General features: G+C 34.6%; 51 protein-coding genes and 1 riboswitch (2 of these 52 cut by a window edge). Of the genes, 28 read left to right on the forward strand and 23 right to left on the reverse strand.

Translation table 11 applies throughout. From position 1 onward, the window contains the following. The 7 genes from E0F89_RS08695 to E0F89_RS08725 all read right to left on the reverse strand — a co-directional run. Positions 1-164: the 5' end (the start) of a trans-sulfuration enzyme family protein gene (locus E0F89_RS08695; RefSeq protein ID WP_131909418.1), read on the reverse strand. The gene continues 1,009 nt to the left of window position 1, outside the view; 164 of the gene's 1,173 nt are visible here — the first part of the coding sequence; the start codon lies at positions 162-164; its stop codon lies off the left edge, out of view. A 66-nt stretch (positions 165-230) separates the two neighbouring features. Beyond that, positions 231-656, reverse strand: a complete 426-nt coding sequence (locus E0F89_RS08700) for an OsmC family protein (RefSeq protein WP_131909419.1) — start codon at positions 654-656, stop codon at positions 231-233. A gap of 79 nt (positions 657-735) precedes the next feature. Next, a complete protein-coding gene (locus tag E0F89_RS08705; RefSeq protein WP_131909420.1) occupies positions 736-1,092 on the reverse strand; it encodes a hypothetical protein in 357 nt (118 codons plus the stop codon). 38 nt (positions 1,093-1,130) lie between these two features. Continuing rightward, positions 1,131-3,545 (reverse strand): bifunctional aspartate kinase/homoserine dehydrogenase I, encoded by a 2,415-nt coding sequence (gene thrA, locus E0F89_RS08710; RefSeq protein ID WP_131909421.1) that lies wholly within the window; start codon positions 3,543-3,545, stop codon positions 1,131-1,133. Between the two features lie 17 nt (positions 3,546-3,562). Beyond that, the gene (locus E0F89_RS08715) at positions 3,563-4,525 is read right to left on the reverse strand and encodes an alpha/beta fold hydrolase (protein WP_243699503.1); all 963 of its coding nucleotides are present in this window, start codon (positions 4,523-4,525) and stop codon (positions 3,563-3,565) included. 78 nt (positions 4,526-4,603) lie between these two features. Next, a riboswitch (SAM riboswitch) is annotated at positions 4,604-4,711 on the reverse strand. A 254-nt stretch (positions 4,712-4,965) separates the two neighbouring features. Continuing rightward, positions 4,966-5,160: a hypothetical protein gene (locus tag E0F89_RS08720; RefSeq protein WP_131909423.1), complete on the reverse strand. Its 195-nt coding sequence runs from the start codon at positions 5,158-5,160 to the stop codon at positions 4,966-4,968. Between the two features lie 200 nt (positions 5,161-5,360). Next, a complete protein-coding gene (locus E0F89_RS08725; protein ID WP_131909424.1) occupies positions 5,361-5,663 on the reverse strand; it encodes a hypothetical protein in 303 nt (100 codons plus the stop codon). 735 nt (positions 5,664-6,398) lie between these two features. Here E0F89_RS08725 and metK point away from each other — a divergent pair. After that, positions 6,399-7,649, forward strand: coding sequence for a methionine adenosyltransferase (gene metK / locus E0F89_RS08730; RefSeq protein WP_131909425.1), 1,251 nt, complete (start codon positions 6,399-6,401; stop codon positions 7,647-7,649). Positions 7,650-7,721: 72 nt separating this feature from the next. Here the strand turns inward: metK and E0F89_RS08735 are convergent, their stop codons facing one another. Then, complete coding sequence (locus tag E0F89_RS08735; RefSeq protein ID WP_131909426.1) at positions 7,722-10,472, reverse strand: carboxypeptidase-like regulatory domain-containing protein; 2,751 nt, start codon at positions 10,470-10,472, stop codon at positions 7,722-7,724. Positions 10,473-10,498: 26 nt separating this feature from the next. Then, positions 10,499-11,398 carry a GLPGLI family protein gene (locus E0F89_RS08740; protein WP_131909427.1) on the reverse strand — a complete coding sequence of 300 codons (900 nt, stop codon included), beginning with the start codon at positions 11,396-11,398 and terminating at the stop codon, positions 10,499-10,501. Between the two features lie 114 nt (positions 11,399-11,512). Between E0F89_RS08740 and E0F89_RS08745 the strand changes: the two genes are divergently transcribed. The 4 genes from E0F89_RS08745 (at position 11,513) to E0F89_RS08760 (ending at position 13,884) form a co-directional block, all read left to right on the forward strand. Further along, positions 11,513-12,304: a hypothetical protein gene (locus E0F89_RS08745; protein WP_131909428.1), complete on the forward strand. Its 792-nt coding sequence runs from the start codon at positions 11,513-11,515 to the stop codon at positions 12,302-12,304. After that, the gene (locus tag E0F89_RS08750; RefSeq protein ID WP_131909429.1) at positions 12,304-12,918 is read left to right on the forward strand and encodes a deoxynucleoside kinase; all 615 of its coding nucleotides are present in this window, start codon (positions 12,304-12,306) and stop codon (positions 12,916-12,918) included. The genes E0F89_RS08745 and E0F89_RS08750 overlap by 1 nt, the downstream gene beginning before the upstream one ends. Before the next feature lie 299 nt (positions 12,919-13,217). Then, positions 13,218-13,514 (forward strand): type II toxin-antitoxin system HigB family toxin, encoded by a 297-nt coding sequence (locus tag E0F89_RS08755; protein ID WP_131909430.1) that lies wholly within the window; start codon positions 13,218-13,220, stop codon positions 13,512-13,514. Position 13,515: 1 nt separating this feature from the next. Continuing rightward, a complete protein-coding gene (locus E0F89_RS08760; protein WP_131909431.1) occupies positions 13,516-13,884 on the forward strand; it encodes a helix-turn-helix domain-containing protein in 369 nt (122 codons plus the stop codon). A 67-nt stretch (positions 13,885-13,951) separates the two neighbouring features. On the opposite strand, the gene E0F89_RS08765 is transcribed toward E0F89_RS08760, so the two are convergent. The 5 genes from E0F89_RS08765 to E0F89_RS08785 form a co-directional block, all read right to left on the reverse strand. Next, positions 13,952-16,411 (reverse strand): sodium-translocating pyrophosphatase, encoded by a 2,460-nt coding sequence (locus E0F89_RS08765; protein WP_131909432.1) that lies wholly within the window; start codon positions 16,409-16,411, stop codon positions 13,952-13,954. Positions 16,412-16,521: 110 nt separating this feature from the next. Continuing rightward, positions 16,522-17,052 (reverse strand): inorganic diphosphatase, encoded by a 531-nt coding sequence (locus E0F89_RS08770; protein WP_131909433.1) that lies wholly within the window; start codon positions 17,050-17,052, stop codon positions 16,522-16,524. A 107-nt stretch (positions 17,053-17,159) separates the two neighbouring features. Then, positions 17,160-17,762 carry a DNA-3-methyladenine glycosylase family protein gene (locus tag E0F89_RS08775; protein ID WP_131909434.1) on the reverse strand — a complete coding sequence of 201 codons (603 nt, stop codon included), beginning with the start codon at positions 17,760-17,762 and terminating at the stop codon, positions 17,160-17,162. A 106-nt stretch (positions 17,763-17,868) separates the two neighbouring features. After that, on the reverse strand, positions 17,869-20,355 hold the full coding sequence (locus tag E0F89_RS08780) for a DUF5686 family protein (protein WP_131909435.1): 2,487 nt from the start codon (positions 20,353-20,355) through the stop codon (positions 17,869-17,871). Positions 20,356-20,481: 126 nt separating this feature from the next. Further along, positions 20,482-21,462: a pyruvate dehydrogenase complex E1 component subunit beta gene (locus E0F89_RS08785; RefSeq protein ID WP_131909436.1), complete on the reverse strand. Its 981-nt coding sequence runs from the start codon at positions 21,460-21,462 to the stop codon at positions 20,482-20,484. Between the two features lie 290 nt (positions 21,463-21,752). On the opposite strand from E0F89_RS08785, the gene E0F89_RS08790 reads away from it, so the two are divergent. The 5 genes from E0F89_RS08790 (at position 21,753) to E0F89_RS08810 (ending at position 26,584) form a co-directional block, all read left to right on the forward strand. Beyond that, positions 21,753-22,499 carry an electron transfer flavoprotein subunit beta/FixA family protein gene (locus E0F89_RS08790; RefSeq protein WP_131909437.1) on the forward strand — a complete coding sequence of 249 codons (747 nt, stop codon included), beginning with the start codon at positions 21,753-21,755 and terminating at the stop codon, positions 22,497-22,499. 83 nt (positions 22,500-22,582) lie between these two features. Beyond that, on the forward strand, positions 22,583-23,551 hold the full coding sequence (locus tag E0F89_RS08795) for an electron transfer flavoprotein subunit alpha/FixB family protein (protein ID WP_131909438.1): 969 nt from the start codon (positions 22,583-22,585) through the stop codon (positions 23,549-23,551). Positions 23,552-23,689: 138 nt separating this feature from the next. Continuing rightward, positions 23,690-24,319, forward strand: a complete 630-nt coding sequence (locus tag E0F89_RS08800) for a bifunctional nuclease family protein (protein ID WP_113664389.1) — start codon at positions 23,690-23,692, stop codon at positions 24,317-24,319. Positions 24,320-24,442: 123 nt separating this feature from the next. Next, the gene (locus E0F89_RS08805; RefSeq protein WP_131909439.1) at positions 24,443-25,726 is read left to right on the forward strand and encodes a metal-dependent hydrolase family protein; all 1,284 of its coding nucleotides are present in this window, start codon (positions 24,443-24,445) and stop codon (positions 25,724-25,726) included. Between the two features lie 33 nt (positions 25,727-25,759). Next, on the forward strand, positions 25,760-26,584 hold the full coding sequence (locus tag E0F89_RS08810; protein ID WP_113637509.1) for a thymidylate synthase: 825 nt from the start codon (positions 25,760-25,762) through the stop codon (positions 26,582-26,584). Between the two features lie 24 nt (positions 26,585-26,608). Here the strand turns inward: E0F89_RS08810 and E0F89_RS08815 are convergent, their stop codons facing one another. After that, positions 26,609-26,905 (reverse strand): isoamylase early set domain-containing protein, encoded by a 297-nt coding sequence (locus tag E0F89_RS08815; RefSeq protein WP_131909440.1) that lies wholly within the window; start codon positions 26,903-26,905, stop codon positions 26,609-26,611. Positions 26,906-27,143: 238 nt separating this feature from the next. On the opposite strand from E0F89_RS08815, the gene E0F89_RS08820 reads away from it, so the two are divergent. The 4 genes from E0F89_RS08820 (at position 27,144) to porT (ending at position 30,001) form a co-directional block, all read left to right on the forward strand. Then, positions 27,144-27,476 carry a 2TM domain-containing protein gene (locus E0F89_RS08820; protein ID WP_131909441.1) on the forward strand — a complete coding sequence of 111 codons (333 nt, stop codon included), beginning with the start codon at positions 27,144-27,146 and terminating at the stop codon, positions 27,474-27,476. A gap of 12 nt (positions 27,477-27,488) precedes the next feature. Next, positions 27,489-27,971 (forward strand): dihydrofolate reductase, encoded by a 483-nt coding sequence (locus E0F89_RS08825; protein ID WP_131909442.1) that lies wholly within the window; start codon positions 27,489-27,491, stop codon positions 27,969-27,971. 592 nt (positions 27,972-28,563) lie between these two features. Further along, a complete protein-coding gene (ubiE, locus tag E0F89_RS08835; protein ID WP_131909444.1) occupies positions 28,564-29,295 on the forward strand; it encodes a bifunctional demethylmenaquinone methyltransferase/2-methoxy-6-polyprenyl-1,4-benzoquinol methylase UbiE in 732 nt (243 codons plus the stop codon). 1 nt (position 29,296) lies between these two features. Continuing rightward, positions 29,297-30,001, forward strand: a complete 705-nt coding sequence (porT, locus tag E0F89_RS08840) for a type IX secretion/gliding motility protein PorT/SprT (RefSeq protein ID WP_131909445.1) — start codon at positions 29,297-29,299, stop codon at positions 29,999-30,001. Positions 30,002-30,060: 59 nt separating this feature from the next. Here porT and E0F89_RS08845 read toward each other — a convergent pair whose 3' ends face one another. After that, entirely contained in the window at positions 30,061-30,786 is a 726-nt protein-coding gene (locus tag E0F89_RS08845) for a TrmH family RNA methyltransferase (protein WP_131909446.1), read from the reverse strand. Between the two features lie 37 nt (positions 30,787-30,823). On the opposite strand from E0F89_RS08845, the gene tamL reads away from it, so the two are divergent. From tamL to accD, 3 genes are all read left to right on the forward strand, one after another. Next, entirely contained in the window at positions 30,824-33,391 is a 2,568-nt protein-coding gene (gene tamL / locus E0F89_RS08850; RefSeq protein WP_131909447.1) for a translocation and assembly module lipoprotein TamL, read from the forward strand. Positions 33,392-33,440: 49 nt separating this feature from the next. Then, the gene (gene fbaA / locus E0F89_RS08855) at positions 33,441-34,508 is read left to right on the forward strand and encodes a class II fructose-bisphosphate aldolase (protein ID WP_131909448.1); all 1,068 of its coding nucleotides are present in this window, start codon (positions 33,441-33,443) and stop codon (positions 34,506-34,508) included. 74 nt (positions 34,509-34,582) lie between these two features. After that, the gene (gene accD / locus E0F89_RS08860; protein WP_131909449.1) at positions 34,583-35,437 is read left to right on the forward strand and encodes an acetyl-CoA carboxylase, carboxyltransferase subunit beta; all 855 of its coding nucleotides are present in this window, start codon (positions 34,583-34,585) and stop codon (positions 35,435-35,437) included. A 131-nt stretch (positions 35,438-35,568) separates the two neighbouring features. Here accD and E0F89_RS08865 read toward each other — a convergent pair whose 3' ends face one another. Beyond that, positions 35,569-36,822, reverse strand: a complete 1,254-nt coding sequence (locus E0F89_RS08865; protein ID WP_131909450.1) for an ABC transporter permease — start codon at positions 36,820-36,822, stop codon at positions 35,569-35,571. A gap of 191 nt (positions 36,823-37,013) precedes the next feature. Between E0F89_RS08865 and purH the strand changes: the two genes are divergently transcribed. The 6 genes from purH to rodA all read left to right on the forward strand — a co-directional run bounded on the left by purH (position 37,014) and on the right by rodA (position 44,239). Then, on the forward strand, positions 37,014-38,540 hold the full coding sequence (gene purH / locus E0F89_RS08870; protein ID WP_131909451.1) for a bifunctional phosphoribosylaminoimidazolecarboxamide formyltransferase/IMP cyclohydrolase: 1,527 nt from the start codon (positions 37,014-37,016) through the stop codon (positions 38,538-38,540). Positions 38,541-38,594: 54 nt separating this feature from the next. Continuing rightward, positions 38,595-39,623 carry a rod shape-determining protein gene (locus tag E0F89_RS08875; protein WP_131909452.1) on the forward strand — a complete coding sequence of 343 codons (1,029 nt, stop codon included), beginning with the start codon at positions 38,595-38,597 and terminating at the stop codon, positions 39,621-39,623. Positions 39,624-39,722: 99 nt separating this feature from the next. After that, positions 39,723-40,547, forward strand: coding sequence for a rod shape-determining protein MreC (gene mreC, locus E0F89_RS08880; RefSeq protein ID WP_131909453.1), 825 nt, complete (start codon positions 39,723-39,725; stop codon positions 40,545-40,547). Then, positions 40,540-41,046 (forward strand): rod shape-determining protein MreD, encoded by a 507-nt coding sequence (locus E0F89_RS08885; protein WP_131909454.1) that lies wholly within the window; start codon positions 40,540-40,542, stop codon positions 41,044-41,046. The genes mreC and E0F89_RS08885 overlap by 8 nt, the downstream gene beginning before the upstream one ends. Next, complete coding sequence (gene mrdA / locus E0F89_RS08890; RefSeq protein ID WP_131909455.1) at positions 41,043-42,998, forward strand: penicillin-binding protein 2; 1,956 nt, start codon at positions 41,043-41,045, stop codon at positions 42,996-42,998. Before E0F89_RS08885 ends, mrdA begins: the two co-directional genes overlap by 4 nt. Positions 42,999-43,003: 5 nt before the next feature. After that, on the forward strand, positions 43,004-44,239 hold the full coding sequence (gene rodA, locus E0F89_RS08895) for a rod shape-determining protein RodA (RefSeq protein ID WP_131909456.1): 1,236 nt from the start codon (positions 43,004-43,006) through the stop codon (positions 44,237-44,239). A 153-nt stretch (positions 44,240-44,392) separates the two neighbouring features. On the opposite strand, the gene E0F89_RS08900 is transcribed toward rodA, so the two are convergent. Next, complete coding sequence (locus tag E0F89_RS08900; RefSeq protein WP_131909457.1) at positions 44,393-45,499, reverse strand: ABC transporter permease; 1,107 nt, start codon at positions 45,497-45,499, stop codon at positions 44,393-44,395. A 16-nt stretch (positions 45,500-45,515) separates the two neighbouring features. Next, positions 45,516-47,753 carry a carboxy terminal-processing peptidase gene (locus E0F89_RS08905; protein WP_131909458.1) on the reverse strand — a complete coding sequence of 746 codons (2,238 nt, stop codon included), beginning with the start codon at positions 47,751-47,753 and terminating at the stop codon, positions 45,516-45,518. 210 nt (positions 47,754-47,963) lie between these two features. On the opposite strand from E0F89_RS08905, the gene surE reads away from it, so the two are divergent. The 5 genes from surE to E0F89_RS08930 all read left to right on the forward strand — a co-directional run bounded on the left by surE (position 47,964) and on the right by E0F89_RS08930 (position 52,890). Further along, positions 47,964-48,743 (forward strand): 5'/3'-nucleotidase SurE, encoded by a 780-nt coding sequence (surE, locus tag E0F89_RS08910; RefSeq protein WP_131909459.1) that lies wholly within the window; start codon positions 47,964-47,966, stop codon positions 48,741-48,743. Continuing rightward, on the forward strand, positions 48,736-49,008 hold the full coding sequence (locus E0F89_RS08915; protein ID WP_131909460.1) for a hypothetical protein: 273 nt from the start codon (positions 48,736-48,738) through the stop codon (positions 49,006-49,008). Before surE ends, E0F89_RS08915 begins: the two co-directional genes overlap by 8 nt. Before the next feature lie 88 nt (positions 49,009-49,096). Then, positions 49,097-50,209 carry a lipid-A-disaccharide synthase gene (lpxB, locus tag E0F89_RS08920; RefSeq protein ID WP_131909461.1) on the forward strand — a complete coding sequence of 371 codons (1,113 nt, stop codon included), beginning with the start codon at positions 49,097-49,099 and terminating at the stop codon, positions 50,207-50,209. Between the two features lie 30 nt (positions 50,210-50,239). Continuing rightward, positions 50,240-50,758 carry a C40 family peptidase gene (locus E0F89_RS08925; RefSeq protein ID WP_131909462.1) on the forward strand — a complete coding sequence of 173 codons (519 nt, stop codon included), beginning with the start codon at positions 50,240-50,242 and terminating at the stop codon, positions 50,756-50,758. 95 nt (positions 50,759-50,853) lie between these two features. Then, entirely contained in the window at positions 50,854-52,890 is a 2,037-nt protein-coding gene (locus E0F89_RS08930) for a ComEC/Rec2 family competence protein (protein WP_131909463.1), read from the forward strand. A 4-nt stretch (positions 52,891-52,894) separates the two neighbouring features. On the opposite strand, the gene E0F89_RS08935 is transcribed toward E0F89_RS08930, so the two are convergent. The 4 genes in view from E0F89_RS08935 to E0F89_RS08950 are tightly spaced (at most 46 nt apart) and all read right to left on the reverse strand, a layout consistent with a single transcriptional unit that may run on beyond the window. Next, entirely contained in the window at positions 52,895-53,353 is a 459-nt protein-coding gene (locus E0F89_RS08935; protein ID WP_131909464.1) for a thioredoxin family protein, read from the reverse strand. Between the two features lie 46 nt (positions 53,354-53,399). Continuing rightward, positions 53,400-55,205 carry a peptide MFS transporter gene (locus E0F89_RS08940; protein ID WP_131909465.1) on the reverse strand — a complete coding sequence of 602 codons (1,806 nt, stop codon included), beginning with the start codon at positions 55,203-55,205 and terminating at the stop codon, positions 53,400-53,402. A gap of 5 nt (positions 55,206-55,210) precedes the next feature. Further along, positions 55,211-56,755, reverse strand: coding sequence for a peptide MFS transporter (locus tag E0F89_RS08945; protein WP_131909466.1), 1,545 nt, complete (start codon positions 56,753-56,755; stop codon positions 55,211-55,213). Between the two features lie 9 nt (positions 56,756-56,764). Further along, positions 56,765-57,671, reverse strand: partial view of a S9 family peptidase gene (locus E0F89_RS08950; protein WP_131909467.1) — the 3' portion only. The gene runs 1,265 nt beyond the window's last position; the window shows 907 of its 2,172 coding nt (coding positions 1,266-2,172); the start codon falls outside the window, past its right edge; the stop codon is at positions 56,765-56,767.

Below are 57,671 nucleotides of genomic sequence, written 5' to 3' on the forward strand. Positions count from 1 at the left end.
ATATTCCTGTCTTTTTCTTCGGCAAAAGAAGCACGCATGTCTTCGGCATCTTCAAATACAAAACTGGAAGTTAAGTACAATGGCACTGAGTGCTCTAAATATTGTGTTCTTTCTAATTGGTTGCGTATGGCTTGGGTTTCAAAACCAAATTCTTGATCGTTCATTCTTTTTTAGTTTTAAGTTTAAGGTTTAAAGTTGTTTGAATATTGAATTCAATCACTTTGCTTAAACTACAATGGTTTATTATTCAAAACTACTTTGTAATATATAGTTGCTGTTGGCTCTAATGTTTTAGAAACCGAACAGTATTTTTCGAAAGAAAGTTGAGCCGCTCTAGCTGCTTTTTCTTCGTTTATTGGCCCTTCCAAATAAAACACAATGTGAATATCCTTGAATGGTTTCGCTTCTCCAACTTGTACACGTTCTCCTTCTACTTCAGCTTTGAAAGAGGTGATTTCCTGACGTTGTTTTTTCAAAATTGAAATCATATCAATGGCACTACAACCCGCAACACCCATCAATACTAATTCCATTGGACTTGCGCCCATATCATTTCCTCCAAATTCTGGTCGGCTATCAACGTTAACTATATGTCCTCTTTCATTTTTTAATTCGAAATGGAAATTGTCGTTTACTCTGTTTAATGTTATTTTCATATTATTCCCCTCCCCAACCCTCCCCGAAGGGAAGGAAGCCAAGACTGGAGGCAGTCCCTTTTTTTTAATTTATATTTTATTACAACACGAATAGAAAAAGTAATATTGAAATAAGCCAGAACATACTATTGAACCAACCATCTATAAATAAAGACTTATCCATTGTCCAGTAAGTATCAACACTGTTTCTTTTATATATTAGGTAAAATAATTTGCTTAAAACATAATAGACAAGCTGTGCAATCATTGGTACAAATAATGAATTAATAGCAGTGTTTTTTCCAAAACCAATCAACACACTTATTGAAGCAATTAAAAACAATATTACATTCAAAATTAATAGTTTAAAAAACCATTCTTTATTATCTAATTTACTTTTGTCAAACAAAAACAGAATTGACACATTCATTCCAATTATAATAAAAATGACATTCATATCAATTGCTTTTTCTTACTGATCACTGAACAATATTTTTACCCTTTATCCGACAACCTTAAAATATCTCCAAAAACTCCTCTCGCGGTAACTGCTGATCCTGCGCCTGCACCTTGAATCACGATTGGTCTGTCGCCATAAGATTCTGTGTAAATTTCGAAGAAAGAATCAGAACCCTTCAATCCGCCCAGCGCTGTATCTGATGGCACGGAAACAAGTTTCACTTCCAGATTTCCTTTGTCATTTTGCAAATCGCCTGACAATTCGCCTATGTATCGCAGCACGTGATTTGGTTTCTGGTCGGCTTTTATTTTAGCATAAACTGGATCAAACTCCGTCAATTTATTCAAGAAATCAGAAACATCTCCTTCACGTAAATGTTCTGGAATTAAATTTTGAATCTCAATTTCTTCAAACTCATTTTGCAAGTCCAATTCTCTTGCTAAAATCAATAATTTTCGACCAACATCATTCCCGCACAAGTCCTCTCTTGGATCCGGCTCAGTATATCCATTTTCAATTGCTTCTTTCAATATTTCGCTGAACGAAGCGTCTTTTCCAGAAAAATTATTGAACAAATAACTCAATGTTCCTGAGAAAACACCTTTAATCTTGGTAATGTTTTCACCAGAAAGGTGCAATAATTTAATCGTATCAATCAACGGCAATCCCGCTCCAACATTCGTTTCATAAAGATAACTCTTTTGATTATCCGCCAAAACTTTTCGTAATTTTTTATAAAAACTATAACTAAGCGTATTGGCTACTTTATTGGATGAAATCAAATCAAAACTGCTTTCTGCAAGTGGAATGTAATTTTCAACAAATGTAGCACTTGCAGTGTTATCAATCGCGATCAAATTCTCCAAATGATGCTCATTTGCGTAGGCAATTACATCATCAATAGTATAAGAGAATCCATTGTTTTGAATTTCATTTTTCCAATTTGGAGTAACGCCATTTTTATTTAAAAGGACATTACTGGAATTGGCAATCGCAAAAACATTCAGTTTGATGTCTTTTCTTTTTTCGATGGTTGATGCTGATTCCAATATTTGGTTAATCAACGTTCCGCCCACTAAACCATGCCCGAAAATAGCAATGTTGATTTTCTTTGAAACTCCAAAAATCTCTCCGTGAATCACGTTTAAGGCTTTGTTCAGCTGCGATTTTTTCACCACCAAACTCACATTTTTACCCGTAACCGTATTATTGAAAAGAATCGGGACAATTTTATTTTTTATCAAGGCCGTATAAGGCTTGTGAAACGTACTCAAATCCTGACCAATAATAGAAATTACAGAAACATTATCGGTTACCGTGATTTTATTCACATCTTTTGAATAAAAATCCTTTTCGAATTCTTTTTCCAATTCAATCATGGCTTTTGTCGCTTTATCAGCAGCTACGACTAAACCAATTCCTCTTTCTGACGAACCTTGTGAAATAATACTTACACTAATATCATTGTCGCCCATCACTCTGAAAATTCTGGCATCAACACCAGTTTTACCTAGTAATCCTCTTCCTTCCAGATTCACTAAAGACACATTTTCAAGTACCGAAAGTGTTTTAATGCCTTCCTTATTAGAATTAGAAGTAATTAATGTTCCTTTATTTTCGTGGTTGAAGGTATTCAAAATTCGAAGTGGAATATTTTTTTCCAATAAAGGAATAATAGTTTTGGCATGAAGAATCGTCGCACCAAAATTGGCTATTTCATTGGCTTCATTAAATGACAAATGATCAATTTTCTTCGCATCAAGCACTAAATCCGGATTTGCTGTATAAATCCCGTCTACGTGGGTATAATTTTGTAATTCGTCCGCATTTAGGTAATTGGCAATTAAGGAAGCAGTATAATTACTGCCGTTTCTTCCTAAAGTAGTGGTGTCATTATTGTTATTCGAACCAATGAAACCAGTGATAATATTAACTGTTGTTCCACTATTATGTTTGAAATAATTGATTACATTTTTCTTCGAAATTTGTTCCAAAGGTTGTGCATCACCAAATTTTGAATCGGTTTTAATCAATTCCCGAGTATCTGCAAAACGGGCATTTATTCCGTTTTCAATCAAGATTGCCGTCAATAATTTTGCCGAAAGCAATTCCCCTTTTGATAAAATTTGGTCTTTTATTTTGTTGCTGTAATCGCCTATTAAACTAACGCCTTCAAATAATTTTTCCAAAACATTGAATTCCTCAGATAAATCCACGTTTTGATAATCGTCTTGTTGGTATTTCTTAAAATCCTCAAAAAGCGTTTTATAATCTTTGTTAGTAGCCGCAATTTTTAAAATCTCCTCCAGTTCATCCGTAGCATTTCCTCGTGCCGAAACCACAATGGCAATTTCCTCTCCTTGATTTACTTTATCGGTTATAATCGCGACAACCTTATTTATTCCGTCGCCATTCGATAAAGATTTACCTCCAAATTTTAATATTTTCATTGTGTGTGTTTTTTGGCTTAGAATATATCCTGAAGCAAATTGTGTAATTGTTTGTATTCTATCAAAAAAGCGTCATGTCCGTGTATCGAAACAATTTCTTGATAGCTGACCTTATTTTTATATTTTTTTAATTCCTCGTAGGTTGCTTTGTTTTCATTTGCCGTAAAAAACAAGTCTGAATTGATTCCGATAATATGAATCTCAGCTTCAATTTTTGAGGTTATTTCTTCAAATGAAGCGCTCTTCCTGGTAATATCTATCGTTTTCAACAATTGATTCATCATTTTGTACGACGAAATTTGAAACCGTTTCTGTAATTTTTCACCATGATGCAGCAACCAACTTTCTACATTAAAAACAGCCAATTCTTCATTGGTCGTTCGCTGAAATTTGGCAGTAAAAGACTCTGGAGTTCGATAACACAACATAGCATGAGTTCGAGCATCTTCAATAGGTTTCGAAGAATTTCTGAGAATTTGCTCCTGCAAAAAGCAATTGGCAATTAACCAATCTGTCGATTTCCAATCGGTTGCAATAGGAATTAAATGTTGCGTGATTTTTGGTTCCAATGCAACCATTTCCCAAGCAATTCCTCCACCAACAGAACCGCCAATAATAGAATATAGTTTTTTAATTTCAAGAATTCGAATCCCTTCAATAAAAATTCTGGCAATGTCTCTTGTATTAAAATCCGAATAATTCTCAACGACAAAACCATCAAAACCATTTCCGGGAACATTAAAAGCCAGAATTGTATATTTTGTAGTATCTATAGTTTTGTTGGCACCAATTAAATCATTCCACCAACCATTTTCTCCAACAACTTGTGAATTTCCAGTTAAAGCATGGTTGACCAAAACGATTGGCGCGGTATGCAATTCAGGTCCAAAAACTTGAAAACTTAAGTTTAAGGCAGCATTAAAAGCGCCACTTTCGGTGGTGAAATTTTGTAATGTGATCGATGTTGGTTTATTTTCCAATTGCAAATCTTTTATGATTTTTGACCTGTGTTTGGAAATATTAGAAAGAAAGCTAGGAGTTATCTAGACAAATTCTTAGTGTTATCTTTCCACGTTTGGCGTGGTAGAATGCAGCACCTTCTTCGATAAATCGAAGGGTTGCTAAGGCCTCATCGGGTCTAATCCCTCTGCCTTTCTTTATAACATTTCAATACGTTTGTGAACTTAAAGTAGCAAATTAACCACTATTTTTTTAAACAAGCAAATTTTTCGGATAATTGCTTTTTTACTTTTTGCGAAAATATATTTTTAAAACGCACAAAAAAGCATCCATTAAAATCAATGGTGCTTTTAAGTTTTTGGATGAAATGTTAATTTTAATAAAGTCGTTTTTTACCATTTAAAGTAAGATATTTTAACATTTTTTGTGACTATTTGCGAGCAGTAATAATTCTTTTTATTCATATAAAAAGAACGTCATTTTCCTGAGAATACATTAAAGCCAATAATGAATTAGGAGCTTTTTTTTCAGTAGAACCGGAAGTTTTAATTTCAAACCTAGGGTGAATTAATACAGTTTCCGGCTGGATCACAGTTGTTTTTTTTGCCTGGATTTTAAAATCCGGCCTTGACGGAGTTGTCTTTGATCTTCTCATGGTATTTATTTTTTAGTTGTTTGTATTCGTATCCGTTACCCTAATAAAATTCCAGTTTGAAAAAACTAAAATTTCTTATGGTTGTTTGTATTGCCAATAATAAATTATATCTAAAAAATAAATCCCACCTAATGTTTGCGCTGTTGATTATACGCAAACCAATGTACTTTTACTCATTCATGCTTTTATTGAAAGCGCTATTAAACTGTTTTCATATTAATTTTAGTTACTCGTTTTATTTGCTTTTCAGTTAAACGTTTTTCAGCGCTAGCTTTGGCAATTCTTTCTTTTAAAACTTCCCATTTTGCTTTCATATAAGGATATAATGACAACGAAATTTCGTCTCCATTCTGGGAATTTTTAAAATGTTTTTTATATTCTTTCAAATAATTATTATAATCATCCAGATATCTATCCCATTTATTATTATGTTGCGGACTATGAATTTTGTCCGTTCTTTTGATGGTAATTGCTTCTCCAAAAATATTTTCGCTTGCTTTCATGATTTTATTTTTTTAAAAATGAATAGTTTACTTTCCCTTTGGTTTCTCTTTTTTTAACTAAAAAACAGTCTATTAATTACCTTATTTTTTCCTTATCATTTCATATTTTAAAAAAAGAGATCTAAATAAATTTTAGTTTTTTAGTTTTACTGTTTAACAAATTACTGAAATAAAATTATCACAAGAAAAAAATTACGACCAACTAACACAATATCAGATATAAAGCATTTTTACAGGATTATATTTCAGAAAAAATTTATAAAAGATTACTTCTGAAATGAAATTTGGCAGACCGTAAATTAGTCAGTAAAAATACTGTTAAAGCTCTAATTATAGAGAGCTATTTCAAAACGCAAAAAAAGAATACAGCACTAAAAAAGTTGTTTTTTGTAGCTAACATTGAAATAGGTGAGAAATTATTAAATTAAAAACATAAAAAGCCCAACACTAGGCTGTCGTAATTTTTCTAAGAAGTGATTTTATCCATAATTTGTAAGTTGCAGACAATTTTGCAGGAAAAAAAAGTTAAGATTAATTTGCAATTCAAAATGGTTTCATACATTTGCACCCGAATACAAGAGGAAAAATTTGAACTGATTGCAACCTCTTCATAATGAAACAAATTCATTGTGGATGCTGATAATTTTTCAGTAGAAAAAATGCTAAAGCAGGAACACTCCTTTAGTCCTTTTCAGCAATTATTTTTTCTCGCTTAATTTAAAAATAATAATAATTATGGCCTATTTATTTACGTCAGAATCTGTAAGCGAAGGACATCCAGACAAAATTGCAGATCAAATTTCAGACGCATTAATTGATAATTTCTTAGCATTTGATGCTGACTCAAAAGTAGCTTGTGAAACTCTAGTTACTACTGGTCAGGTAATTTTGGCGGGTGAAGTAAAATCAAATACCTATTTAGATGTACAACAAATCGCTCGTGACGTAATCAGAAAAATTGGTTACACGAAAAGCGAATACATGTTTGAAGCCAATTCTTGTGGAATCCTTTCTGCTATTCACGAACAATCTGCCGACATCAATCAAGGTGTTGATAGAGCAAATCCTGAAGAGCAAGGCGCAGGCGACCAAGGAATGATGTTTGGTTACGCCACTAATGAAACCGAAAATTATATGCCATTGGCACTTGATTTATCTCATAAATTATTGCAGGAATTAGCTGTTTTAAGACGTGAAAATAATGAAATTACGTATTTGCGTCCGGATGCTAAATCTCAAGTAACTTTAGAATATAGCGATGACAACAAGCCAACTCGCATTGATGCTATTGTAATCTCGACACAACATGATGATTTTGATGAAGAAGCAACAATGCTTGCCAAAATCAAAAAAGATCTTGTAGAAATATTGATTCCGAGGATTATTGCAAAAAATCCAACGCATGCACATTTATTTAACGACGCTATTCAATACCACATTAACCCAACGGGGAAATTCGTAATTGGAGGACCACACGGAGATACTGGATTGACAGGAAGAAAAATCATTGTGGATACTTACGGTGGAAAAGGTGCTCACGGTGGTGGTGCATTTTCTGGAAAAGATCCAAGTAAAGTAGATAGAAGTGCTGCTTATGCTACACGTCATATTGCTAAAAACCTAGTTGCAGCAGGTGTTGCTGACGAGATTTTAGTGCAGGTTTCCTATGCTATTGGTGTGGCTAAACCAATGGGTATTTTTATTGATACATATGGAACTGCAAAAGTGAATTTGACTAATGGTGAAATTGCTAAAAAAGTAGAAGCTATTTTTGACATGCGTCCTTACTTTATCGAGCAACGTTTGAAATTAAGAAACCCAATCTATAGTGAAACTGCTGCCTACGGGCACATGGGACGTACTCCAGAAACGGTTACTAAAACTTTTTCTGCTCCAGGTGGAAATGAAAAAACAGTTACTGTTGAATTGTTCACTTGGGAAAAATTGGATTTTGTTGACCAAGTTAAAACTGCTTTCGGATTGTAATACAACATTTATATTATAGAAAAAGGGGATTTTGCCAACGCAAAATCCCCTTTTTTAGTATCCAAACTTTCTCTATAAATTATACTTTACAATAAAGGTTACAAATCGAGGCAGAATAACATTTTCATTTGCGTTAAAACCATTTACGCTAAAGGAGTTATTCAGTCTAGACCTAGTATTTAATAAATTATTGGCCTGAATTCGGTATTCAAATTTGGCGTCTTTTTTAATATAATTCAAACTAGCCGTCATAATTTTAAAATCGTTGGCAATACCAGTCGATTCATTTTTAAAACGGTTAAAGGCATAATCCCAATTGACATTCAAACCATTTAGGAAATAATAATTCAGTTTGACCGTAGGTGTTTGAGTAGTAAATCGATTGGCTGCTTGCTCCGAAAAATTAATGCGGTAACCTAAATCTACATTGGGATATTTTTTGAACTGAGTTGCAAAAGCCAAGTTGTAGCCATGATTGACATTTTCGATGCCTTGAATAAATTCCTGAGTATTTCCATTCACCAGGCGTCTGTTTAGTACAAAATTCCGATTCCAATTAGCATTAATCCCCGCTGTTAATTTATAATACTTTTGGAAGCTTTTCGAATAAAACACATTCCCATTTAGATTTTCATTTTCAGCATCTAAATTCAAACGATCCGATGTAGAGTAAATACTTTGGAACAGAATTCCATTTACCACAGGATTTTTTGTAGTTGTATACCCTATACCTCCAAAAATTGTCGTGAAATTATACAAATTATACTTTGAGTAATTCAGTCTATGACTGGTTACGAGTGAGTTCTCCAATTGTGAATTTCCACGCGCAATGCTATTAAAATTCGTAAAAACATACCCTTCGACCAACGCATTTACATCATTAAAACCGTTTCTCACATTAAAGTTATACGTCAAATTTTCCGATTTTTTCAAATCCCAACGCGCAAACATATCCGGTAATAATCGTGTAAAATTAAGTTTGAAAGGATTACCAAATTGCTCATTGGTGGTATTGTATTGATGAACAGAGAAACCAGGATTAAATGTAAACTTACCTACAATAAATTTATAATGCAATCCCAAAAACGCATCATTAAAACGGTATCTTACATCATTATTATATGCCGCTTGCTCAACAGGATTAACCGTTTGGTCTTGTAATATTTGTAAAATACTCGAATTATACGACTGAAAAGCGTTCGTATTTCCTGCAGTTACATTCAATATACTTTTGTTCGAAATTTGATAAAAGTAATCGATTTTTGCATCTAACTTATTTGTTTTTACAAATCTGGATTGTTCAATATTTAATGAATTCTCATTAACAAAAACCGCACTAGGATCATTTGGGTTTTGCGAAGTAGCGTTTTGATACGGATTGACAGAAAGTTGCGGATTGTAAAATGGATCTTCGTCTTCGTATTGATGTTGCATTTCGAGTACCCAAGTAGACTTTGGATTTTGTGTATAAAACAAATTTAAACTTTGGTTGAATGAGGCAGGTGCTTGTTTTTGAAAAGCAATAACCGTATTGGAATTAGACACCATCGAACCATTGATCATCGAGCTAAAATTAGTCTGGCTATTGTCTACATCTTGTTGGTCATTTTTTCTAAAGAACGCATCATAATCCAATTGAAAATTATCATTGGCTTTGTATTTAGAACCAAATTTTGCAATAAACGCATTGTTTTTAGAATCTGAATTGTTTTTTCTGTTTTCTAAGGTCGCTATATTTGTGGTATTGGGTTCAAAAATCCCTCTTTCTGAGTTAGTAATAGACTGATTGTAGGTAGATGAATAAGCCGCAAAACCGGATAGCGTCCATTTTTTTGAAACCGAATGATTCACATTGAGTGTCCCAAATTTGTCACTCGCTTTGGCCACATTATCGCCGCCAGATAAACCAAAAAAGTTACGATTAAGCGTAAGTGTTGTCCCGCTGCGACCAATAGTGTTTCTTGCTCCACCTGTTATTCTAAAAAAATCTGCAGAAGTCAAAGATACCTCACCAATATTATTCAAATTAACGATAGAGTTGATACTGGTTTTTGGGGAGTAATAAAAGATTTTTGGATTAACAATATAGCCTTCGTCATTTGCTAAACCAGCACTTACATCACCAAACCAAAATTTATCTTTTCCTTTTTTGAGTTTAATGTTAATCGCAATATCATCGTTGTTATTTTCAAGTCCTTTCATTTGCGATACTTCGTTGAAATTTCGCAGCACTTGTACTTTATCAACAGCATCCGAAGGAATATTTTTTGAGCCTAACTTAGTATCTCCCTCCATAAAGGGTTTGCCATTTACAAATAGTTTAGCAACTTTTTTTCCCTCTACTTGCACCTGACCGTCAGCCATTACCTCAAACCCCGGCAGTTTTTTAAACACATCTTCAAGTTTGCGCTCTTCGCCAGTTTTAAACGAATCCGTATTGTACACAATTGTGTCTCCTTTTATAGACACTGGCATTTCACGTACAATTTCTACGCCATCAAGCTCGATCCCGCCTGATTCCATAGTGATGTTTTGCAACATATTTTCGGCTAGAGTTGTCACGGTAACTTCCTTATTTTGCATACCCAAATAACTAAGTTTAATGACATACGTAGTATTAGCTTTAAGGTTCAACATAAACTTCCCTTTGTCAGTCGTTATGGCATAGGCATCCATCGCTTTAGTAGTTTGATTAACCGCCATAACATTGGCCATTTCTAAAGGCAGTTTCGCTTTATCTTGTACAACTCCTTCCAAACGGATATTTTGAGCATAGGAAATAGAAACCACCACAAGGGCGATCAGAACTAGAATTTTTCTCATTTTAATTGGGTGTATAACTACAGATATTAATTTCCAAAACGAATTTGCATGCCGCCTTCTCTACCGCCACGTCCTTGATTCATCTCTCTGAATTCTTCCATTTTTTTCATTACGGCTTCGTCATACTCTTTTTGAGAAACTACTTTTCCTTTGGTTACGGCCTTAATTTCTACTTTATCCTTTGGATTCAGTACAACTTTAGAACATAAAATGGTTGTTCTACCATCATTCACTTCCAAAATTAATCCGGGTAAACCCCAATATCCTTCTGGACCTTGGCTAACTGGTATTTCTGGGGTATACCATGCAGTAATTACTATTTCTTTAGGTACTTCAACCGCATCTAAAAAATTTGTTTTTTTATCATCTGCTGGTTTTGCTCCCTCTTTTTTATCTCCATCCTCTTTTCTCGGTCTCATGTTTCTAAAATCAGTTGCACTAGGTTTTTTTATAGCCGTGGCTTTATAACAAGTATATCCTCCAATTATTCTTGTTTCAGCTTCCATTTTCCAGGCAAGACTCGTAAGCGAATCTTTGACCAAGAATTCTTTCCCCATAAACTCTTTATCGTTACTGTATTGCTTGTCTTTTACATTTTTGTAATAGGTACCGCCGCCGCCTGCAAAGCTTGACATCATTCGGAATCCACCACCACCTTGTGTTGACGCTTCTAACTTTTCTTCTTCCTTATAAATAGAGGCCGTTTTATTGAAGTTGAGGATAAATGTTTTTTCGAACATTTTCTTCATACTTTCCTCAATCCTCTTCTGCATATCCGGAGTCATATTTTTGTTTCCCTCCATTCGGGATTTAAAATCGGAGGTGCTGGTTCTTGATTCATACACCGCCATTCCTTGAAATTCCTGAGCTTGAAGTCCCATAAATGATGCGACTGCTAATACTAATGTGAAAATTACTTTATACATACTATTGGATTTTGATAAATAAGAGTGAAAAATACTATTTTTGTTACAAGTATTCTGTTAAAATAATAATAAGACAATCAAAATTGTATAAGGTTTAATTGTAATTTCGCTTTCATGAAAAAAGCAATGCTATTACTATTTATCGGTTCATTTTCAATGGTGATTGCTCAGAACCTAAAGCCAACTGCTGTTAGAATGGATTCGATCCGTTTTGACGGTGATCAATTTCTGGGATACGACCCTTTTGGTTTTTATTACACCATCAAAAACAATGTCTTTTCTAAAGTTGGAACGCTGGATACAATAGAATACAAGAATATTCCTTTGGGTAAAATCACCAAAGTAGACCTGCAAAATCCACTTAAAATCGTTTTGTTTTACGAAAATTTCAATACAGTTGTCATTTTGGACAATCAATTGAATGAAACCCAAAAAATCAATTTTTCAGAAAATGTGATTCCTATTGTCGCTTCAGCAGTTGGAATAGCTTCTCAAAATCAGCTTTGGATTTATAACAGTATGAATCAGCAACTGGGATTATATGATTATTTGAACAATATTTACAAGACTATTTCAGTTCCTTTTACGGAAAGTATTAAGAATTATTTTTCGGATTTTAATACATTTCATTGGGTTGATAACAAAAACAATTGGTATGCCTGTGATATTTTTGGAAGAATTACTAACAACGGAAAAGTACCTGATTTTGAATCGATTGAAATTATAAATAAAAACCAGTTTGTCTATTCTGCAAATGGGATTTTAATTTTTCAGGATTTGGAAAAAGATCAAAAAACGGAGATTAAAATTGCAGAAAAAAGCTTTAAAAAATTCTATTACAAAGACCAAATTTTATCTATTTTTACATCCGAAGGAATTACAAATTATAAAATCATAATACCGTAATGCACATAGCAATAGCAGGAAACATAGGCTCTGGAAAGACAACTTTAACACGCTTGTTAGCGAAACATTTCAAGTGGGAACCACATTATGAAGACGTTGTCGACAATCCGTACCTAGATGATTTTTACCATCAAATGGAACGTTGGTCGTTTAATTTGCAAATTTATTTCTTGAATAGTCGTTTCCGTCAGGTAATGCAAATTCGCGAAAGCGGTAAGAAAATCATTCAGGACCGAACTATTTATGAAGATGCACATATTTTTGCTCCTAATTTATATGCAATGGGCTTAATGACTAATCGGGATTTCCAGAATTACTCTTCACTTTTTGAATTGATGGAATCCACAGTTAAAGCACCTGATTTATTGATTTATTTAAGAAGTTCAATCCCTAATTTAGTAGGGCAAATACACAAACGAGGTCGTGAATACGAAAACTCAATTTCTATTGAATATTTGAGTCGACTGAATGAAAGATACGAAGGTTGGATTCAAACCTACGACAAAGGAAAATTATTGATTATTGACGTTGACAACATAAATTTTGTTGACAATCCTGAAGATTTAGGAAATATTTTTAACCGAATTGATGCGGAATTAAATGGGTTGTTTTAAAACACAGATTGCACAAATTACCACAGATTTTCAGAATCAAAAATGCCTCACAATTGCGAGGCATTTTTTTTAAAAGATTTTTATGTATTTACATTTGTTTTACTAATTGCCTTCTCCTAAATTATAAGTGCCATTAATAGCATTTTATCAAAAACTATCATTCTATAATTAAATTTTAAACCCGCACCACAAATCAACTGATAAACATTTTCATAAGTCACTGATTAATAAATTAAAACACAAAATTAATTTTTCCCAAATAGGGAATTTTTAACTATCTTTGACATAGAAAATAACGTATGAGAATAATCGCTAAAAGAACCTTACAAAATTTTTGGGAGCAATATCCAAACTCAAAACAGCAATTATTATCTTGGTATCAGGTATTTGATAAAAAAGTATTTGAGAATTCGAATTCTATAAAATCAATTTTTGGTTCAGCTGATTTTATTGGAAATAATAAAGTCGTATTTAATATTTGTGGCAACCATTATCGATTAATCGTAAAAATTAATTATGTAACGCAAATTGTATATATTTTGTTTATTGGAACTCATCCTGAATATGACAATTTGAAAGATATTAAAAACTTATAAAATGGAAATAAATCCTATAAAAACAGAAAAAGATTATGATTTAGCTTTAGAGAGAATAAACATTCTTTTTGATGCTAAACCAAACACAAATGAGGGTGATGAATTAGATATTCTAGTTACCCTTGTAGAAAAATATGAACAAATACATTATCCTATTCCTGAGCCAGATCCTATTGAAGCGATAAAATTCATGATGGAGCAAAACGGACTTACAGATGCTGATTTAGGAGTGATTTTAAATAGCCGCTCCAGAGTAACTGAAATTTTTAAACGTAAAAGAGCTTTAACAATTAAACAAATTAGAGTTTTAACAGAAACACTTCATATTCCAGCTTCAACTTTAATTAAAGAATATGCATTAGAACAATAATTTTTTAATTTCAAACAAAAAATGCCTCGCAAATTGCGAGGCATTTTTTGTTCGAAATTACTTTTAATTACTTCAAAACATCAATTTTTGCCTGAACTTCTGCATCAGTTCCTTCAAAATTTTGAATGTCTTCTTTTCCGTTTATGGTTGTTTTGATTGTCGCTTTTACTTTACCATCCACATTTGTTTTTTCGATAGAAACTTCTTTAGAAACCATTGCAGTTGCTACTCCGGAAGCATTCATAAATTTACACGTTTTGCTGTCACATCCTTTGGCGAGACATTCTTCTTTAGACATTGAAGCGCACATTTTACTGGTAGTGCAACAAGCTGCAGTGCTAGAAAGAGTATGACTTCCATTTCCTAAAATCGGAGCAATTACAAGTCCAATTAAACAGGTTAATTTAATCAAAATATTCATTGATGGCCCGGAAGTATCTTTGAACGGATCTCCAACAGTATCTCCAGTAACCGCCGCTTTGTGCGCATCTGAACCTTTATATGTCATTTCACCATTAATCAGAACACCAGCTTCAAAAGATTTTTTGGCGTTGTCCCACGCACCACCTGCATTGTTTTGAAAAACAGCCCACAACACACCCGAAACGGTAACTCCGGCCATATAACCTCCCAGCATTTCTGCAATTAACTGGTTATTATCTGAATAAACCAACTTCCCTAACAGAACAATTGCAATTGGAAAACCAATAGTCAAAATTCCCGGTAACATCATTTCGCGCAAAGCCGCTTTAGTAGAAATATCAACACATTTTGCATATTCTGGTTTTCCGGTTCCTTCCATAATTCCTGGAATTTCCCTGAACTGACGACGTACTTCATACACCATATCCATTGCGGCTTTTCCAACAGAATTCATGGCCAAAGCCGAGAAAACTACCGGTATCATTCCGCCCACAAATAACATCGCTAAAACAGGCGCTTTAAAAATATTGATTCCGTCAATTCCTGTAAACGTTACATAAGCAGCAAATAAAGCCAATGAAGTTAGCGCCGCCGAAGCGATTGCAAATCCTTTTCCAGTTGCTGCCGTTGTATTTCCTACAGAATCTAAGATATCTGTTCTGGTGCGTACTTCTTTAGGTAGTTCGCTCATTTCAGCAATTCCTCCGGCGTTATCAGATATTGGCCCGAAAGCATCGATTGCCAATTGCATTGCCGTTGTAGCCATCATCGCGGAAGCAGCCAAAGCCACACCATAAAATCCTGCAAAAGCATACGATATCCAAATCGCAGCAGCAAATAATAAGACCGTTGGAAACGTCGAAATCATTCCGGTTGCCAAACCTGCAATTACGTTTGTTCCGGCTCCTGTTGATGATTTTTGAACAATTGCCATAACGGGTTTTGTACCTAATCCTGTGTAATATTCTGTAACAGATGAAATAACAGCTCCAACTACTAATCCAACAATTGCGGCATAAAAAACACGCATCGAGGAAATTTCTTTAGTCCCTTCGCCAAAGAAATTCATTTGCATCGTTTCCGGCAACATATATTGTACTAAGAAAAAACAAGCAATAGCTGTTAATACAATAGAAACCCAGTTTCCTATATTTAATGCTTTTTGAACTTGTGCTTCCTTGGCATTATCATCTGTAATTTTCACTAACATCGTTCCGATAATAGAAAATAAGATTCCGAAACCGGCAATTGCCATTGGTAATAAAATAGGTCCTATTCCGCCAAAAGCATCTTGAAGATTTCCGCCCATATCTTTGATGACATAATTCCCAAGAACCATGGCCGCTAAAACGGTTGCTACATAAGAACCAAATAAATCGGCACCCATTCCGGCAACATCACCCACATTATCACCTACATTATCCGCAATTGTAGCTGGATTACGAGGATCATCTTCAGGAATTCCAGCTTCTATTTTCCCCACTAAATCAGCACCGACATCGGCCGCTTTGGTGTAAATTCCACCGCCAACTCTGGCAAACAAAGCGATAGATTCAGCTCCAAGAGAAAATCCGGCTAACGTTTCCAATACAATGGTCATGTCTTCTGTAGAAGTCCAAACGCCGTTCATAAAAAAGTGAAAGAAAAATATAAAGAAAGTGGTCAATCCTAAAACGGCTAAACCAGCAACTCCTAATCCCATTACGGTTCCGCCGCCAAAAGATACTTTTAAGGCTTGCGGCAAACTGGTGCGTGCAGCCTGCGTGGTTCTAACATTTGTTTTTGTTGCTATTTTCATTCCCATATTCCCCGCCAAAGCCGAGAAGAATGCGCCGAAAACAAAAGCAACCACTATTAATATGTGCGTAGTAGGAACGATAAATGAAATTCCCGCTAAAACAATACTCGCACCAATAACAAAGAAAGTCAACAACCTATATTCTGCTTTCAGGAAAGCCAAGGCTCCTTCGTAAATATAATCTGAAATCTCTTTCATCTTACCGTCGCCAGGATCTTGTTTTAAAACCCATGCTCGTTTTGTAAACATAAATGCCAGTCCGATAAATGCCATGGCTATTGGCAAATAAATCATTATTGTATTCATAATTTTGGTTTGGTTTTTGGTTAATATTAATAGTGTAACGAAACGAATTTAAACAAAAAAGCAATACTCTTAACAGAATATTGCTTTTTTTGTAAAAATTGGATATGAAATTATTTTATACTAAATAATCCTTCTGGTTTATTTTCAATTTGATTAAAACGCTCCGTACATTCTTTAATAATGGCATACGCTTCATTTACATCGCCCCATCCGCCTACATCAACTTTTTTATTTTCAAGATCTTTATAAACCTGAAAGAAATGTTCGATTTCTTTTAATAAGTGTGGATTCATATCTGATAAATCATTCAATGAATTCCAGATTGGATCTGAAACAGGAACGCAAATTACTTTTTCATCCGGTCCTTTATCATCTGCCATGTGGAAAACACCAATAGGTTTTACTTCCATCACACATCCGGGAAAAGTTGGTTCATTTACCAAAACCAAAACATCCAATGGATCTCCGTCTAATGCTAATGTTTCCGGGATAAATCCATAATCAGCCGGATACATCATTGAAGAAAATAACATTCTGTCAAAACGCATTCTTTTTATTTCGAAATCATATTCGTATTTATTTCTACTTCCTCTTGGTATTTCGATTAAGACATCGAAAGTTGTTAATTTGTCTGCAGTCATTTTAATTTTTTCTTTTCTATAATTATGGCTGCAAAAATAAGGAAAGTATCCCTTTCTACAATAAAAAATGTATGTTATCTGTTGATTAAATTTTAACAGTGAGTACTTTAGTAAATTACTTTTCTATTTCGTTTGTTTAAATAATGGTGCCACAAAAGATAGGTTGCAAAAGATCGGTACGGACTCCATTGCTTTGAATGAACTTCCATTTTCTCTTTTTCGTGAATATCCAGTAATTCCTTGATGGTATTTACTACCGCAATATCTCCCAACGGTAATAAATCCGGAGCTTGCAAACAAAACATCAAATAAATATCGATAGTCCAGTTTCCTATTCCTTTGATTTTGATGAGTTCTTCCCGTACTTGCTGAGTTGTTTTTGTCGATAAACTTTCTAAATCAATATCCTTATTTAATATTGCTGTCGCCAAAGCTTTAATATAAGACGTTTTCTGACGGCTTACGCCAAGATTCCTAAATTCGGCATCCGATATGTGAAGAAGAATTTCGGGCGTGAGAATTTCTTGAATTGCTTTAACTTTTAAAAAAGTGGCTTTAGCCGAATCTATAGAAACCTGCTGTTCCAAAATCAATAATACCAAAGTCTCAAAACCTTCCGGTCTTTTGGGAATGTTTGGCATCCCATATTGTTCGATAATGTCCTTGAAAATGCTATCTTTTTCTGAAAGATAGTCGATTGCTTCTTGCATAAACTGATTTTTTTTTAGCCCGTCCCGTAGTTACGGGAGGAAACGGCATCCCACGCCTTTTAGCGTGGATTTAGTGTACATCCCGAAGCTTCGGGAGGAATAGCTCCTAAAAATGAAACCCAATCGCTGCTTTTACAGTAAAACGATTGGTGTCCGGCGTGTTGAGATAATTACCGCGCCAAGCAAAATCGATGCGTAAAACTTTGAAGATATTCCCAATTCCGGCGCTGTATTCCCAATACACTTTTTCGGGTGCACTATACATTAAACCCGAGGCATTAATCGCTCGGTTTTCATCAGAAATGGTTCCGTAAACACCTTTTACGGCTACAATTTCTCTCCAATTCAGTTTACGCATAAACGGTATTCTGGAGAATAACCGACCATTAAAATTGTGATTCCACTGCAAAGTAGCGTATTGGTCTGCAACAAATTCATAAAAATTAAGGTTGTTAAAGGTATTTTCAAGTATGAAAAAAGTTTGATTTCCCGGGATAACACTCATCAATCCCAAAGGAACGGTTCCAAAGGTTTTCCCCACTTCCATTATGATATTCGTACGCCCCAAAGGCCCAATAATTATAGGTTGTTTATAATACAACTGCAGTTTGTCATATTTGAAATCACTGTTTAATAATCCTTTAAATCCATGACTGTAATTGATAAAAAAGCGACTGTACGGACTTTCCACAATTTCTCTCTCTACTGCAAATCCGATTGTTTGTCTTTTAGGACTGTATTCAACCTGAAAGTTAACCTCTGACTGTCTCACATCGCTTTTTGTGACAGCATTTGGAATATCTGTGTAATAATCCAGACTGAAAGTTGGCGATGCAGATTCGAGTGTGCGATAGGAAATTCCGGTTTGAAAAATCAAATTTTTAACGGGTTCAATTTCTACCGCGATATTACTCAGGTTAATGTTTGTCAATTTCCCGTTATTTCCTGACGAAAATACGGAAGATGAAGCAAAACTTCGGCCTAAAATATCGTAAGTTGTAGTGAGACTCGCACCAATTTGTTCGATATCACGCCTGTTTCCTGCGGACAAAATGATTCTTTTTTTCTTATCAACCATCCATTTTCCCGAAAATCCGTATTTGAATTTATCATCCTTAAAACCATATGCGGTATAGCCTTGTAAACGCCAAGTGTCTGCAGTACCAAAATACGTTCTTCCTCCCGCTCGCAGGCGAACGCCTTCAACTTCATTGTACCCAAATGTGGAAAAAATAGGACCAAAATCAAAATTCCCAATTGGCAAAAATCCGCTCGCCAGAATTTGAACCGTATTGTGTATCTGTTGGTATTTTTTGACCGTTTGCAACGTATCCAGCATTTTGTAAACGCCCAATTCGTCCTTGGTTAAGTTTTCGAATCGATTTTCGTCCCAATATTCATCCGTTTTATTGAAGACAGCTGCGTCGACATAATTGACTTCCTCTTTATAAAAGGCGACCGGTTTTTCTATATTAAACTGATGGTTTCTGTAATAAGTAGTTCGTTTTCCGTAAACGCCTTTTGAGTTTTCTTTTTTGTTTAAAGCAAAATCGGACATCAAATAATCCTTCGTTAATAAAAATACGGAATCGCTGACCACTTCAAATTCCTGCTCCAAATAAATGTCTTTTACCCAGTTGATATTGGCGCTTTTGGTTACCGCCATATTGATTTTTTTAATGGCAAAAGTCGAATCATTGACCCAAAAATCTCCTTTGAAAGTCAATTCGTTTTTACGCCTTGGATAAAATACAATATTATAACACCATTTTTTATCAATATATGCACTGTCTTTCAAAACATAGTTATAGACATCAATCCCTGTTTTAGATAATGGACTGGTGAAACTTTTGTCAAAAAAAGTTAAGTAATTATTGTAGATGTCGTAGTTGGAGTATAAATCTTTTACAAAAGTCAAAATCTGTTGGTTCCCATTAAAACCGGACGTTTTACTGGCTTTCAGTTTCTCTTTAAGTTTCTTCAGCTTATTGTCTCCGTAAACGTCATTCAAAGATTCGTTGACAAAAATCGGTAAATACGTTTTACCGGTGATTTTTGAAGTATCCATTTGATTAAAGATAAATTCCATCCCTTTGAAAAGTTTGCTTTTCATGAAAGCACTGTCAATAGAATTCATGTCAAATTCTATTTTCTCATACTTCTCCATTTGGTATTGGTCAAACAAATACAAGCCGTTTTGACGCTTTCTTTCCCAAATTTTTCGAAGTATTTCAATAGCAGGATTGTTCTTTTTCGAAGTTTTTCCGGTAAAAATGAGTACTTCATTTAAACTTTCGGCTTCGTTTAGCTGAATCTTTAAATTATAGTTGACAAATTTCTCCAATGTAATTTCTTTTTCGGAAAACCCAACTGCAGTTATCAATAGTACCGAATATTCTTTAGCCGATTCCAGATAAAACTTACCGTCTTCATTAGCAACAATTCCTTCACTCGAGTTCTTGAAAACCACATTAGCAAAGGGAATCGGCAGATTCAATTTGTCAACCACCACACCACTTACCTTTGTTTGAGCAAAAACTGCGTTAACAGTAACAAGAGAAAAAAACAAGAGAAACAACAAATTCTTTTTCATAATCATTCCAAAAAAAAAACTTCATCAAAAAAATAATTGATGAAGTTATGAAGTGTAGACTTCTTAGATTGCTAGAATTTTTAGATTAAGATTTTACAATCTAAGAAGTCTAAGGATCTAATTGATCTATTTTTTATACATTACTTTTTTAACCGCTTTTACCACGTCACCAGCATTTGGCAACCATTCTTTCAATAAAACCGGAGAATAAGGCGCTGGCGTATCAGCAGTTGTAATACGTTGAATTGGCGCATCCAAGAAATCAAAAGCACGCTCTTGAACAATATATGTAATTTCTGAAGCAACACTTGCAAAAGGCCATGCTTCCTCAAGAACTACTAATCTGTTTGTTTTTTTAACCGATGTTAAGATCGTCTCATAGTCCATAGGACGCACGGTTCTCAAATCGATAATTTCACAAGAAATTCCTTCTTTGGCTAATTCATCAGCAGCAATATGTGCTTCTTTGATAATTTTTCCAAAAGAAACAATCGTTACATCCGTACCTTCACGTTTGATGTCAGCAACTCCAAGTGGAATCGTGTATTCACCATCTGGCACTTCTCCTTTATCACCGTACATTTGTTCAGATTCCATGAAAATCACAGGATCGTTGTCACGAATAGCCGCTTTCAACAAACCTTTCGCATCGTAAACAGTAGATGGAACTACCACTTTTAGACCCGGAGTGTTCGCAAACCAGTTTTCTAATGCTTGGGAATGCGTTGCTCCTAATTGTCCTGCCGAAGCTGTTGGACCACGAAAAACGATTGGCACATTAAATTGTCCACCAGTCATCTGACGCATTTTGGCAGCGTTATTTATAATTTGGTCAATCCCAACTAAACAAAAATTAAACGTCATGTATTCCACAATCGGTCTGCATCCGTTCATTGCCGATCCTACTGCAATACCAGTAAAACCAAGCTCAGCAATAGGAGTATCAATCACTCTTTTCGCACCAAACTCAGCAAGCATTCCTTTAGATGCTTTGTAGGCACCATTATATTCTGCAACTTCTTCACCCATTAAGTATATGGACTCATCGTGACGCATTTCTTCACTCATCGCTTCGCAAATGGCCTCTCTAAATTGTATCGTTCTCATATTATATGTTGTATGTGTCTAATTTTCGAAAAGCAAAAATAAATATTTTATATCACTTAAAAGCATAAATTAACCTAAATTAATTCAGGATTTACAGTGTTAATTTTCAGGAGCTATTTCCGGCTCTCCGCTGTATCTTCCTGTGGCTAAAGGCGCCACAGGAAGGATGCCGCTGCTATCCGGGCTACGAAATCGAAATAGTACCGAAAAATATTATGCATGCATAGTATATTATTCAAATTAATATTTTAAATTTGTAAAAGAAATTACGAATAATTAAATATATAAGTATGAAAATATTAGTTTGCATCAGTCACGTTCCTGATACTACTTCAAAAATTAACTTTGTCAACGGCGATTCTGAATTTGACACCAATGGAGTACAATATGTAATCAATCCTAATGACGAATTTGGTTTAACGCGCGCTATTTGGTTCCAAGAACAACAAGGAGCAACGGTTACTGTTGTAAATGTTGGAGGACCAGAAACTGAACCTACTTTAAGAAAAGCTTTAGCAATAGGCGCTAACGAAGCAATTCGTGTAAACGCTACTCCTACTGATGGATTTTTTGTTGCCAAACAACTTGCTGAAGTAATCAAAAACGGAGGTTACGATGTTATCATTGCCGGAAAAGAATCTTTAGACTACAATGGCGGAATGGTTCCTGGAATGATAGCCGGAATTTTAGGATACAATTTCCTTAATTCTTGTACAAGTCTTACTGTTGATGGAACAAGCGTAAAAGCTGTTCGCGAAATTGACGGTGGAAAAGAAACTGTTGCCACTACTTTACCATTAATCATCGGTGGACAAAAAGGATTGGTAGAAGAAAAAGACTTGCGTATTCCTAACATGAGAGGAATCATGACTGCAAGAACAAAAGCATTGACAATTCTGGAGCCAGTTGACGCTACTGTAAATACAAAAGCAGTAAAGTTTGAAAAACCAGCTCCTAAATCAGCCGTGAAATTAATAGCTGCTGACAATTTAGATGAATTAATCAATTTATTACACAACGAAGCTAAAGTAATATAATTTTAAATTATGAATTTTAAATTGTGAATTAACGTTCTCAAATACATTTAAAATTTATAATTCAACATTTAAAATAAAAAAACATGTCAATATTAATATACGCGGAATACGCAGAAGGAAAATTTAAAAAAGTAGCATTCGAATTGGCTTCGTATGCAAAAAAAGTAGCCGAAAGTTTAGGAACTACCGTTACTGCTGTAACAGTAAATGCTGGAGACGTTTCGGAATTATCAAAATACGGAGTAGATAAAGTTTTAAAAGTAAACAACGATAAATTATCGGGATTTACTGCAAAAGCATATGCTGATGTAATCAAACAAGCGGCTCAAAAAGAAAACGTAAAATTAGTTTTACTTTCTTCAACTACAGATAGTATTTATCTTTCTTCACTTGTTTCAGTTGCTTTAGAAGCTGGTTATGCATCAAATGTGGTTGGATTACCGGTTTCAACGTCGCCTTTTCAAGTTAAAAGAAATGCTTTTTCAAACAAAGCGTTCAATATTACTGAAATCGCAACAGACGTAAAAGTTCTTGGACTTGCAAAAAACTCTTATGGGATTTTTGAAACGCCTTCAACATTAACGGAAGAAGATTTTAACCCAACTATTGGAGACAATGATTTTGGTGTGAAAGTAGAATCAGTTGAAAAAGTTTCCGGAAAAGTTTCCATTGCTGATGCTGATATTGTTGTTTCAGCTGGTCGTGGATTAAAAGGTCCTGAAAACTGGGCAATGGTAGAAGAATTGGCAACCGTTCTTGGAGCGGCAACCGCTTGCTCAAAACCAGTTTCTGATTTAGGATGGAGACCTCACGGAGAACACGTAGGACAAACTGGAAAACCGGTAGCTACAAATCTTTATATTGCCATTGGAATTTCTGGAGCAATACAACACATTGCTGGAATCAACTCTTCTAAAGTAAAAGTTGTGATCAACAGTGATCCGGAAGCACCATTTTTCAAAGTGGCTGATTACGGAATTGTAGGCGATGCATTTGAAATTATTCCACAATTAATTGAAAAATTCAAAACTTTCAAAGCTCAGAATTCATAAATTATAGCATACCATTAATTTAAATGCTACTTAAAAACAAGATATTTGTATCTTTGCTTTTAAGTAGCATTTCTTTTTTGAAATTGCTGCTTAATTTTTATCAAAAAAAGTACTTTGTACTTTCCCATAACAACAATTATGAGCTTAGTTAAATTATCCATAAAAGGAATTTCATACAGTCAAACTCAAAACGGAGCCTACGCTTTGATCTTGAATGAGGTTGACGGCGAAAGAAAATTACCCATTGTCATTGGTGCTTTTGAAGCCCAATCCATCGCCATTGCCTTGGAAAAAGAAATAAAACCACCACGTCCTTTGACCCATGATTTATTCAAAAACTTCGCAGAACGTTTTGATATAGTAGTCAAACAAGTAATTATTCATAAATTAGTTGACGGTGTTTTTTATTCAAGTATCATTTGCGAAAGGGATAAAATCGAAGAAATTATTGATGCCAGAACTTCAGACGCCATTGCTTTAGCATTGCGTTTTAATGCTCCCATTTTTACTTACAAAAACATCTTGGACAAGGCCGGAATTTATTTGAAGTCAAATCCTTTAGATCCAAATAAAGATTCGCAGGAAATTGATGATGTACTTTCTAATCCTGACACTTTTGGACGAGAAGAAGAAAGCAATCAATCTGGAGAAACCTATTCGAAACACAGTTTACAGGAATTGAATGAATTATTAGATCAAGCCGTTTCCCATGAAGATTATGAGAAAGCCGCAAAGATCAGAGATGAGATTTCAAAAAGAGAATCGTAAATCTTGAATATAAATATTGTAATTCTATGATTAAATAAACTATTATCTATCAAACAAATTCAGGGGTATTTAATGGTGTACTTTTTAAAATATTTTTATTGACAACAGTTATAAAACTAATCTATGAAAAAAAAATTCACCCTTTTTGTCGTATCCTTATTTATTTCTAATGTCGTCTTTTCACAAGATTATTATTTACACTGCGGAAAAATTCTAAACACTCAATCCGGCAAAGAGTTATCCAACCAAACCATAGTTGTCTCTAAAAACAAAATCACAAAAATACAAGATGGGTTTGTATCTAAAGCCACACCCGCGGACATTGAAATAGACCTAAAAAACAAATACGTATTACCTGGTCTTATCGATTTACATGTGCATATTGAAGGAGAACACGACACCAAAAGTTACATGTCAAAATATTTAGACAATGAGGCAGACGTTGCTTTTCAAGCGGTTCGCTGTGCCGAAATCACGCTTTTAGCCGGATTTACAACCGTTCGTGATTTAGGAGGAACAGGAGTTAATATTTCCATAAGAAATGCTATTAATAAAGGTATCGTAAAAGGTCCAAGAATATATACTGCAGGAAAATCGATTGCCACAACAGGCGGACATGCGGATCCCACTAACGGAAGCAATAGAAAACTTGTAGGCGATCCAGGTCCGCATGAAGGCGTAATCAATTCTCCGGAAGAAGCAGTTAAAGCGGTACGAGAACGTTATAAAGAAGGCGCTGATGTTATTAAAATTACAGCTACAGGCGGTGTTTTAAGCGTTGCCAAAAGCGGCAAAAATCCTCAGTTTACTTTAGACGAAATCAGGGCTATTACAGCAACTGCCAAAGATTACAACATGCTTACTGCCGCGCATGCCCACGGTGACGAAGGAATGCAAAGAGCCATATTAGGCGGTATAAAAACCATTGAACACGGCACCTTTATGAGCGAAGAGACAATGGAATTAATGAAAAAATACGATACGTATTTAGTCCCAACCTTGACCGCTGGAAAAGAGGTAGAAAAAAATGCGGAAATTAATGGCTTTTATCCTGAAATAGTAGTTCCAAAGGCCAGAGAAGTTGGCCCACAATTGAAAGCTACTTTTGCAAAAGCATACAAAAAAGGAGTGAAAATTGCTTTTGGAACCGATGCAGGAGTTTTTGCTCATGGTACAAATGCAAAAGAATTTGGCTACATGGTTGAAGCCGGAATGCCCGCTTTAGCCGCGATACAATCTGCAACAATAACTAATGCCATGTTATTAGGAATTGGAAATGAAGTAGGTCAAATAAAAGAAAACTTTTTGGCAGACATTATTGCTGTTAATGAAAACCCTTTGAATACTATCAAAACGCTAGAAAAGGTTGTATTTGTAATGAAAGATGGAAAAATATATAAAAACTAAACTTGCCTATCGCAAAATAGAATAAAAGATACAATGAAGCAATATTTAGATTTAGTGCAACACGTTATGGAAAACGGTTGTCAAAAAGGAGATCGTACAGGAACAGGAACAAAAAGTGTCTTTGGATACCAAATGCGTTTTGACTTAAACGAAGGTTTCCCGATGGTTACTACCAAAAAACTGCACTTAAAATCTATTATTTATGAATTGCTTTGGTTTTTAAAAGGCGATACCAATATCAAATACCTTCAGGAAAACGGCGTTAAAATTTGGGATGCTTGGGCTGATGCCAATGGAGATTTAGGACCCGTTTATGGACACCAATGGCGCAACTGGAATAGCGAAGAAATTGACCAAATCTCTGAATTGATTAAAGAATTAAAAACCAATCCTAACAGCCGCAGAATGTTGGTTTCGGCATGGAATCCTTCGGTTCTTCCTGACACTACAAAATCATTTGACGAGAATGTAGCTAACAATAAAGCGGCTTTACCTCCTTGTCATGCTTTCTTTCAGTTTTATGTTTCTGATGGTAAATTATCCTGTCAGTTATACCAGCGAAGCGCTGATATTTTCTTAGGCGTTCCTTTTAATATTGCTTCTTACGCATTACTCACGATGATGATTGCTCAGGTTTGCGACTTGGAACCAGGTGAATTCATTCATACTTTTGGCGACGCACACATTTACAACAATCATTTTGAACAACTTGAATTGCAATTATCACGTGAACCAAAACCATTGCCAAAAATGATTTTGAATCCAAATATAAAAGACATCTTCGCATTCGATTTTGACGATTTCACGCTCGAAGGCTACGAACCGCATGCCTTGATAAAAGGAAGTGTTGCGGTATAAAGCAATAAAAAAACGGTGTTTTAGCTAAACTACTAAAACACCGTTTTCATTTCCTGCAAAATCATTCCATTTAAAAGAATCCGCTTCTGGTTCATTAACAAATACTCCGTCGATAACGTATTTGAATTCATAAGCAGCATCTTTATTGACGTCGAAAACTCCTTTGAAAGTACCATTTTTTAATTTATTCAAAGCACCATCTTCAAGGCTCCAATTATTGAAATCACCAACAACTGATGCTTGACTTGCCTCTTTTGCCGCAACTGAAAAAGTAACTTTACAAACTGGTTTTGTTTTTACAAACTGTTTTTTAATTGCCATAACACATTCATTTATAGATTTATGAAACAAAGTAAATGAAACATATTGAAGTTTCAATAAGCGCTATAAAGATTTAATGGAATACGATAAACAATGTTAATTTTTAATAAATTCAATATTTTAAACCACTGTAAATTTACTATTCAAAAATCAGAAAACGTTTTCTCCCAAAATAATCCATATCCAAAACAGTGACTTTACGAAATAAATTTTACCTTTATAATCTAAATTTAGATCGATGGAAAAAGAATTACACGAACAATATGAGTACGCGAGAAGAAGAATAAAACAAAAGAAGCGATTGTATTATCATTTTGTTCTTTTCGTTTTAGGAAGTTTACTATTATTTGTCGCCCATAATTTCCTTGACAGCACAGTTGTTTCTGATTGGTATCTTTGGGTTATTACCATATGGTTATTTTTTTTTCTGTTACACTTTATTAAAATTTTCATAACTGATCGGTTTATGAATAAAAGCTGGGAAAGAGAACAAATAGATCGTCTAGTCGCTCTACAAAAAAAGAAAATTGACCAATTGCAGACAGAGTTATCTAACGACGAACTAAAATAATAGTACAAAACTATGATTATAATTATTGCGGCAGCTGCCGAGAATAACGAATTAGGAAAAGATAATAAAATAGTATGGCATTTGCCAAATGATTACAAAAGATTTAAGTCACTGACTTCTGGCCACCATATTATAATGGGACGGAAGACTTTTGAGAGCCTCAAAAAACCATTGCCAGACAGGACACATATTATCGTTACAAGACAAAAAGACTATCAAGCGCAAGGTTGTATAATTGTTGACAGTGTTGAAAAAGCACTGAACGCCTGCCCTGAAGACCAAGATTCATTTATTATAGGAGGTGGCGAAATTTATACTATAGGACTTCCTTATGCTGATAAAATAGAACTTACGAGAGTACATTCAGGTTTTGAAGCTGATGCTTTTTTTCCTGAAATTAGTGATACACAATGGAAAATTGAAGCTTCCGAATTTAATGAAAAGGACGAAAAGCACGAATATGATTATACCTACCTAACTTTCATTAGAAAGTAAAGCAAAAAAAACATCCTTTTTACGGGATGTTTTTTTTTAACCATTGATTAAGAGAAATGAACTACTCTTGAAAGAGTATTTGATAACATAAAATAAAAATTACAAACACTAGTAATACTCCAGAAATGGAGATTATAATGTTTGATGTTTTTTGAGAATACATCTCAAAAAAGCCTTTAATACCAAATACCACGAAGGTACTAAAGACGAAAAAAATTAAAATTTCCAAAAACAAATTTAATCCTAAGAACGTATGTTGCGCTTTAACTACAGTACTGTTTTGTAAAACGGCACTTTCAAAACAGCTAACAAGAACAAATGAGACAACTAGCGCAAAAAACATCCATTTGATTTGGTTCATCGACTCTCTTTTAATCATTTAATATGGTTATGTTCTGAGTAGCAAATTTGTGTAATTTAAATTGGACTTACAATACCCACTTTTAGTGATATTTCAAAAAAAATATAATTTTTTAAAATTCAGCAAAACCAATTCAAAATCAATTTTTAAAGTAAAATAAAACTTAACTCAATTTTTTAAAACTCATTTTAAGTTCATCAAGTTTGTGTTATATTTGTACAAACTAAAAAAATGTCAGAAAAGATAACTCCCTATAAAGATTCTGCCTTAGGCAAAAAAGAACAAGTTGCCCAGATGTTTGATACTATTTCTGGAAATTATGACAATTTGAATCGTGTCATTTCTTTCGGAATTGATATAAAATGGCGTAAAAAGGTGCTGCAAATGGTCGCTAAATCAAATCCGAAAATCATCCTCGATATTGCAACGGGAACCGGAGATTTAGCAATTTTGATGGCAGAAACCAATGCTGAAAAAATAATTGGTTTAGATATTTCAGCCGGAATGCTAGAAGTGGGAGAGAAAAAAATTGCAGCTAAAAATCTTTCCAGTACCATTGAAATGATTTTAGGCGACTCCGAAAACATGCCTTTTGAAGACAACTACTTTGACGCAATTACTGTTGCTTTTGGTGTTCGTAATTTTGAAACATTAGAAAAAGGGCTAGTTGAAATATTAAGAGTTTTAAAACCAAATGGCGTTTTTGTAATTTTAGAAACTTCAGTTCCAGATAAAACACCTTACAAACAAGGATATAATTTTTACAGTAAAAACATATTGCCACTCATAGGAAAACTGTTCTCTAAGGACAATGTTGCTTACGGATATTTATCAGAATCAGCAGCTGCGTTTCCATATGGCGAAGCACTAAACAATATTTTGAGAAAAACTGGGTTTATAGATGTGGTAGCTTTACCGCAAACTTTTGGAGTGGCTACCATTTATTCAGCATCTAAAAAATAACATGAAAAAAATAATTGTCTTACTTTTTTTTGCAGTTATCCTCAACGGGTACTCCCAGAAGCCTAAAAATATCTTTAGCAGAGATCCTATTGTCAATTTGGAAAATTTTCAAAAAAAGAAAGTCTATTACGGTTTTTTTTTAGGTTTCAATTCTTATGATTTTAAAATAGATTATAAAAATGCTGCTCCGGATATTCTTATTGATAAAACTACAGGTTTCAACGTGGGAATTATTGGCGATTTAAAATTGCAGGAATATGTCAATCTGCGTTTTGAACCGGGACTCTATTATACGAAAAGAAATTTAAATTTTCCTGATTTCAGCAATAGCGCAGATGCTCTGCGAGAAGTTAACAGTACGTACCTTCATTTCCCCTTATTACTGAAATTTTCTTCGCTCAGAACTGGCAATATTCGACCATATTTAGTGGGAGGAATGTCCGCAACGCTAAACTTATCCAGCAATTCTAAATTAATGGATGATAATTTACAGCAACGATTTAGAGTCAAACCATGGACTACAAATTATGAATTAGGCTTTGGAATTGATATTTTTTCGGAATACTTTATATTTTCACCTTCAATAAGAGGAGTATTTGGATTAAATGATGAATTAATTAGAGATAATGATCCGAACAGTCCCTGGACCGGCAATATTGAATCGATGAAAACAAGAGCAGTCTTAATTAATTTCTCTTTTCATTAAAGAATAATTTTGTTGCAGTATTCAATTGTAATCATGAATCATTTGTAAAAAATCGAATCCTAGCCTCGACGAAACTCGCTCAGAACAATAGCGGTAGCAGTGGCTACATTCAAGCTTTCCGTTTTTTGAAGGTTCCCATAACGAGGAATTGTTAGTCGGTTTTTAACTAAATTTTCCAGTTCTGCTGAAATTCCGTTTGCCTCATTGCCCATTACTATGAGTCCGTGTTGCGGCAAAGCGGATTTATAGATATTGTCCCCGTCCATGAAAGTTCCGAAAATCGGTAATTTTGTCTTCAGCAGAAATTCTTTCAAATCAACATAATTCACATTGACTCTGGCGATGGAACCCATCGTAGCCTGCACCACTTTTGGATTATAAACATCAACCGTTTCCTTTGAACATAATACTTGAGTTATACCAAACCAGTCACACAAACGCAGAATAGTTCCTAAATTTCCAGGATCTCGGATTGAATCAAGCGCTACAATTAAGTCGGTTTCCAGAATAGGTTTCTCAGTGGGTATTTTAAAAACTGCCACACACGAATTTGGCGTTGCCAATGCGCTAATTTTCTTTAAATCATTTTCTGTGACAATTGATTTCCTATCGGCTGAAATTTCTTCAAAATCATACGCTGTGGAGTACAAATGCTCCAATTCAAAATTAGATTCTAATAATTCCTGAATGCCTTTTACACCTTCGGCAAAAAATAATTTATTAGCAATTCGATATTTTTTTTGCTGCAAACTCGTTATAAGCTTTATTTGGTTTTTACTAACCATAAAATAATGTACTTTTGAATTAAATATTTTAAAACACTTGAAAAAAATTTCCACAAAAATAGCAGCATTTATTCTAATTGCAATACTAATTTGCGCTTGTAACGCTGTAAAAAGAGTTCCTGATGGCAAATTGCTACTTACAAAAAATGAAATTTCTGCAAATAACAAATCTGTAAAAGACGAAAATGTTTTTGATCAACTGTATCAGAAACCAAACAGCACCTTCTTGGGATACCGTTTGCGATTGAACCTTTACAATTTAGCAAATTTAAAAGCAGACTCTACTTACCAAGCCAAGTTTACCAATAATCCAGGCAAATTTGAGAGAAAGTCAAAATGGCTATCAGTAAAACAAGTCAATCGGCTTGGAAAATCGTTTTGGTATTACGGAATTCATGAGTTCTTGAAAAAAACGGGCGAACCACCTGTAATAGTCGATAAAGAAAGAACGGACAAATCACTGTTGCGATTGAAATACTACTATTTTAATAATGGCTATTTTAATGTTGCTGCTGCATATAAAATTGACACTTTAAGCATTAAAAAGGCAAAAGTAAACTATGAAATTACTCCCGGAAACCCCTATTTTTTAGATTCTATAAAATCCAATATCTTAACGCCTGTTTTAGACTCTCTATATCAGACTATTGCATCTAATACTTTCATTAAATCAGGCAATCAATACAAAACAGATGATTTTGAAAATGAAAAAAATAGGATTACCAATCATTTTAGAAACCACGGTGTGTATTATTTTCAGCCTAATTATGTAACTTTTGATATAGACACCATAAATAAAGTCAATCTGGCTAATATTAACTTACTGGTGGGCAACTACTCATTTCAGGACGGTGACTCTACCAGGACTGAACCTTTCAAGATTTATAAAATTATTGATGTGAATATCTATACTGATTATTCCCCTAGCAGTAATATGATGAATATTACGGACAGTACCACTTATAAGAACTTTAATCTTTACAGTCAGGGAAAATTAAAATATAAGCCTCGTGCTATAACAAATGCTATTTTCATAACAAAGGGAGGCTTGTATGCCGACAATAAAACCGTTTTGACGACGCGCTATTTGAATAATCTTAAAATTTTCAATTATCCGTCGATACAATACGAGGTCGATAAAAGAGACACGACCGCACAGTCATTGATCGCCAAAGTATATTTGACCCCGAGAAAAAAATATAGTTTTGGAACTACTTTGGATGTAACACATTCTAATATTCAAGATTTTGGTATTGGATTAAGTGTTTCAGAAACAATTAGAAATGTTTTCAATGGTGCCGAAACCCTAGAAATTGCAGCGCGCGGAAACATCGGTTCGTCAAAAGATTTGGCCAATCCAAAAGATAATTTTTTCAACGTTGTAGAATATGGACTGGATTTAAAACTGAACATTCCCAGGATTCTCATGCCATTTAATACTGATAAAATTATTGCCAAAAGTATGATTCCTTCTACGCTGATTACCGCTGGTTTTGCAAAACAAAGAAATATTGGATTAGACAAAGAGAATTTTACCGGTGCGCTCTCCTACAACTGGACGCCAAAAATAAATCACACAGCCCGATTTGATCTTTTTAACATCCAATTTGTAAAGAATTTAAATCCAAAAAATTATTTTAATGTTTACGGCTCGTCCTACGATGCTTTGAACGAATTAAGTAAAGAATACAATACAAATCCTTCCTATTACAATAACCCTTTAGACAAAGATTTGCTGATCGAAAAGGGTACATTAGGCTTTACCGATGATGTGCTTACGGGAAATGCTAACTTTTTAAAGCCAATAGATCCGGCAGATTTCCAAGCTGTAAAAAGCATTGATGAAAGAAGACTCAGACTTACGGAGAACGATTTTATTTTAGCCACGAGTTTTACATTTTCAAAAACAACTAAAAAAGATTTATCGGATAATAATTTCTATCTTTTCAGAACTAAGCTTGAATCCGCAGGAACTCTATTAACCGCTTTTGCAAAAACTACTAACCAGACTAAAAATTTCAGTGGTAATTATGAAATCTTTAATTTAGAATATTCAGAATACATTAAAACCGAGTTCGATTATATTAAGCATTGGGATTTATCCAAGGAGAAAATTTTTGCCTTCAGATCTTTTTTCGGAATTGCTATTCCGTTTGGCAATTCAAACAATATTCCTTTCTCAAGAAGTTACTTTGCAGGAGGTTCTAATGATAACAGAGCCTGGCAACCTTACTCATTAGGCCCGGGAAGTTCTGGTGCTTTGAACGATTTTAACGAGGCAAATATGAAAATTGCTATCAGTGGAGAGTTCCGATTTAAACTTTTAGGAAGTTTAAAAGGAGCCGTATTTGCCGATGCAGGAAATATTTGGAATGTGTTAGATAACGTGGTGGATGTAAATTCAACTTTCACCAGCTTCAGCGACTTAAAAAACATTGCATTAGGTACTGGATTTGGAATCCGATATGATTTGAGTTTTTTCGTTATTCGTTTTGATTTGGGATTTAAAACCTATAATCCCGCCAATGAAATCGACAAAAGATGGTTTAGAGAATACAATTTAGCAAACTCGGTTTTAAATTTCGGGATAAATTATCCGTTCTAATGCTATTTAATTCTTATTTTTGCATACTAAAAACTAAAAAAAAAATACAATGTCACACAACATAAAACCAGGCGTAGCTACAGGAGATCAAGTTCAGGAAATTTTTAATTATGCTAAAGAAAAAGGATTTGCACTTCCGGCAGTTAATGTTACAGGATCAAATACAATCAATAGCGTTCTTGAAACTGCTGCAAAACTGAATGCTCCGGTTATCATTCAATTTTCTAACGGAGGAGCACAATTTAATGCTGGAAAAGGACTTTCGAATGTAGGCGAAAAAGCAGCTATCGCTGGCGGAATTGCTGGTGCATTACACATTCATACTTTGGCAGAAGCTTATGGAGCAACCGTAATTTTACATACTGACCATTGTGCAAAAAAACTATTACCTTGGATTGATGGTTTATTGGATGCTTCAGAAGCGCATTTTGCTAAAACTGGAAAACCATTGTATTCTTCTCATATGATTGATTTATCAGAAGAACCAATTGAAGAGAATATCGAAATTTGCAAAGGCTATTTAGAAAGAATGAGCAAAATGGGAATGACACTTGAAATCGAACTTGGAATTACAGGTGGCGAAGAAGATGGTGTGGACAACTCAGATGTTGACAGTTCAAAATTATACACACAGCCGGAAGAAGTTGCTTACGCATACGAAGAACTTTCTAAAGTAAGTCCAAGATTTACAATTGCTGCTGCTTTTGGAAACGTTCACGGCGTTTACAAACCAGGAAATGTAAAATTGACTCCAAAAATCTTAAAAAATTCTCAAGATTTTGTTCAAAATAAATTTAATACAGGACACAACCCGGTAGATTTCGTTTTCCACGGTGGTTCCGGTTCTACATTAGAAGAAATCAGAGAGGGTATCAGCTACGGTGTAATAAAAATGAATATTGATACGGATTTGCAGTTTGCATTTACAGAAGGTATCCGTGATTACATGGTAAAAAACATCGACTATTTGAAAACTCAAATTGGAAACCCAGAAGGCGCTGATGTTCCAAACAAAAAATATTACGATCCAAGAAAATGGTTGCGTGAAAGTGAAGTTACTTTCAACGCCAGACTGGAACAAGCATTTGCTGACTTGAACAACGTGAATACATTATAATAAAAAGTTTAAAGTTTCAGGTTTAAGGTTTCAAAACTTTAAACTTTAAACCTGAAACAACAAAAACAATAAATATGGCTTGGTTTAAAAGAAAAGAAAAAGGGATTACTACTGCTACCGAAGACAAAATGGATATTCCAAAAGGGCTTTGGTACAAATCTCCCACTGGAAAAATTATTGATGCCGATGAACTAGCTCGTAACTTATTTGTAAGTCCCGAAGATGGTTTTCATGTGAGGATTGGGAGCACCGAATATTTTCATATTTTATTTGACAACAACGAATTTGTTGAGTTAGATAAAAACATGACTTCTAAAGATCCTTTGCATTTTGTTGACACCAAAAAATATGCAGATCGTTTGAAAGATGTGATGGAAAAAACCAAACTTAAAGACGCAGTTCGCACAGGAGTTGGAAAATCCAAAGGAAAAGACTTAGTGATTTGCTGTATGGATTTTGCTTTTATTGGTGGTTCAATGGGAGCTGTGGTAGGAGAAAAAATTGCCAGAGGAATCGATCACGCCATCAAAAACAAATTGCCATTTGTAATGATTTCTAAATCAGGTGGAGCAAGAATGATGGAAGCCGCTTATTCATTAATGCAATTAGCGAAAACATCTGTAAAACTGGCTCAGCTTGCCGATGCAAAATTACCGTATATATCGTTGTGTACAGATCCAACAACCGGAGGAACCACTGCTTCTTATGCTATGCTGGGTGACATCAATATTGCTGAACCAGGTGCTTTGATTGGATTTGCAGGACCAAGAGTTGTTAGAGACACGACAGGTAAAGATTTACCAGAAGGTTTTCAAACGGCAGAATTTCTTCTTGAACATGGTTTCTTAGACTTTATCACACCAAGAAAACAATTGAAAGACAATATTAATTTGTACATTGATTTGATTCAAAATAACGATATTAGATAAGAAATAAATCCCAAACAAATTTGAGTTATGTTTGGAATAAATTCTTACTCTTTTACATAAAATAAAAACAGCTTCCAAATAATTTTGGAAGCTGTTTTCGTTAAATACCTTTTTTTTAAAAATGCTGGATATTACATTCCAGTTCTGATTGCTTCCACAGGATCTAACTTAGAAGCAGCAATAGCAGGAAGAATACCAGAAATTAATCCTATGATTGCGGCTAAACCAGTTCCTAAAAGAATATTCCCTATCCCTAAGACAAATTCAAAATCTAATACTTTTGTTAAAACAATGGAAATAACCCAAACCATTAAAAGTCCAATGATTCCGCCAAGCACAGAAAGTATAATGGCCTCGAATAAAAACTGAAATAATATAAACCTGTTTTTGGCTCCCAATGATTTTTGAATTCCAATCAGATTCGTACGTTCTTTTACCGATACGAACATTATATTGGCAATTCCAAAACCTCCTACAAGAAGAGAAAATCCACTGATAACCCAGCCTACTAAATTCATTTGCACCAATATACCATCGATAAGATCTGTTAAACCAGAGAATACATTAATAAAAAAATTATCGATTTCTCCGGCTTTCACTCCTCTGAATCTTCTTAATTTCTGAGAGATTTCAGATTTATAAGCATCCATATCAACTCCTTTGACAGGCTTAAAAACAACAACAGTCAAAACTTTCTCAGAATTATCACCATAGAGCTGTCTTAAAAAATTTACAGGTATATACACCGTGGTATCATCACTGTTTCCACCAACTATGCCAGCTCCCTGTTTTTTTAGAACACCTATCACCGTGAATCGCTTCCCATACAACCGCAAATTTTTACCAATTGGATCCAAATCCTCAAATAATGATTTAGCAATTTCATACCCGAGAATAGCAACCGATGATCCGGAATTAGCTTCGGATTCATTATAAAATCTGCCTTTATCAAACTCAAGTCCCTGTATATCGATAAATTCATGAGATGCAGGAATGATATTTACATCACTGACCGTTTTAGAGTCGTATTTTATAGATTCCCTGTTTGTAAACATTTGGTATCCCATTTGCTCCGTATTGGTCATCGCTCCTTTCAGATAAATATATTCATCATATTTCATATTTGGAAATTGCTCCCTCTTCCATTGCGGAATATCCGAAGGACCAAAAGATCGCTTCATTAAATAAATAGTGTTTTTATCCAAACTGCTTAAATCCTTTGTGATTTTTCTATCCAAAGAATCAACCGCAGCAAGAACTGCTATGATGGAAAAAATTCCGATAGTAACTCCTAATAAAGAAAGCAACGTTCTCAGCTTGTTGCTGCGCAATGCATTCATTGCAAATGCGAAACTCTCTTTTAATAATCGAAGGTAAAGTAACATACAATCTATTTTGTGTTAAAGTAAAATTATTAATTTTCTAAAAAATCTAATATAAAATCGCTTTGCTCTAGCGCTAATTCGTATTTACTATTTTAATGCAAGAGCCTAATAAAATACAATTATCTCAATTTCAAATGGCTTATTTATAACATTAAAAAACTATTTTTGCATTTTAAAATTATAACTACATAATGAACACAACTAAAACAATTCAATCTGCATTAATCTCTGTCTTTTCAAAAGAAGGTCTGGAGCCTATAGTAAGACAACTAAACAGTCAAAATGTTACACTTTATTCTACAGGAGGAACTGAGGATTTTATCAAAAACTTAGGAATCCCTGTCATTGCTGTCGAAGATGTGACCTCTTACCCTTCCATTCTAGGTGGTAGAGTGAAAACCTTACACCCAAAAGTTTTTGGAGGAATCTTAAATCGCCAAGATAATGAAAATGATGTACAGCAAATGCTGGAGTTCAACATCCCACAAATTGATTTGGTAATTGTTGACTTGTATCCTTTTGAAAAAACAGTTGCTTCAGGAGCAAGCGAAGAGGACATTATTGAAAAAATAGATATCGGTGGTATTTCGCTAATTCGTGCCGCCGCAAAAAATTTCAAGGACACTGTAATTATTGCTTCCGTTGATCAATACAGTTTACTTCTGGATCTAATTACAGAACAAAATGGCGCAACAACATTGGACGACAGAAAATTATTAGCTACAAAAGCATTTCACGTTTCGTCACATTATGACTCCGCTATTTTTAATTATTTCAACACAGATGAAACCATTTATAAAGAAAGTATTGCAAATGGCCAAGTATTAAGATATGGAGAAAATCCACACCAGAAAGGATTTTTCTTCGGTGATTTTGATGCGATGTTCAAAAAAGTTCACGGAAAAGAATTGTCTTATAATAATTTATTAGATGTAGATGCTGCGGTAAATTTGATCAATGAATTCAAAAATGACAACCCCACTTTTGCAATATTAAAACATAATAATGCTTGCGGTTTAGCGACAAGAACAACAATCAGCGATGCCTACATTGCAGCATTGGCGTGTGACCCAACTTCGGCTTTTGGAGGCGTGTTGATTTCCAATACCAAAATTGATGTAGCAACTGCAACAGAAATAAACAAACTTTTCTGTGAAGTTGTTATTGCTCCAGAGTATGAGGATGAAGCGCTAGCGATTTTACAGGAAAAGAAAAACCGAATTATATTAGTTCAAAACGAAGTAGCATTGCCACAAAAACTGGTACGAACATGCTTAAACGGAATTTTAATTCAGGAAAGAAACAACATCACAGATACTAAAGAAGCCTTAAGAACCGTTACTATAAATACGCCGTCAGAAAAAGAGATTGAGGATTTAATCTTTGCTTCTAAAATTTGTAAGAACACAAAATCAAACACGATTGTTTTTGCAAAAAACGGCACATTGATCTCGTCAGGTACAGGGCAGACATCACGAGTGGACGCCTTGCTTCAAGCGATAGAAAAAGCGAATACTTTTCACTTTGATTTGCATGGTGCTGTGATGGCAAGCGACGCATTTTTTCCTTTTCCGGATTGTGTGGAGATAGCAAAAAAAGCAGGAATAACAGCTGTAATTCAGCCCGGCGGATCAATAAAAGACCAACTAAGTATCGATTATTGTAATGAAAATAAACTTGCAATGGTATTTACAGGAACACGTCATTTTAAACATTAATTTGTTTAACTTTGCCCGTCACAAATTTATAACATTTTAACCCTTAAAAAACTTATGGGATTTTTTGATTTCATGACCGAGGATATTGCGATAGACCTTGGTACCGCTAATACTTTAATCATACATAATGACAAAGTAGTAATTGACAGTCCTTCAATAGTTGCCCGTGACAGAATATCGGGTAAAATCATTGCTGTAGGTAAAGAAGCCAGCATGATGCAGGGTAAGACACATGAAAACATTAAAACAATAAGACCGTTGAAAGATGGTGTAATTGCTGATTTTGATGCTTCAGAAAAAATGATAAGCTTATTTATAAAAAGCATACCAGCATTAAAAAAAAGAATGTTTACTCCAGCATTAAGAATGGTTGTTTGTATTCCTTCCGGTATTACTGAGGTGGAGATGAGAGCAGTAAAAGAATCATGCGAAAGAGTAAATGGAAAAGAAGTTTATTTGATTCACGAACCTATGGCAGCTGCCATTGGTATTGGAATTGACATTATGCAACCCAAAGGAAACATGATTGTTGATATTGGTGGAGGAACAACTGAAATTGCAGTAATTGCATTAGGTGGAATTGTTTGTGACAAATCGGTAAAAATTGCCGGTGATGTATTTACGAATGATATTGTTTATTATATGCGTACCCAGCACAATCTTTTTGTTGGAGAAACTACCGCTGAAAAAATAAAAATTCAAATTGGCGCCGCTATCGAAGATTTAGAAACTCCTCCTGAAGACATGTCCGTTCAAGGTAGAGATTTACTTACCGGAAAACCAAAACAGGTTGAAGTTTCATATAGAGAAATTGCTAAAGCATTAGACAAATCAATCCAAAGGATCGAAGATGCTGTAATGGAAACATTATCACAAACCCCTCCGGAATTAGCTGCTGACATCTACAATACAGGAATCTATCTTGCAGGAGGAGGATCGATGTTAAGAGGTCTTGATAAGAGAATTTCTCAAAAAACAGATTTACCTGTTTATATTGCTGAAGATCCATTGAGAGCTGTCGTTAGAGGAACAGGTATGGCACTTAAAAATATTACAAAATTTAAAAGCATTTTGATTAAGTAATAATTTTGAGCAGACTCATCCTTTGCGAAGTTTGTTCCGATTGACAATGATTAAATTACAAAACTAGACACGTAGTTATTTACATTATACCGTTAAGCAATGCAGCAAATATTTTATTTTATTTTTAAAAACAGTAATAAGTTACTGTTTTTGCTGCTTTTGGGGATTTCGTTATCACTTACTATTCAATCTCATTCGTTTCACAGAAGCAAAATAATTAGTTCCGCAAACTTTTTAAGTGGCGGAGTCTATGAGAGGGTCAATAATCTTAATGAATACTTAAATTTAAAAATTGAAAATGATGCGCTTGCTCTTGAAAATGCTAAATTAAAAAGTATGCTTTTCAATCTTAAGGACTCATCTGATATAAAAAGATTAGACAGTATAAAAGGCGTAAAACCCGAAGACTTATTAGTCTCAAAAGTCATCCGTAATTCCTATAGTGTTCATGAAAATTATTTAACCTTAAATTCAGGAGAATTACAAGGTGTAAAACCAGATATGGGTGTCATTAATAGCTTGGGGATTGTTGGGATAATAGAAAACACCTCTGCTAAATATTCAACTGTCATTAGTATTTTAAATAAAAAATCACAAATTAATGCTAAAATCAAAAAGTCAAATCACTTCGGATCTTTAATTTGGGATGGTAAAAGCACTGGGTTTGTTCAGTTAATAGATGTTCCTAGACTAGCTTCAGTAAGAAAAGGCGATACAATTGTAACTGGCGGACAATCCGTGATTTTTCCGGAAAATATTGGAATAGGTACTATTGATAAAATTTTTACAGAAGAAAAAAATAATTACTATACCATAAATGTAAAATTATTTAATGACATGACTAATTTAGGTCACGTTTATATTATAAAAAGTAAAGATCGTGAAGAAATTACTAATTTAGAAAAAAGAGAAAAGGATGAATAGCGCATTGTTAGTCAATATTTCCCGATTTATTCTGTTATTGGCAATTCAGATTATTATCTTCAATAACATGAATTTCTTGGGTTTCATCAGCCCTTTCCCTTATCTCCTTTTTATCATACTTTATCCTGTCAATGGAAATAAGTCTGGCCTGCTAGCCGCCAGCTTTTTACTTGGACTTATTATGGATATGTTTAGTAATTCTGGAGGCATACATGCAACAGCTTGTTTAGTTTTAGCCTATTTTAGACCTTCTATCTTTAAATTTGCTTTCGGTTTGAGTTATGAATACCAAACTATAAAACTGAACGATGTCTTAACGCCACAACGTTTTTCTTTTATCGCATTTGCTGTAATTATTCATCACTTTACGTTATTTTTTCTTGAAGCATTCCAAGTGAGCTTACTATTAGAAGCATTGTTAAGAACAGTTCTTAGTACATTATTTACAACCATTACTTGCATAATCATAATATATCTTATTAAGCCAAACAAAAGATGAGAAAAGTCTTATTGCCTTCCTTAATCATTCTTGGAACCTTTGTCCTTCTAATACGAATATTTTATTTGCAGGTTGTTGATGATACTTTAAAGTTAAAATCAGACAACAATGCCATAAAAATAAAATACGAATATCCCGAAAGAGGTTACATATATGATCGAAAAGGGAAATTATTAGTTGCTAACCAAGCATCATACGATATTATGGTAATTCCACGCGAATTAAAAAACATCGATACCGTAGAATTTTGCCAACTATTAGATGTTTCTAAAGAAGATTTTATAAAAAAAATCGAAAAAGCAAAAATATATAGTCCGCGTTTACCATCCGTATTTTTATCACAGTTGAACAAAAGTGAATTTGCTGCCTTTCAGGAAAAAATCAGAAAATATAGCGGTTTTTACTTTCAAAAAAGATCTCTGCGTGATTATGAAGTAGCTTATGGAGCTAATATTTTTGGTTTCATTACGCAGGTTAATGAAAAACTCGTAGCGAAAAATCCGTATTACAATAGCGGTGACTTAATAGGAAGACAAGGTGTTGAAGAGAGTTATGAAGATCTTCTACGCGGAGTAAAAGGAGTCAAATATTTCCAAAAAGACAAATACAATCGTGAAATTGGTTCCTATAAAGATGGAAAATACGACACTATTGCTGTTCAAGGTGAAGACATAAATCTTACCATTGACGCTGAACTTCAAAAATATGGAGAAGAATTAATGATCAATAAAAGAGGTGGAATTGTTGCAATTGAACCTAGAACCGGAGAAATACTTGCACTGGTAACAGCGCCATCTTATGACCCATCCATCTTAGTAGGAAGACAAAGATCAAAAAATTATACTGTTTTATATCGCGATTCCATCGCAAAACCTTTATATGACAGAGGTTTATTAGCTGAATATCCTCCTGGTTCACCATTTAAAATTTTAACCGGACTTGTTGGACTACAGGAAGGCGTTATAAATGAGAAAACTGCTTACTCCTGTTATGGTGGTTTTAGCTACGGTCGTGGACGATTCCAGAAATGTCACTGTAAAATTTTTGGATCGGTACAATTACACAATGGTATTTTTAGATCTTGCAATGCTTATTTTTCGAATGTCTATTTGCAAACTATTGGTAAATACGCGAAACCAGTCTATGCAGTTGATGTTTGGAGTAATCACATAAAAAGTTTTGGTTTAGGTCAATTCATGGGATATGATTTACCTACTGGAAAAAAAGGAAACGTACCCGATTCTAAAACTTATAAAAAAGTCTATCCTAATGGTGGCTGGCGCGGGACGACAATTATATCAAATGCAATCGGACAGGGAGAAGTTTTGATGACGCCCATTCAATTAGCAAATATGATGGCCACGGTCGCTAATGAAGGCTATTATTATACACCTCACATCATCAAAAAAATAGAAGGTCATAAAATCGATAAAAAATTCACAACTAAACACGTTACAACAATAGATAAAAAGTATTACAAACCAATGATCAGTGGTTTATTTGATGTTTATAACCAAGGAACTGCGTTTGCTCTACGAGTTGAAGGGATCGATATTTGCGGTAAAACTGGGACAGCAGAAAATTTTGCTAAAATCAACGGAGTAAGAACAAAACTGGAAGACCACTCTATATTTGTGGCTTTTGCACCAAAAGACAATCCAAAAATTGCGATAGCAATATTGGTTGAAAACGGAGGTTATGGAGCTGCTATCGCTGGTCCAATCGCTAGTTTGATGATTGAAAAATATTTGAGACAAAAAATTACCAGAGTTGACTTGGAGAAACGAATTCTGACTACAAGTTTACAAAGTAGATATGCAAAATTAGGTGGACTTTCTGAAGCGGTGAAGTTACAAATAAAAATAAGTGATTCTCTGTTAAAAAAGAAAACTATCATACCGAACGTAAAAGTAAAAATTGATTCTACAAAAGAGAATAAACCAGCTATTTAATTCAAATGAAAAACCAAAGCATAACAAATAATATAGATTGGATTAGCATAGTCATCTATGTTGCATTAGTTATTTTGGGCTGGCTAAACATCTATTCATCTTCATTATCTTCAATGGAAGATACATACGAAAAACAATTAATATTTATTGTTTTAACAATTCCTTTAATCTTCATAATACTAGCTGTCGATGGTAAGTTTTACGAGAAGTATGCAAGCATAATTTTTGGAATTTCCCTACTGACATTAGCTGGCTTATTTTTATTCGGAAAAACCATCGCAGGACAACGTTGCTGGTATGCCATTGGAAGTTTGACTATTCAACCTTCAGAATTTGCCAAAGCCGCAACATCTTTGGCTTTAGCCAAATTCTTAAGCGACACTCAAATCAATTTAAAAGATACGAATAGACAAATACAGGCTCTTGCAATAATCTTTCTACCTATCATGCTTATTCTGCCACAACCAGATCCGGGAAGCGCATTGATATACAGTATATTCATCATTGTTTTATACCGGGAAGGACTCCCAGGTTGGTACGTATTAACAGGATTCGTAACCATACTTTTATTCATATTAACACTAGTATTAGAACCCGAATATGTGATTCTTATCGGATTAGGGATACTGATTATCGTTCATTTAAAATCACGTTTAGCCGATCGAAATATCGTTTTAAGTAGTATTCTTTTAGTATTGATTTCTGGATTCGTATTATCAGTTGATTATGTATTTGACAATTTATTCAAACAACATCACAGAGATCGCTTCAACATTCTTTTAGGCAAAGCAGTTGATCTTAAAGGTATTGGATATAACACTAATCAATCAGAAATAGCCATTGGATCGGGAGGTTGGTTCGGAAAAGGGTTTCTTGAAGGAACACAAACAAAAGGGGGATTTGTACCAGAACAACACACGGATTACATTTTTACTACAGTGGGAGAAGAATGGGGATTTGCTGGTTCATTAGTAGTAATTGCACTTTTTACTGGCTTATTTCTTAGAATAATTTACCTCGCTGAAAGACAAAAAACAAAATTCAGTAGAGTCTATGGATATTGTGTTGCAGGAATTCTATTTACACATTTCTTTGTGAACATAGCGATGGTTGTAGGGGTTTTCCCAACAATTGGAGTCCCGCTGCCATTCTTTTCCTACGGAGGTTCCGGACTATGGGGCTTCACAATATTGCTCTTTATATTCATAAAAATGGATGCCAATAAAGTAAATGAATGGTAATGATGATTATTCCGAGTTAAACTAAACTCCCTTTTAATTAAAAATCTTAAGGGGTAGATCACCTCTTAATTTATACATAAATGGGGAAATATCAGGTGTATTCTTTTGCTTTTCTTTAAACTTTAAAGACAAAGCAAGCGCTACAATTTTGACTTATTCTTTTACATCTAAAGCATCGCGGAGTGCATTACCCATCATCATAAAAGCTAATGTCAATAACATAATCGCTAATCCCGGAACCATCGCCAAATACGGTTTACCAAGAATAATATAACTATAATGATCTTTAATAATACTACCCCAACTTGGTATTGGTGGTTGTGCACCAAGTCCAAGAAAACTTAAGCCACTTTCAACTAGTATAGCCGAGGCAAAATTCGCAGCAGAAATTACTATTACTGGAGCCATGATATTGGGCAATATGTGATTAAATATGATTCTAAAATCACTAAATCCCAACGCTCTCGCTGCTGTTACATATTGCATTTCCTTAACGCTTATTACCTGTCCGCGCACTACACGGGCCACTTCAACCCACATTGTGAGTCCAACTGCTATAAAAACCTGCCAAAAACCTTTGCCCAATGCTAAAGTTATCGCTATCACCAGGAGAAGCGTAGGAATGGACCATATTATATTCACAAGCCACATAACTAACGCGTCTGTTTTTCCACCAAAATAGCCTCCAATTGCTCCAAAAAAAAGTCCAACCACTAAAGAAATTATCACCGCGACAAAACCAATAGAAATCGATACGCGAGATCCAATTAACATTCTGCTCAGTAAATCCCTTCCATATTTATCCGTTCCCAAATAAAAAGTTTGGGTTCTAATGAATTTCATTTCGATATCTTTAACATCTGTCACCTCGGAAAATCTGTCGAGCGAAAGCTGCTTTATTATTTTAAGCGACGGTTCATTTGTATACTCTTCGTATTCAATTGTATTTCCGCGAATTGCATAGCTTTTAATAGGTATCTCTGTAACTGTATTTGGAAACCCAAAAAAGTAATTAGACAGTGAAGTGGTTGGTTTTTCATCTACCGGAACCACTAACATTTCGACCTCAAAACCAGGTGGTTTTGAGTTGATGGACAAATGCATTTGATTCGCATTTTCTGAATTATCTGGCGCCAAAACATATGCAAAAAGAGATATAAAAATTAAAACTATAATATATCCAAAACTAAAAACGCCCCAGAAATTTTTTTTAAATTTCTGGAGCGCAATAGCGGTTAATGATTGTGTTGTATTATGCATTAAAAAAAGGTGCTACTTAAGATTTCGCTAATTTATCCTTTTTTAATTTAACAGGGATGTTTTTTTTAGAAATAGCTTTGGCTTGCAAATCGTCCAAAACGTTTAGCGCCTCCTCTACGTAAATATCTTTCGATAATGCCTCATGCCAACTCTCTCTCTTTTGCTTTAATGTCAAATCCTTTTTCATAGCTTCAATTTCATTCGGCAATGAAGTAAATAACAAGTTGTTTTTATAATTTACTATTGGCTTGTATTTTTTCGCTTGTTCTTCAATCTGGTTTTGGGCAGTTTTAAATTTATCAATATTCAAACTGTACACATTTTCTTCGCTTCTGCTATCAATCCATTTAGCGTTGTCTTCGATCAATTGAAACTGCGGATTAGCACTAATCCTATTTTTACTATTAGCGATTGCCTGATTAAAGTTGGCATTATTACTCCAAACATTATAATCAGCGGGGTCAATTTTATCCCATGGCATTGCATTATCTATATCACGCTCTCCCATTTTTAGATAAGCGTAGCGATCTGGCATGACGATATCACTTCTCACTCCTTCTAGCTGAGTAGAACCTCCGTTGATTCTGTAAAATTTTTGAGTTGTAGTTTTGATAGCTCCTAAATCTCCCACAGAACTACTTCTTACAAATTGGTTCAGATCGATAACATTTTGAACTGTACCTTTTCCGTAAGTTTGCTTACTTCCGATAATAATTCCTCGTTTATAGTCTTGAATTGCCGCTGCCAAAATTTCAGAGGCTGAAGCAGAGAAACTATTAACCATAATTACTAAAGGTCCGTCCCATTCAATTTTCTTGTCTCTATCGTACAACACTTCTTTTTTTCTGCCGGCAGATTTAATCTGAACAATAGGCCCTTGCTCAATAAACAACCCGGCAATATCTACCACAGTTGATAACGAACCACCTCCGTCATCGCGAACATCCAAAACGATTCCGTTTACTCCTGCCTGTTTGAGTCGATCTACTTCAATTGCAATATCTTTACCGGCATCTCTGCCGTCTTTATTTTCAAAATTAATATAAAATTTTGGTAGATAGATTACCCCGTATTTCAGTCCGTTTTTATTGACTATACTAGATTTGGCGTACGTTTCTTCAATTTCAACAATATCTCTGACAATAGAAATCACTTTTATTGTTCCGTCTACTTTTTTAACGGTTAAACGTACTTCGGAACCTTTCGGACCTTTAATTTTTTTGACAACATCATCCAAACGCATACCGACAACATCTACTGCTTCTCCATTTCCCTGACCGACTTTCATTATTAAATCGCCAGCTTCTAATTGTTTTCCTCTCCAAGCCGGACCTCCAGATATAAGTTCTGAAATTTCTGTTAAATCATTCTTTTTCTGTAAACGCGCTCCAATTCCCTCTAATATACCGCTAATACTAACATCAAAACGCTCTTTTTCTTCTGCTGCAAAATAATTCGTATGCGGGTCAAAACGAGCTGTTATTGAATTTATATAAACAGAAAACCAATCATTACGGTCTAAATCATTCATAAATCCGAAATACTCGTCCAGCGACTTTTTCGCGCTTTCTCTGGTTTCTTTTTCTAGTTCAGCAAAAGTTTTCGGTGTATTGTTTTCTGAAGATTTTTCAATTTTAGCTTTTTCAGCAGGATCAACAGTGGTTTTTGCTGATTCATCAGTAGCTTTTCCAACACTTTCCTGCGTTTTGATACGATCTGTCAATGAAGACAGGGTTGACAACTTAATTTGTTTACGCCATCTTTCCTTCAACTCAGCAACCGTTGCGGCATAAGGCGCTTTTTCATAATCAACATTGAAACTTTCATCAATAGAATAGTCAAATGGCCGACTAAATACATCTTTGTAAATCACTTTACTTTCTTCCATTCTTTTCATCAATCGATCGTAAGTCAGAGAAAAAAAAGTCAAATCTTTATTCAACAATTGGTCATCTAACTGAGTTTCATATTTTGAAAATTCGTTGATATCAGCCTGTAAAAAGAAACGCTTAGAAGGATCTAAGGCTTCAATATAATCTTTGTAAATTCCTTTAGAGAAGTCGTCGTCGATTGTAGCGGGACTGTAATGTCCTTTCTCGATAACAAAAGTTAATAACTCTAAAAGCAATTTATCTTTTTCAGGATCACTAGCTTTTGAGGCATTTAATTTAAAGGCAAATAATGTCACCGAAATAAATACAACGACAAGGATAATCTTATAATGTCTTTTCATAAAGTTCAGAATAGTATTCATCAATTTTTAATCTAAATTACGGTAAAAACTATGCCAACATCAGCAGGCTCCCCATAAATTTTTGTTAAAGATAAAAAATCTTTCTTTTGTTTTAAATTAAATGAATCAACATAACAAATTTTTGTATTTTGTTCACTCATTCCAATCGGTGTTATTACATTTGTTGGTTGAAGATATAAACAATCAATTCTTTATTTGGCATTTAAAAGCATGAAAAAATCTAGACCATTAATCTTAATAACGAATGACGACGGTATTTCAGCACCCGGACTTCGCGCTCTAATTGCTGTGATGGCAAAAATAGGAGAAATCGTTGTTGTGGCTCCCGATAACCCGCAGAGTGCCATGGGACATGCCATTACGATAAACAGCACTCTTTATTTGAATAAAATTTCAAAAGATGGCGATCCTTTTATAGAATATAGCTGCTCCGGAACGCCTGTGGATTGCGTGAAATTAGCGGTGAATGAAATTCTAAAACGAAAACCTGATCTCTGTGTTTCCGGTGTAAATCACGGATCCAATTCTTCGATAAATGTAATTTATTCCGGTACAATGAGTGCGGCAGTTGAAGCGGGCATTGAGGGAATTCCAGCCATTGGTTTCTCGCTGTTGGATTATGACTGGAACGCAAATTTCGACGCTATCAAATCATTTATCCGCAAAATAGCTTTGGAAGTTTTAGAAGAAGGATTGCCGGAAGGCGTTCTTTTGAATGTGAATTTTCCAAAATTAAAAGAAGAAGACATCAAAGGAATCCGAATTTGTCGCCAGGCGAAAGCGTTGTGGGTAGAAAAGTTCGACAAAAGAAAAACGCCACAGGGTAGGGATTATTACTGGCTTGCAGGTGAATTTGTAAACCAAGACAAAGGCGTTGATACAGACGAATGGGCATTAGAAAACGGTTATATATCAGTTGTACCCGTTCAATTTGACCTAACTGCGCATCATGCGATACAACAACTTAACACCTGGAAATGGAATGAATAAAATAGACTTATTAGTAGGTTTTCTGATAGGATTCGTAACGACAATCTTAGGGAGTTATATTTTTATAACCTTGTTTACTGAATTCGAATTTATTGCGGGTATTCAGATCATGAAATCCCAAGGAAATCTGGGCAAAATCATCACTTTAGGATCCATTCTAACTTTAATTGCATTTGGCGTTTTATTAAAAATGAACAAAGAATTAATGGCTCGAGGTGTAGTTTTAGCTGTTATTGCTTTGGCGATTATCACTTTATTTATTTAAAGTTTAACTTTGCAGACTAGCACAGATTATAAATCATAGGACTTTATAAGCTCAACAACTGAATTTAGAATTTCCCAATAAATAAAACATGAAATATTATATAATTGCTGGAGAAGCTTCAGGTGATTTACACGGTTCTAATTTGATGAAAGAACTTTATAAAAAGGATCCGGCTGCTGACATCCGTTTTTGGGGCGGCGATTTGATGAAAAATGTCGGCGGAACATTAGTCAAGCATTATCGCGATTTGGCATTTATGGGTTTTATTGAAGTAATTTTCAATCTGAAAACTATTCTCAAAAATATTAAAACATGCAAAAAAGACATTTTAGGATTTCAGCCTGATGTACTTATTTTTATTGATTATCCGGGTTTTAATTTGCGCATTGCCAAATGGGCGAAAGCATTAGGGATGAAAACACATTACTATATTTCGCCTCAAATCTGGGCTTGGAAAGAAAGCAGAATTACTGACATTAAGCGTGATATTGATAAAATGTATGTCATTTTACCTTTTGAAAAAGAATTTTATGAAGTGAAACACAATTATCCTGTGGAGTTCGTTGGCCATCCGCTGATCGATGCTATTGATAATCAAACCGCCGTTGATCCCATACTTTTTAGAAAAGAAAATCAACTAAACGAAAAACCGATCATCGCTATTTTGCCAGGCAGCCGAAAACAGGAAATTACCAAAATGTTGTCTGTTATGTTAAGCGTTGTAAATGATTTTCCAGACTATCAATTTGTGATTGCTGGCGCTCCGAGTCAGGAATTTTCTTTTTATCAAAATTTTATCACACAAGAAAACATAAAATTCATATCCAACAAAACCTATGATTTGTTGCGCAATGCAACTGCGGCGCTTGTTACCTCGGGAACCGCAACACTGGAAACGGCGCTGTTCAAAGTACCCGAAGTGGTTTGCTACAAAGGCAGTTGGGCTTCCTACCAAATTGCGAAACGAATTATTACGCTCAAATATATTTCACTGGTTAACTTAATCATGGATGAAGAGGTGGTAACCGAGTTAATTCAAGAGGAATGTACTACAAAACGAATTCGCCAGGAACTTCAAAAGATATTGGAATCTAATCATCGCGATACTCTTTTAGAAAAATATGCGTTATTAGAACAGAAATTAGGAGGCAAAGGCGCCAGTAAAAAAACCGCGGAATTTATTATTTCTGATTTACAGTAGCTTGCAATCCTTTAATTAAAAAATACAATTTTGAAAAACTCCCTGTCTCTGCTGTTACTTGTCATCTTGTTTACGGCATGTAAATCAACATCCCCAATTATTACTTCAAAAAAAGGAGCGCCAAAAGAGAAATCAACTCGATCTGAAAAACGAGAAACAAATCGTCTGGCTGAAAAACTTATTGATGAAGCTGAGGAAAATCTGGGAGCAAAATATAAATATGGCGGAACTACAAAGGCGGGTTATGACTGTTCCGGATTGGTTTTTACAGTTTTTGATTCCCAAAACATTCCACTTCCGCGCAATTCTTATCTGCAGTCAAAAAAAGGGGTTGTTTTGAACCCTAAAAATGACGAGGCTCAAAAGGGTGATTTAATATTTTTTAAAACAAACAAAAACAGTCAAATTAATCATGTAGGAATCGTGATTGAAGTTAACGATGATGAAATCAAATTCATCCATTCCTCTACTTCAAAAGGAGTAATTATTTCCTCAACGAAAGAACCCTATTATAAAAAAACGTTTGTTCAAATCAATAGAATTCTTTAATTAGAAGCTGCTATTAATATAAATTAAAATTTTTTAAAAATTATTTTATTGACGGAATAAATTCCTTTCTTGCTTAAAATGTGTACTTTAGAGTTATGAAAGTACTATATTTCCCGTTAGCGAGAATAACAATTGGGTTTATTTTAGGATTGCTTTTTGCCTATAACCTGCATCCATCGATTTCACTGATTTTTATTGTGCTCACGATTTCGTTAAGTGTTCTGGGTACGTTTTATTTTGTGTCTAAAAACAAACGTGAAATTTCGTTATACTTTAGTTTTGTTACTTATTTTTTGTCATTTATAGTTGGCATTTCAACCCAAATTATCCATACTGATTCTTTCCAAAAAAACAATTACATACACCGATCGGCTGTTTTCGAAAAACCACATTCACTTTCTCTAATCATAAGAGAAAAACTAAAAAGCTCCGCATTTAGTGAACGCTATATTGCACTTATTACACATATTGACAACCAGGAACAAACGGGCAGAATTATCCTCAATATTCAAAAGGACAGTATGCATCAGCAATTTCCGATTGGAACTTCTTTGCTTGTTGAAGGGATTTTATCTAAAAACAAACCACCAAACAATCCAAACCAGTTTGACTACGGTAAATATTTAGAAAGCAAACAAATTTATGCCCAGCTATATGCCGATGTTTCTGATATAAAAATTGGATCCGACATACAGAAAAACATCTGGTACTACTCTTCTAAATTACGTTCTCGCATTATAAGGAATTTAGAAAAAAACAACTTCAACAAAACTGAACTGAATGTAGCAATTGCTTTAATAATGGGGCAGCAGCAGGACATTTCCCCAGAAATAATACGGGATTATCAGTTCGCGGGAGCAGTCCACATATTATCAGTGTCGGGGCTGCACATTGGATTCATCTTACTTTTTGTTACTTTTATTTTAAAACCTATTTCCAATACAAAACGAGGTTCCTTCATTAAGTTAGTCATTATACTGATCTCATTATCCCTTTTTGGAATCATTGCAGGTTTGGCGCCTTCAGTAGTCCGTTCGGTGACCATGTTTTCCTTTGTGGCTATTGGAAATAATCTGCGCAGAAGTGTCAACATTTACCATACTTTGATAGTTTCTATATTATTGATTTTACTTTTCGAACCTTCTTTCCTTTTTGATATTGGCTTTCAATTGAGCTATATCGCCTTATTTTTCATCATTTGGCTACAACCGCTGTTATCATCAATTTGGCAGCCAAAAAGCAAAGTTTCAAAATACATTTGGGACATTCTCACCGTTTCATTTGCTGCGCAAATAGGTACGTTACCACTTAGTATTTACTATTTTCATCAGTTTCCTGGACTGTTTTTTTTGACCAATTTATTAATTATTCCTGTTCTGAGCATCATCATGATTCTGGGAGTTCTAGTTATGCTGTTAGCGGCATTTAATGGCATTCCTGTTTTCCTTTCAAGACTATTGGAATGGAGTATCTATTATTTAAATAAAGTGATAAATGCAATTGCATCATTAGAGCAGTTTATCATTCAGGATATTCCATTGCACGTGTCTCTAATGGTGACAGGTTACTTAGTAATTATAACAATTGTTATTTGGTTTAAAAAACCCAGTTTTAATAGAATGACAATTTTATTAATCGCAGTTGTTATTTTCCAAATTTCAAATTTAAACAGTAAAAGAAGCGTTGAAAAAGAACAGGAATGGGTAATTTTTAATCTAAAGAAAAACACACTGATAGCGGAACGTGATGGAAAAAATATAACCGTTTACTCTAATGACAGTATTTTGAAAACATCCCAAAAAAACAACACACTAAAGTTTTACAGAATAGGAAATTATAGTCGTTTAGCCGCAAAAAAAGAGTTGAAGAATTATATATATTTTAAAGGCAAAAGGATATTTGTATTGGATAGTTCCGGTATCTATCCAAAAAATAGTAATCCAGATATTCTCATACTTACACAATCTCCCAAAATTAACTTAGATCGCTTGTTTCAAAATATGAGACCAAAAATGGTTGTTGCAGATGCATCAAACTTCAAGACCATTCAAAAAAAATGGAAAGCGAGTTGTGCCAAAGAAAAAATCCCCTTTCACGCAACGCTTGAAAAGGGATTTTATAAATTGAATTAATAAATTATTTTTTAAGGAATTCATTTGCTGTATCAATCCAGGCAGCTGGTCCGCCAGCCACATAGCCTGTACTTCCTAACCCTTCAAAATTGACTTTTCCGTCTTTGGAAGTACCATTGACAAGTATTATTGTAGGGAATCCTTGAATTCCGAAAATTTGTTGCAGTTCATTATTCTGCTTCTTAATCTCAGGTGTCTGAACCGCTCTCCTTGGATAATCCAATTCGACCAAAACGACATTTTCTTTTGCCCAAGCAGCAAATTCCGGCGTCTTTAAAACCTCCTTTTGCAATCGGATGCACCAACCACACCAATCACTGCCAGTAAAAAATAACAGTAGCGGCTTTTTAGTTTCATTCGAAATTTCTAAAGCTTTAGTGACATTGGTTTCCCAAACTAATTCTTGTGCTTCGGCAGCAAATGAGCCAGCAAACAATAACAGAGCAACTATAATTTTTTTCATATTTACAATTTTTATTGGTTGATAAATCAAAAACGATGCCTAAAACTTATCTTACACCATGCATTAATTTCTTAATAACCGGTGTCATGGCAACGGAGAACAAAGCTACGACAATTGAGATAATAGTCAACATCCAAAAGAAATAACTTAATCCGTGCTCATTTGCAATTTTATCAATATTTTCTCCAAACATACCCGCACCTTTCATTCCGATTGCTACCGCTAAATACCAAACACCAAACATGAACGCAATCATACGAGCCGGAACTAATTTACTCACATAAGACAATCCAACCGGAGAGATACACAATTCAGCCATAGTATGGAAAAGATACACTAAAATCAACCAAATCATACTTACTGAAGCCGTTTTTGCACCTGCTTCGATTCCGCTTGCGCCAAAAGCTACACAAGCCATACCAAGAGCTAACAATCCCATTCCGATTCCGTATTTCAAATTCGCCGAAGGATTGTATTTACTTTCCCACCATTTAGAAAACAATGGTGCCAATGAAATAATAAACAATGAATTTAAGGTAGAAAACCAAGTTGCGGGAACTTCCGTTAATGCCGTGGTAACTTTGTCAATTTTCAGTGTCTGCAAAGTTGCATCTGATAAGGTCAAATATCCTGCTGTGTAATAATCTCTAGTCAACATCCAGATTGCTATTGCCCAAATGATGATGAAACTGATGCTCAGAATAATATTTGCAAGAGCGTAAAATTTAAATGTTTGCTTGAACAATAATATCAACACCCAAGTAATAATAACTAATGGCAAAATTGTGATTAATGAATTGACTACTAAAAATACGACGCTCCAATTACCCTCTAAAACTCTGTCTGTATAATCACTTGCAAAAATGGTTAAACTGTTTGGAGACTGCTCAAAAATAGCCCAGAAGAAAATAGTCAGAAATGCAAAAAATGTAACCGCAATTAATTTTTCTTTTGTAATTTGAGAGTATTGCGTAAATCTGTAAATCAACAAGATAATAAATACAACTAACGCGGAAATAATTGCAATAGCGTTTCCATTAGGTCCAAGGAAAGAAAAAACATTCACTTTACCACCTGAGATTTTAGAAGCAGGATCATTTACAAGCCATAATAAAGCTAAAATAGAAGAGAAAGCGATTGCTGCTAATTGTATTGGAGTAAATGGGTTTCTTTTATCCGTATCCAAAGCTTCCGCTTTGGCTTTGCTTTCTTTATTTGGTTTCAAACCAATATCTCCAAAAATATCTTGAGACAGCCAAAACTGTAACATTCCGAAGAACATAAAGATTCCGGCTAAACCAAATCCATAGGTCCATCCTACTTTTTCTCCTAAATAACCACAAAGCAAAATCCCGAAGAACGCTCCGGCATTTACGCCCATATAAAACAAAGTATACGCACCATCTTTCTTTTCAGGACGGTCTTTGTACATTTCAGATACGATTGATGTCATGTTTGGCTTAAAAAAACCATTTCCAAAGACTAATAATACTAATCCTAAATAAATAGAAAATTCGGTTTCAACCGCCATGGAAGCATGTCCTAAAGTCATCAAAGTCGCACCGACAACCACAGCCCATCTAAAACCAATTACTTTATCGGCAAAATAACCACCCAACATGGTAGACAAATAAACCAAACCTACATAGGATCCAAATAAAGCAGAAGCATTTTCACGCGTCCATTCCCAACCACCATCTGTAAAGGAAGCTGTTAAAAATAATATCAATAGAGAACGCATTCCGTAGAAGGAGAAACGCTCCCACATCTCTGTGAAAAACAAAACGAATAATCCCGCAGGATGACCTAAAACGGTACTTTTAAAAAATTGATCTGTAGTATTTTGACTCATATTATTTAGTTATTTAATTCTTTATCTACTCCGTGCATTAATTTTTTTATTATTGGCGAAAGTACTAACAGTAGCAATCCAAAACCAAGTCCTGTGTAAAATAAGTACTCAAAAAGCACTAAGTAACTTTGCTTGGCTAAATTTAAATCAGGTGCTGTACCATTTGTTGTATCGACAGAAGCTATATTCGCTAAAATGGAAGCTATAAATTCAGAACTGGCTGTTGCCAAAAACCAAACGCCCATCATGAAACCAACGATTTTTGTCGGCGATAATTTAGTCACTGCAGAAAGTCCTACCGGTGACAAACATAATTCTCCACAAGTGTGTAAAAGGTATGTAATAACCAACCAAATCATGGCTACTTTCCCCATCCCTGACAAACTAATTCCTAAAACTAATGATCCAAAACCTAAGCCTACCAACAACAATGCTATTGAAAATTTCACGGCAGTATTTGGATTATATTTCCCTAGCTTTACCCATAACCAGGCAAAAACCGGTGCTAATAAAATTATAAATAAGGCATTAAGACTCAAAAATTGGCTAGCGGTTATGGTGTAGCCAAAAACTGTTCGGTCTAAAATACGGTCTGCAAATAAATTTAATGAAGTATATGCTTGTTCAAATAACGCCCAAAAGATAATTGTAAAAACAATCAAAATGGTTAAAGCCATTAATTGCTCTCTTGCTTTTTTATCCAATTGCGTAACGGCATAATAAACTATGTAAACAAAAGAAACTGCACCAGCAAACATCAAGGTATAAGAAACTACTTCGTGACGCTGCACCATTTGCCAAAAAATCAATGCGGAAGATGCGCTTAGTAAATAAATTAGCCACTCGTTCTTTATCCCAAACAATCTTTTTTCCAGAATTTCAGGAACGGTACTTTCCCCTTTCCCCATTAAAAATTTCTTTCCTGAAATAAAAGTCAATAATCCAAAAAACATTCCAACACCAGCTGCTGCAAAACCATAACTCCATCCATACGTTTCTCCTAGCCAACCACAAATTAGTGTAGCCATAAACGACCCTAAGTTGATTCCCATATAAAATAACGTGAATCCGGAATCTCTCCTTTTATCACCGGTTTCATATAATTCTCCTACTAATGAAGAGATATTGGCTTTTAGAAAACCAACCCCTACAATTATTAACGATAATGAAAAGTAAAATATTTGCAAGGCAGTTTCGTCCCGCGTAATTGCGCCAGTCATGGATTGTGTTGCGGCATTTCCTTCATAAGCCATTCCTACATGACCTAATACAAGCATTATTCCTCCAAAAACAATGGCTTTTCTAAACCCCAGATACCTGTCGGCTATAAAACCACCAATTACCGGAACGGCATACACCAACGCGGCATAACTTCCAATTAATAAATTCCCCGAAGTATCCGAAAACAAATGGTACTTTGTCAGATAAAATATCAGTAAGGCTTTCATTCCATAAAAGGAGAAACGTTCCCACATTTCGGTAAAAAACAATATAAAAAGCGCTTTTGGATGTCCAAAAAATTCTTCCTTATTCAATGCGTCGTTTGTCATAAAGCGCTATTATAAATTTTCTTTAATAAAATTAGTCATTTTGGTGTACAATTGAATTCTGGTTTTTCCGCCGTAAATCCCGTGATTATTGTCTGGATAAATTTGGGAATCAAATTGTTTATTGGCCTGAATCAAAGCTTCCATCATTTGCATAGAGTTTTGAACATGCACATTATCATCTCCTGAACCATGGATTAAAAGGAATTTCCCTTTCAATTTATCCACATGATTTATTGGTGAATTCTCATCGTAACCGCTAGCATTTTCCTGTGGCGTTTTCATGTAACGCTCTGTGTATATGCTGTCATAAAACCTCCAGTTTGTTACCGGAGCTACAGCAATTGCCATTTTGAAAACATCATTCCCTTTAAGGATACAATTAGAAGACATAAATCCTCCATACGACCAGCCAAATATACCAATTCTAGTTTTATCCACAAATGAATAATTACCGATCACTTTGGCAGCATCTATTTGGTCTTCCACTTCGTATTTCCCTAATTCATTTTGCGTCGATTTTTTAAACTCAGCTCCTTTAAAACCAGTTCCTCGTCCGTCAACGCAAGCCACAATATAGCCTTGTTGTGATAACATCATAAACCAATAATCATCGGTACCATTCCAGTCGTTGTTGACTTGTTGTGAACCCGGGCCAGAATATTGGTACATGAAAACCGGATATTTTTTAGCCGGATCAAAATCTTTCGGTTTAATCATCCAAGCATTTAGCTCATTCCCTTTTGCCGTTTTCAAAACAAAAAACTCTTTAGCAGGCAAATCATAGCTTTTTAGCTTTGCAGCCAATGATTCATTGCTTTGAATAATTTGAACTTGTTTGCCAAATTTAGCTTCGTTCAACGTATAAGTGGTAGGTTGAGCCGCGCTAGAAAACGTGTTAATGTAATATTGAAAATTC

This window comes from Flavobacterium caseinilyticum, assembly GCF_004349085.1.
Classification (GTDB): domain Bacteria; phylum Bacteroidota; class Bacteroidia; order Flavobacteriales; family Flavobacteriaceae; genus Flavobacterium; species Flavobacterium caseinilyticum.

Excerpts from the sequence above, each read along its gene's own strand:
- E0F89_RS08700 (WP_131909419.1), bottom strand. The coding sequence starts at position 656 with ATGAAAATAACATTAAACAGAGTAAACGACAATTTCCATTTCGAATTA.
- E0F89_RS08705 (WP_131909420.1), bottom strand. The coding sequence starts at position 1,092 with ATGAATGTCATTTTTATTATAATTGGAATGAATGTGTCAATTCTGTTT.
- thrA (WP_131909421.1), bottom strand. The coding sequence starts at position 3,545 with ATGAAAATATTAAAATTTGGAGGTAAATCTTTATCGAATGGCGACGGA.
- E0F89_RS08720 (WP_131909423.1), bottom strand. The coding sequence starts at position 5,160 with ATGAGAAGATCAAAGACAACTCCGTCAAGGCCGGATTTTAAAATCCAG.
- E0F89_RS08725 (WP_131909424.1), bottom strand. The coding sequence starts at position 5,663 with ATGAAAGCAAGCGAAAATATTTTTGGAGAAGCAATTACCATCAAAAGA.
- metK (WP_131909425.1), top strand. The coding sequence starts at position 6,399 with ATGGCCTATTTATTTACGTCAGAATCTGTAAGCGAAGGACATCCAGAC.
- E0F89_RS08735 (WP_131909426.1), bottom strand. The coding sequence starts at position 10,472 with ATGAGAAAAATTCTAGTTCTGATCGCCCTTGTGGTGGTTTCTATTTCC.
- E0F89_RS08740 (WP_131909427.1), bottom strand. The coding sequence starts at position 11,398 with ATGTATAAAGTAATTTTCACATTAGTATTAGCAGTCGCATCATTTATG.
- E0F89_RS08745 (WP_131909428.1), top strand. The coding sequence starts at position 11,513 with ATGAAAAAAGCAATGCTATTACTATTTATCGGTTCATTTTCAATGGTG.
- E0F89_RS08750 (WP_131909429.1), top strand. The coding sequence starts at position 12,304 with ATGCACATAGCAATAGCAGGAAACATAGGCTCTGGAAAGACAACTTTA.
- E0F89_RS08755 (WP_131909430.1), top strand. The coding sequence starts at position 13,218 with ATGAGAATAATCGCTAAAAGAACCTTACAAAATTTTTGGGAGCAATAT.
- E0F89_RS08760 (WP_131909431.1), top strand. The coding sequence starts at position 13,516 with ATGGAAATAAATCCTATAAAAACAGAAAAAGATTATGATTTAGCTTTA.
- E0F89_RS08765 (WP_131909432.1), bottom strand. The coding sequence starts at position 16,411 with ATGAATACAATAATGATTTATTTGCCAATAGCCATGGCATTTATCGGA.
- E0F89_RS08770 (WP_131909433.1), bottom strand. The coding sequence starts at position 17,052 with ATGACTGCAGACAAATTAACAACTTTCGATGTCTTAATCGAAATACCA.
- E0F89_RS08775 (WP_131909434.1), bottom strand. The coding sequence starts at position 17,762 with ATGCAAGAAGCAATCGACTATCTTTCAGAAAAAGATAGCATTTTCAAG.
- E0F89_RS08780 (WP_131909435.1), bottom strand. The coding sequence starts at position 20,355 with ATGAAAAAGAATTTGTTGTTTCTCTTGTTTTTTTCTCTTGTTACTGTT.
- E0F89_RS08785 (WP_131909436.1), bottom strand. The coding sequence starts at position 21,462 with ATGAGAACGATACAATTTAGAGAGGCCATTTGCGAAGCGATGAGTGAA.
- E0F89_RS08790 (WP_131909437.1), top strand. The coding sequence starts at position 21,753 with ATGAAAATATTAGTTTGCATCAGTCACGTTCCTGATACTACTTCAAAA.
- E0F89_RS08795 (WP_131909438.1), top strand. The coding sequence starts at position 22,583 with ATGTCAATATTAATATACGCGGAATACGCAGAAGGAAAATTTAAAAAA.
- E0F89_RS08800 (WP_113664389.1), top strand. The coding sequence starts at position 23,690 with ATGAGCTTAGTTAAATTATCCATAAAAGGAATTTCATACAGTCAAACT.
- E0F89_RS08805 (WP_131909439.1), top strand. The coding sequence starts at position 24,443 with ATGAAAAAAAAATTCACCCTTTTTGTCGTATCCTTATTTATTTCTAAT.
- E0F89_RS08810 (WP_113637509.1), top strand. The coding sequence starts at position 25,760 with ATGAAGCAATATTTAGATTTAGTGCAACACGTTATGGAAAACGGTTGT.
- E0F89_RS08815 (WP_131909440.1), bottom strand. The coding sequence starts at position 26,905 with ATGGCAATTAAAAAACAGTTTGTAAAAACAAAACCAGTTTGTAAAGTT.
- E0F89_RS08820 (WP_131909441.1), top strand. The coding sequence starts at position 27,144 with ATGGAAAAAGAATTACACGAACAATATGAGTACGCGAGAAGAAGAATA.
- E0F89_RS08825 (WP_131909442.1), top strand. The coding sequence starts at position 27,489 with ATGATTATAATTATTGCGGCAGCTGCCGAGAATAACGAATTAGGAAAA.
- ubiE (WP_131909444.1), top strand. The coding sequence starts at position 28,564 with ATGTCAGAAAAGATAACTCCCTATAAAGATTCTGCCTTAGGCAAAAAA.
- porT (WP_131909445.1), top strand. The coding sequence starts at position 29,297 with ATGAAAAAAATAATTGTCTTACTTTTTTTTGCAGTTATCCTCAACGGG.
- E0F89_RS08845 (WP_131909446.1), bottom strand. The coding sequence starts at position 30,786 with ATGGTTAGTAAAAACCAAATAAAGCTTATAACGAGTTTGCAGCAAAAA.
- fbaA (WP_131909448.1), top strand. The coding sequence starts at position 33,441 with ATGTCACACAACATAAAACCAGGCGTAGCTACAGGAGATCAAGTTCAG.
- accD (WP_131909449.1), top strand. The coding sequence starts at position 34,583 with ATGGCTTGGTTTAAAAGAAAAGAAAAAGGGATTACTACTGCTACCGAA.
- E0F89_RS08865 (WP_131909450.1), bottom strand. The coding sequence starts at position 36,822 with ATGTTACTTTACCTTCGATTATTAAAAGAGAGTTTCGCATTTGCAATG.
- purH (WP_131909451.1), top strand. The coding sequence starts at position 37,014 with ATGAACACAACTAAAACAATTCAATCTGCATTAATCTCTGTCTTTTCA.
- E0F89_RS08875 (WP_131909452.1), top strand. The coding sequence starts at position 38,595 with ATGGGATTTTTTGATTTCATGACCGAGGATATTGCGATAGACCTTGGT.
- mreC (WP_131909453.1), top strand. The coding sequence starts at position 39,723 with ATGCAGCAAATATTTTATTTTATTTTTAAAAACAGTAATAAGTTACTG.
- E0F89_RS08885 (WP_131909454.1), top strand. The coding sequence starts at position 40,540 with ATGAATAGCGCATTGTTAGTCAATATTTCCCGATTTATTCTGTTATTG.
- mrdA (WP_131909455.1), top strand. The coding sequence starts at position 41,043 with ATGAGAAAAGTCTTATTGCCTTCCTTAATCATTCTTGGAACCTTTGTC.
- rodA (WP_131909456.1), top strand. The coding sequence starts at position 43,004 with ATGAAAAACCAAAGCATAACAAATAATATAGATTGGATTAGCATAGTC.
- E0F89_RS08900 (WP_131909457.1), bottom strand. The coding sequence starts at position 45,499 with ATGCATAATACAACACAATCATTAACCGCTATTGCGCTCCAGAAATTT.
- E0F89_RS08905 (WP_131909458.1), bottom strand. The coding sequence starts at position 47,753 with ATGAATACTATTCTGAACTTTATGAAAAGACATTATAAGATTATCCTT.
- surE (WP_131909459.1), top strand. The coding sequence starts at position 47,964 with ATGAAAAAATCTAGACCATTAATCTTAATAACGAATGACGACGGTATT.
- E0F89_RS08915 (WP_131909460.1), top strand. The coding sequence starts at position 48,736 with ATGAATAAAATAGACTTATTAGTAGGTTTTCTGATAGGATTCGTAACG.
- lpxB (WP_131909461.1), top strand. The coding sequence starts at position 49,097 with ATGAAATATTATATAATTGCTGGAGAAGCTTCAGGTGATTTACACGGT.
- E0F89_RS08930 (WP_131909463.1), top strand. The coding sequence starts at position 50,854 with ATGAAAGTACTATATTTCCCGTTAGCGAGAATAACAATTGGGTTTATT.
- E0F89_RS08935 (WP_131909464.1), bottom strand. The coding sequence starts at position 53,353 with ATGAAAAAAATTATAGTTGCTCTGTTATTGTTTGCTGGCTCATTTGCT.
- E0F89_RS08940 (WP_131909465.1), bottom strand. The coding sequence starts at position 55,205 with ATGAGTCAAAATACTACAGATCAATTTTTTAAAAGTACCGTTTTAGGT.
- E0F89_RS08945 (WP_131909466.1), bottom strand. The coding sequence starts at position 56,755 with ATGACAAACGACGCATTGAATAAGGAAGAATTTTTTGGACATCCAAAA.